Genomic DNA, 57671 nt, shown 5'->3' with positions numbered 1-57671 from the left:
GTAACGGTCCATTTCTACTAAAAAAGGGAATACTTCTATTTTATCATCATGTATGGCGAGATCTACGGAAATACTATCTATCATATTACGCTTTTTATTCTTAAACATAAGTGTTTTTGATATTTCGGTAAATGTTTCACCATCTAGTAATACCATGTTTTTTCCATGCAAATAACAGGCCGAATTCAAAGAAGGCAAAATAACAGACATTGTAGAGTCTATTTTGCAGGTAGCCGTAACTTGGCAATCCACAACGCCTTCAAACGAGCGGAGCATTGGAACTAATGTGTCAATGGCAGGGTAGAGACTTATTAGTTTTTCCACCTGGATTTGTTCCAGGTCAAGATCAAAGCCTGCGGTGGCACCTTGTTTGTTTTTTGCTGTATATACCATGGTCAGTGTTCCACATCCCATGTTTGAGTGCATACTTAAATTGCTCAAATTAACGCTTTGATCTCGCAAGATAACTTCTCCTTGTACATTTTCCAATGCCAGATCTTTGAAATCAATGCGCTTTGCGTTGGTATGAAGTGTAACATCTATATTTGCCGGAAGTATGAATAACTGATCGGTTGAATCGGCTTCTGCATCGGTTACGGTTGCTTGTATATCTTGTGTGTTCATATTGGTTATAGTACCGTTGCTAAGTGCTGTTAACTCGGAAGATACAGGGTGTTGCTCGGCATATTGCATGCCATTGTTCAGAGCTTTCATTAACTGGTTGCAATCTATATAGTCTGATGTGAGATTGAAATTCCCTGTTAATTTTCTACCACGGAGCATTGCCTGACGAATATGATTTATTTCTCCGCTTAATTTCAAATCGCTTTTTCCCAGATGCAGACGGGCATCTGTAAGAGTAGCTGTATTTGTGTCGAATTTTATACTTGTTTGTTCCATATGCATCGGAACAGGAAAAAGGTGGCTGAATGCCCGTAATTGCTTGAAGCTGACGTTTCCGCGTGCTTCCCATTTTCGTAATAGTTTATTTGTATAGTCCAGAGAATCTTGTTTTGCTTGTGAAGTGGTTTTGGTGCGTTTACGTACAACTTGTTGAGAGTTGCCAGACCGTAACCTTCTCTGCTGAGCCGCTTCACGATAAGGTAAAGCTTCAATATTGAATTGACTGCCAGTTAGAATTGCTCCGGTTCGTATAGGTGACATGAAGTATTTTAATGTATCGACATTAATTGTTGCAGCTATTGTTGGAATCCGTTTGTTTGTTGCAGATGCTTTCATACCCCCTTGCAAAGATGTGTGTCCTGCAATAACCCATACGGAGTCAGGTAAACGACTGCTTAAGTGATCGAATTCTATACCGGCAACTAAAGGTATTACAGCAGTGGTATCAATAACCGGAGTCGTGTTTGCCTGCATTTCTAATTGCCTGATCTTTGTATTTATATCGTCTTTATATGTTATATTCATTGTATCGATTGCCAAAGTGGCATTCAACAATCCTTTTTTATTCAGATATTTGCTTTCATTTTTTGTCGAACCTATAAAGAAACGGGTGCCGACAATATACATATCCATGTCTAAAGGTTTACTGAATGCTTTAAAATGGTCAATGTTTAAAATACCGGCGGCTTGTACTTTCCCATACCGGCTGTTTAATATATCGTTTACAGTAAATATTGCTTTCAGATCAGCTTCCAGTTTTCCCTCAAGTAATAAGGTGTCAGGATTTAGAAATTCTTTTGCCAAATGTGTAAAATCAACCTGCCCTTTTATTTGGGTATTGATTGCCGGGTTTTTGAACACATTGGTTACTTTCCCATTCATATTGAAAGACGTGTTCTGACCTTTTACGGTTAATTCTTCCAGAGATATGTAAGAGGAATCCGGATATTGTCCGTTCAAATGAATATCCAGATCCATTTGTATAGAGTCTATTCCCTGTTTTATTCCGCTTATGTGATAAGAGCCGTCATTTATTTTGCAACATAAATTGACTGAGGGAGTTATGCTGTCTCCAAATTCTCCATGAATATTTCCATCCAGAATAATACTTCCTTTTGCCTGCATTTTTTCCCTATTTTGGAAATAAGCATCGGGTATGAATTTAAGCAGGTCGTTCATGTCAGAGATTTTTAATCCCATATCCATATCGATACGCATACGTTTGCTATCCGGTATTGTGATAATTGATCCATCAGCGGTAAAAGGAAGAGAGTTGATTAATAATTCAGCATTTTTCAGTGTAATAGTATTGTAGTTGTTGCCGAGTTGTAATCTGCTTTTCAGTTTCAACGCAAGTTTATTTTGTAGTGTATAAGCCTGGCTGCGGAATAAAATAGAAGATGTTCCTGTTTCTATGTCCAGTGTGTTTTCTCCTTTGGTTAGTGAACCATCTATATTAAGGAAGAATCCTTTTATTTCCGTAAATACGTCTTGTTGTCGGTCATCGTATGTGAAATGTCCATTTGATATGCGTACTTTTTGTAAATCTATAGGAGGCAAAGACTTTTTGTTGTCGTTGTCTGTAGATGTGCTATCATGTTCGTTATGATATATATCCCAGTTTGTTCTACCAGCTTTATTAACAAATCCGTAAAAACGCGGATTGTCTATGATTACTTCACCTATTGTTATTTTTCCACCAAATAAATAATCGGTCGGACGCAATGATATGGTTGCGTTGCGGAAACTTAATAATGAATCCGATGGTATATGCAGACTCTCTTTGTGCATAGTGGAGTCTTCACCTAGATGAGAAATTAGCCGTCCATTGGTGAGTCGGATGCCCAAATGAGGATAGGTCTCAAAATAAGTAAGTTCTACTTTTTCGCATTCCAGATGTGCGTCGAGGAATTCATTTGTTTTTTGTATTACCAGAGGTGTTAGTTTTTCGGGAGGGAGAACCCCCCATTTTAGTACGCCGAATCCGATGGTTGGTAATATAAAAAAGAGAGTAATTAAAACTACTGCAGATACTATAAATATTTTTTTCTTGCTCTTTGTCATAATCTTTCTTTGTTTTGCCTTACAAATGTATATAAATAAACGCATATCTTTGTATTAATAAGTTTATTTAAAACGAAACAAGTCATGGATTTTCGCCTTAAAGTTTTTCATAGCGTAGCATGTAATTTGAGTTTTACTAAAGCATCACGCGAGTTGTATATAAGTCAGCCTGCCATAAGCAAACATATCCATGAGTTGGAAGTACAATATAAGACGCCGTTATTTGAACGTGTAGGGAGCCGTATCAAATTGACGAGGGCAGGAGAGTTATTGCTGTCGCATACAAATCTTCTTTTATCAGCTTACCGTCAACTGGATTTTGAAATGAATCTGCTTACCAATAATTTTTCAGGAGAACTTCGCTTAGGTGCTAGCACTACTATCTCGCAATATGTATTGCCTCCTATATTATCTTCTTTTATAAAGAAGTTTCCTGATATTCGTGTATCTCTTCTGAACGGAAATAGCCGCAATATAGAGCAAGCTCTTTGGGAAGGTAAAATCACATTGGGGATGGTAGAGGGAAGCACACGCCAGAATACATTGCATTATAGTCCTTTTATGAAAGACGAATTGGTTGTTGTTACCCATACGGGTAGTAAATTTGCTCATTTTGATGAACTTACTCTTGAACAACTGCGTTCGTTGCCGCTTGTGTTGCGTGAAAACGGATCAGGTACTTTAGAAGTGTTGGAAACGGCCTTGACTACTCATCAAATCAAGCTTTCACAACTGAATGTATTAATGCAATTAGGAAGTACGGAAAGTATCAAATTATTTCTTGAAAATTCTGATGCATTAGGTATTTTATCTGTTCGTGCAGTTACACGCGAGTTAATGTCCGGCTCTCTTAAAGTAATAGACATAGATGATTTTAAAGCAGAACGGATGTTTTCTTTTGTAGAACCTTTGGGACAGAATAGCGGATTGGAGGAAAGTTTTATACGTTACGTGGAACGTTATTGCTAGTTTGTCGGAAATGATCTCGATCTTTTTATAAAATGATCCCGATGATTTGGAAAAAAGATACTGATCATTTTTGTTCATCGTGTCCGGGCCTTTATAATATTTTTTTTATAACCTCGCATGATTTTCCCACAGCGATACAATTAGCAGGGATAGATTTTGTAACAACACTCCCGGCTCCGATTGTCGTACCGTCTCCTATGCTTACACCTGGCAAAATAATGCTTCCTCCACCAATCCAAACGTTTTTTCCGATGTGGACGGGTGCGGTGAGTGATTTCCAAAAACTACTGTTTTCTCCAATTCGTTCATGCGGTGCGGTGGGATGAAAGACCGTGTAAATATGCACTCCTGGACCAATCCCGGAAAAGTCTCCGATAGTTATGGTGTTGCAGTCTAAAAATACGCAGTTCATATTTATTTCCACGTTGTTTCCTATGTGTATGTTTTCCCCGTAATCTACAAAGAAAGGAGCTGCAATCCATACGTTTTTCCCTCTAGAACCGATTAGTTCATCTAATAAAGCAGAGAGTCTTTCCGTATTGTCGGACTGAGTGTTATTATATTCTTTCTGTAACTGTTTAGCCAAATGCCATCTGTTGATTAATTCTGTATCACCACAGTCATAAGGTTCTCCAGCCAACATCTTTTCTTTTTCTGTCATATCTTATAAGTATCAAGTTTATAATTCTGTATTAACGTGTATTTTTCCGAAAGTCTTTTGTGATTGCAAATTTAGGAATTCAAGTTGGTAAACAGAAATGGCTTGATTTCAATTTGTTGTAAACCTGTTAAAAAACACATCTGTCCTTTTTGCGATTTATACATCCCTTTGTTTTATAAACCGGAAAATCAGACTTAAAAATAATTGTTATAACTTCAGGTTATTTTCTATTCATTATTGTTATTTGGTAGAGTGTGCTCATTTGTAATACCTTTGTGCCGCAATTGAAAGTAATAATTAATAAGAAAATGATGAATACTCTCAAGTATCTACTTGGCAAGTATAATAAGCCGCTTTTTATCCTTCTTTTTATTTTATGTTTAATGCCGTTTATATCTCCTGCAATCGCCTTGTTTCTGGGATTGGCTTTTGGAATGACGGCAGGACAGCCATTTCCGGTATTCGGTAAGAAAACATCTAAATATTTATTACAGTTTTCCGTTGTTGGCTTAGGGTTTGGAATGAATCTGCATGAGTCATTGCAAACGGGTAAAGAAGGTATGGTATTTACGATTGTATCTGTTGCATCGGTTCTGATATTGGGCATGTATCTGGGTAAACGTTTGATAATGGACAGAAAAACGGCTTACTTGATTTCTGCCGGAACAGCTATTTGCGGAGGTAGTGCTATTGCTGCTGTTGCTCCGGTTATAAAGGCGAATGATAATGAAATGAGTATGTCGCTTGGTACTATTTTTATCTTAAATGCGATAGCATTGTTTATATTTCCTCCAATCGGCCATTTGTTGGGAATGACACAAGAGCAATTTGGTATGTGGGCTGCTATTGCAATACATGATACCAGCTCTGTTGTTGGGGCTGGTGCTGCTTATGGTGAAAAAGCCTTGGAAATAGCTACGATGGTTAAGCTAACTCGTGCTTTATGGATTATTCCGATGACAATTGTTACCATGTTCCTGTTTAAACAAAAAGGTGCAAAGATCACAATCCCTTGGTTTATCTTTTTCTTCATTCTGGCAATGATTGCCAATACTTATTTGTCGATTCCCCAGGAAGTGAGCGGAGCTTTGGTTTGGCTGGCCAAGAAAGGATTGACGGTTACATTATTCTTGATCGGTGCAGGATTATCCCGGAGAGTAATTAAGAATGTCGGTATCCGTCCGATGGTGCAAGGAGTAATACTCTGGATATTTATTGGTCTTATCAGTCTCGGCGTTATCATGTTGTTGTAATAGTTTTTTATTACCTTTGCGAACTAAATAATTGATGATAGCGGATTGATAATAATGAATTTTGTGCAAACAGTATTCTGATTATCAATTCTCAATTAATCCAAGGTTTATGGCTTCGAAAATAACAAAACGTATAATTATTTCATTCTGGGTCCTGTATCTAGTTGCACTAGGTGCGGTTGCATTGGTGTTTGTTGCAATATCGAACGGTTCAATAGGCTATATGCCTCCTGTTGAGCAACTGGAGAATCCGATTGACAAATATGCTTCACAAATTATCTCTTCCGACGGAAAAACTTTAGGTAGTTATGCCCATAGCAAAGACAACCGTATATATGTGAACTATGAAGACCTTTCACCGGACTTAGTAAGAGCATTGATAGCTACCGAAGATATACGTTTTACAGAACATAGCGGTATTGATGCCCAAGGCTTGTTCCGCGCTATTGTAAAACGCGGCTTGTTGATGCAAAAAAGTGGTGGAGGCGGTAGCACTATTACACAACAATTGGCAAAGCAGTTGTTTTCTCCGAGTGCCGATAATATTATGGAACGTCTTTTTCAGAAACCGATTGAATGGGTAATTGCCGTTCAGTTGGAGAAAAATTATACGAAGGAAGAGATCATAAATATGTATCTGAATAAATTCGACTTTCTGTATAATGCAGTTGGCATCCAATCTGCGGCACGCGTTTATTTTGGAAAGACACCAAAAACGCTGAAAATAGAGGAAGCTGCCACTTTGGTAGGTATGTGCAAAAATCCGTCTTATTTTAACCCCGTACGCCACAATAAACGTACATTGGGACGTCGGAATACGGTATTAGAACAGATGGTAAAGGCCGGATATATTACGAAAGCGGAATGCGACTCTCTAAAACAATTACCCCTTACTGTTCATTTTACCCGTATGGACCATAAGGATGGTCTGGCTCCTTACTTCCGCGAATATCTTCGTCTGACATTGACTGCTAAAAAACCGGACAGGAGTGATTATGCTTCATGGCAAATGCAAAAATATGCAGAAGATTCTTTGTCATGGGCTACTAATCCGTTATATGGCTGGTGTAATAAGAATAAGAAGACTGACGGCAGTCATTATAATATTTATACCGACGGATTAAAGATCTATACAACAATCGATTCGCGTATGCAGCAATATGCGGAGGATGCTGTGCGTGAACATGTAGGACAAACATTACAACCCAGCTTCTTTAAAGAAAAAAAGGGGCGTAGTTATGCCCCGTTTTCTCGTGATGTATCTACGGGGCAGGTCGATACAATGTTGATGCGTGCAATGCATCAGACAGACCGTTACAGGGCGATGAAGAAAAGTGGTATGAACGAGACAGAGATGCGGAAAGAATTTAAAAAACCGGTTGAAATGCGTGTGTTTAGCTGGAATGGTCCTATTGATACGATTATGTCACCTTGGGATTCAATCCGTTATCACAAGAGCTTTCTTCGTTCTGCTTTTATGTCTATGGACCCGCGTACCGGTCAGGTTAAGGCTTATGTGGGCGGAATAGATTACAATGATTTCCAGTATGATATGGTAAATGGCGGACGCCGTCAGGTAGGATCAACAATTAAACCGTTCCTTTATTCATTAGCTATGATAGAAGGTTTCAGCCCTTGTGACGAAATGTTACATGTGCAACAACAACTGATGGATGAAAACGGACGTTTATGGATTCCGCGCAATGCCAGTGCTAAACGAATTGGCGAAATGGTATCTATTCAATGGGGCTTGCAAAACTCGGATAACTGGGTAACGGCTTATCTGATGAGTCAGCTTTCTCCTTATACATTTGTCCGTTTGTTGCATTCGTTCGGTTTGAAGAACTATATAGATCCGGTAATTTCGGTATGTCTGGGTACGCCGGATGTGTCGGTAGGCGAAATGGTCAGTGCTTATACCGCATTTGCTAATAAAGGAATTCGTGTGGAACCGTTGTATGTGACTCGTATAGAAGATCCGTACGGTAATACGATCGCTAATTTTGCCCCTCAAATGAGTGAGGTGCTGACTGAAGATGCTTCTTATAAGATGTTGTATATGTTGAGAAGTGTGATAGATGGAGGTACCGGTGGCCGTGTTCGTTTCCGCTACGGTATTACTGCTCCAATGGGAGGAAAGACAGGTACAACACAAAATAATTCTGATGGTTGGTTCCTTGGATTCACACCAAGTTTGGTTTCGGGCTGTTGGGTTGGGGGCGAAGATCGTTCCATTCATTTCGACCGTTTGGCAGAAGGACAAGGTGCTAGTATGGCTTTGCCTATATACGGTTTATATATGCAGAAAGTATATGCAGACAAAACATTAGGTTATACGCAGGATGACTCATTTGAAGTACCTGAACAATTTTCTAATCCGTGTAATTCGTCCGGTTCGGAGGAATCCAAACATACACCGACAGACGTAGGAGGTATTGATAAAATGTTTGAATAAAATAATTATTCGGTTGCTAGGCAGATAGATATAAAAATGGTCCTGTTTCTTTTTGAATTTTTGGTATCATTGGCATCTCTTTAATAAAACCTTTTAAAATACTCCCTGTAAATGAAACTATTTCCGGAAATTATTGTTAGATTTGGGAGGTTAATCTTAAAAACAGGGAGGACACATGAAGCGGGAATCTGTAATATCGCAATTAGCGGACAAAGAAAAAGTATTTGACTTTGTAGTTATTGGTGGTGGCGCTACCGGATTAGGTATAGCTGTGGATGCAGTTACGCGTGGATATAGTGTTGCTTTGTTTGAACAGAACGATTTTACAAAAGGGACATCCAGCCGGAGTACCAAATTGGTTCATGGCGGTGTAAGATATCTTGCCCAGGGAGACGTGTCTTTAGTGCTTGAAGCCTTACGCGAAAGGGGCTTGCTTCGTAATAATGCTCCCCATTTGGTTAAAGACCAGACATTCCTTATTCCTTGTTATCATTGGTGGGAAGGACCGTTTTATACGATCGGCCTGATTCTTTATGACCTTATGGCCGGCAAACTAAGTTTGGGACGTTCCATATGTATAGGCCCGAAACGTGCTTTGCGGACTATTCCCAGATTAGTTTCTAAAGGAATGACAGCCGGAGTGATCTATCATGACGGACAGTTTGATGATTCCCGTTTGGCAATGAACCTGGTTCGTTCGGCTGTAGACGGCGGGGGGTGTGTACTTAATTATATGAAGGTGACTGATCTGTTGAAAGAAGGCAATAAAGTCTCGGGAGTTGTTGTATGCGACCTTGAATCTGATACTGTATATAATGTAAAAGCACATAGCGTAATTAATGCAACCGGTGTGTTTGCTGATGATATTTTGCAGATGAATGAACCGGGAAAACGCCGCACGGTTCGTCCCAGCCAGGGCGTACATTTGGTTCTGGATTCTTCCTTCCTGGAAAGCGACTGTGCGGTAATGATACCTAAAACTTCCGACGGCCGTGTGCTTTTTGCCGTCCCCTGGCATAACAAAGTGGTGGTAGGGACAACCGACACGTTAATGGATTGTCCGGTAGATGAACCGGTTGCTTTGGAACAAGAAGTACAATTCATTTTAGAAACAGCAGGGAAATATTTGACGAAAGCTCCGAAACGGAGCGACGTTTTATCTGTCTTTGCAGGCCTTCGCCCGTTGGCCGCACCCCGTAGTGAGGGTACCAAGACAAAAGAAATATCTCGCAGCCATAAATTGATACGTGAAAAGTCGGGCCTGATAACAATAATCGGCGGGAAATGGACTACTTACCGGAAAATGGCTCAGGATACATTAGATTTGGCAATCCGGTATATGCACGTGCCTACGCGTGACTGCAAGACGGAAACATTTGCCATTCACGGTTCCAAACCTTTACCCGATTTTACCGATCCTCTCTACGTATATGGCTCTGATGCCGAAGAAATAAAACAATTAAGCCAATCTTCCCCGGAGATGGGAGAGAAGCTGCATCCTGATTATGATTATACAGTGGGAGAAGTGGTTTGGCTTATTCGTAATGAAATGCCACGTACGCTGGAAGATGTGTTGGCGCGCCGTTTGCGCATCCTTTTTATGGATGCACGTGCTGCTATGGCAATGGCACCACAGGTAGCTTCCATCTTAGCCAGAGAACGCGGAAAAGATATAAATTGGCAGGAAAAGCAATTGGAAGCTTTCAATAAAGTGGCTTCTAATTATATACTGAATTAGTAAAAGACAAACAGAACAATCTTATAGAACATAAAGATATGAATTTCAAAAACAAATATGTACTGGCTTTAGATCAGGGAACTACAACTTCACGTGCCATACTGTTCAACCATCAGGGATCAATTATTACTTTAGCTCAGAAGGCGTTTCAGCAATATTTTCCGAAGCCCGGCTGGGTGGAACACGATCCGAATGAAATATGGTATACACAATCGTCTGTTATTAAGGAAGTAATGGCTAAAGCGGACGTGACGGATACACATATCGCTTGCATAGGTATTGCAAACCAACGCGAGACCACAATCATATGGGACAGGGAAACAGGTTTCCCCGTATATAATGCTATTGTCTGGCAAGACAGGCGTACGGCCGATTATTGTGAAGAGTTGAAATCGCAAGGCTACGCCGAACGTATTCAGCAGAAAACGGGCTTGGTTATAGATGCCTATTTCTCGGCAACTAAAATAAAGTGGGTTTTAGATAATGTGAAAGGTATCCGCGAACGCGCCGAACGCGGGGAACTATGCTTCGGGACAGTAGATACCTGGTTGGTATGGAAGCTGACCCGTGGCGAAAAATTTATTACGGATATTACGAATGCATCCAGAACCATGTTGTTTAATATCCGTACCCAGGAATGGGACAAAGAACTGTTAGACCTGTTTACTATACCGGCTTCCATGCTGCCTCGTGTGGTGGGATGCAGTGAAGTGTACTGTGAGGCTTCTTTGCCTTTATTCAAGAAGGGCATCCCTGTTTCGGGCATGGCCGGCGATCAGCAGGCTGCACTTTTCGGACAGCTTTGTGTGGAAGAAGGCATGATAAAGACGACTTACGGTACAGGTTGTTTTATGATTGTCAATACAGGAGACAAGCCCGTTTTGTCGCAGAATAACCTATTGACTACCATTGCCTGGAAATTGGGGGACAAAGTAACGTATGCCCTCGAAGGAAGCGTGTTTGTCGGCGGTGCAGTCGTACAGTGGCTGCGTGATGGAATAGGGCTGATACCAAACGCTTCTATTACGGAGCAAATGGCTAAATCGGTGTCTGATAACGGAGGTGTTTACTTTGTTCCGGCACTTACCGGATTAGGTGCTCCGTATTGGGACCAGTATGCCCGGGGCGCTATTATCGGAATAACGCGCGGAACGACGGCTGCACATCTTACCCGTGCAGCTCTTGAAGGTATCTGCTACCAGGTGTATGACGTGCTTACTGCAATGGAAAACGATATACATGCAAAACCAAAAGAGATCCGTGTCGATGGCGGAGCTATAGCAAATAACTTCCTGATGCAGTTTCAGGCCGATATATCCCGTTGTCCGGTAGTGCGTCCGCAAGTATTGGAAACAACAGCTCTCGGCGCTGCTTATCTGGCCGGATTAGCTGTGAACTATTGGAAAGATGTAGACGAACTGAAAGAACAATGGTGCCTGGACAAAGTATTCAGCGCTCAAATGAAAGAGGAAGTTGCCAGGCAACAACTGGCCGAATGGCATAAGGCCGTTGGCCGCTCGCAGCAATGGGCTGTAGACTAATCTGCAATATTAATACTTAAATTAGAATACCATGTCTCCATTTATAGCCGAATTTATCGGAACGATGCTTCTTATCCTGATGGGAGGAGGTGTTGTGGCAAATGTTGTATTGTCTAAGACGAAAGGCCACGGAGCCGGTTGGATGGCTATTACCACAGCCTGGGCTTTGGGAGTGTTTATCGGAGTTGTTGTAGCCGGCCCGTATAGTGGGGCGCATTTGAACCCGGCGGTGTCTATCGGGTTAGCCATTGGCGGTACGTTCCCGTGGTGTGATGTCTGCTCTTATATTATTGCACAGATGCTGGGAGCTGCAGCTGGTGCTCTGCTAGTCTGGTTAGTCTATAAAGATCATTTTGATGCAACGGAAGACCAGGATGCCAAATTGGGAGTATTCTGTACGAATGCCGAGATCAACCATCCGGCTATTAATTTCTTCACCGAAGCTGTGGGCACATTCGCCCTGATGTTTGTTGTCTTCTATATTACGGATGGCCAGTTGACTTACGATAGCAATAGCACGCTTCCCATCGGGCTGGGTTCTGTCGGTGCCATACCTGTAGCATTTACCGTATGGGTGATAGGTCTTTCTTTAGGAGGGCCTACAGGCTATGCCATCAATCCGGCACGAGACTTGGCGCCACGTATCATGCATGCAATTCTTCCTGTCAAGGGCAAAGGCAGCAGCCATTGGGGCTATGCCTGGATTCCGGTGTTGGCTCCTATCGCGGGGGCTGCCGTTGCGGCTATGCTATACTATGTCTTGAAATAATGCCTGTTTTACCTTTCCGTACGAGCATATGGGAGGCTCTAGCCTTCTCCTGTTTGATATGTCTCCCTACCTAGGGGGTAAAGTCCTCCCTATCTAGGGAGAAGTTTTCTCCTTACCTAGGGAGAAATAACCTCCCTACCTAGGGAGATGGATATGGGAGCCTGCTGTGGCACACTAACCCCTTCACTGTCTGCACCACGTAGGGTATGGCTGCCTCCACCTCCGGTGTTAGTTCCATGTTTACTTCGTTGATGCTTCCTACGGAGATGACGATAAGATGTATTTCAGGTAATTTGCCTGTCAGTATCATCGCCTCAATCATATCGCGCAGGCCTATTTCGTGGGCACTCATTAGCGGAGGGAAGTCGGTGGCAAAGCGCGGACGTATCAGCCGTACGGTACCCGGCGGATTATTGTCCAGGGTAGCATCTATCATGATAATAGGGTCGTAGCCGTCCAGCCACGAAAGCAAATGCAGTCCGCCTGTTCCTCCGTCCATTAAACGGACGTGAGATGGAAGTGTCTCTTTTTCCAAGGCCCGGATAGTATGGATGCCGACACCTTCGTCTTTGAGAAGCAGGTTGCCGACACCCAGTATAAGTGTATTTCTCTGGTGGTGATTCGTTTCGTTCATTCCTTACGCGCAATTTCGGTCAGTTTTTCTGCCGTTTCGGTTACTTCTTCCTTGTTGGCAATATCTTCTTCTATGAATTTCCAGCCTCCGATAATAGAAGAGGCCTCGCCACGCCGTTCGATATAATCATGGTAAAATACCAGATAGATATGTACGATGGCGAAGAGGATGAAGAACCACATCAGGAAGTGGTGTATCTGTCGCGCCATCAGGTCGCCGCCCATCAAAGGAATAGTCCATGCAAACAGTTGCGGAAATACGGACTGGCTCATCTTTGCATATAATCCGAACCCGGTGATGCTTTGTAACAAGAACGCCCAAAAGGTACCGAAGTAGATGACACTGGCCAGTGTGTTATGGCCAATACTGTCTACCGGTTTATTCTTTACCATCAGGATATCTACTTTGATGACTTCCACTAATTCTTTCCATTGGGATTTGCGTAGCGGGATAAAGTTGTTCCAGCGCGCATAGCGGTTTCCTGCAAATCCCCAGTAAAGGCGGAAGACGAAGTTGAAGAAGAAAACAAATGCCGTTACGAAATGGATAAACCTGACCACTCCGAACCAATAGCTGAAATAAGCCTCCGAAGGGTTCAATATGGCTGGGGGATCGGCGATGATAAAGCCGGTGATGCAGAGTATCACGATACATAGCGCATTTACCCAATGGTATATACGTACGGGAAGTTCCCATACATATACCTCTCTCAATCGTCTCTTTCTGCTTTTCATAAATCTTCGGTTTAGAAAGTATCTATTTGATGTACGTACTTTCCTTCTTCATCGTATAAATGCACGGCGCAAGCCAGGCACGGATCGAAGGAATGTATGGTACGGAGGATTTCCAGCGGTTGGTTCGGATTGTGCATCGGCGTTCCCAGTAGCGACGATTCATAAGCAGAAAGTACGCCGTTTTCATCTCGCGGAGAAGCATTCCAGGTGGTTGGTACCACCATCTGATAGTTCTTTACCCGATTGTTTTCTATAACAACAAAGTGGGCCAGCGCGCCACGTGGAGCTTCGGTAAGGCCTACGCCTTTTGCCTGCTTCGGCCAGTTTTCGTTTTCCCACATGATGGGGTTTGCCATACGGGAATCTCCATTCTCGAGGTTCTTCATCAGCTGATCGAAAAACTCGAGTGCCCAGTTGGCAACCAATTGGGTTTCCAAACCGCGTGCTGCAGTTCTTCCCAGTGTGGAGAAAAGGGCTTCCGCAGGCAGGCCTAATTGTTGCAGGGCATTGTCGATAGCCGTTTTCTGCGGTTCTTTACCTGCCGCGTAAGCAACGATCATGCGGGCTAACGGACCTACTTCCATCGGCTGGCCTTTCCAACGTGGAGTTTTAATCCAGCTGTATTTATCTTCTACGTCCAGCAACTTATATGGAGGTTTGGGGCCTGTGTAGTTCAGGTTTGTTTCGCCTTCGTAGGGATGCAGGCCGGCTTTGTCGCCTTGTGTATAATTGTACCATGAATGGTAAATGAACTCTTGTATCTCTTCGGATGAATTGGCGTCGATAGGATGAACCTTGCTGAGGTCGCGATCTAATACAACTCCACGAGGCAGGAAATAATGGTCTACACTGTCGTAACCATGTAAGGGGAAATCACCGTATGACAGATAATTTCGCACTCCTCCGCCTATCTTCGTCCATTCGTCTTTATATACGTTGGCAATCATCATCAGGTCTGGGATATACACCTGGTCTATGAACTCTTTTGCCTGTTGCAGCTTTTGCTTTACAAGAGAAAGACGGTCTGAGTTAATAGAATTGGCTTCATTCATATCGATGCTGCAGGGCATTCCGCCTACCAGGAAGTTGGGGTGCGGATTCTTACCTCCGAATACGGCATGTACTTTCACAACCTCTTTTTGCCATTCCAGTGCGTCCAGATAATGAACGGTGGCAATCAGGTTTTGTTCCGGTGTCAGCTTATAGGCCGGATGCCCCCAATAACCGTTGGCAAAGATGCCCAGTTGTCCGCTGGCAACAAACTTCTTCAGCTTGTTTTGGGTCTCGGTAAAATAGCCTTCCGTATTCTTAGCCCAGGGAGAGAGCTGTTGTGCCATGAGTGCCGCCGCCTTGGGATCTGCTTTTAAAGCCGAAACCACATCCACCCAGTCCAGTGCATGAAGCTGGTAGAAGTGCACCGTGTGGTCGTGCATGAATAATACGGCTTGCATTATATTGCGAACCATTTCGGCATTGGGCGGAACGGATATGTTTAATGCATTTTCTACAGCTCTTACTGAACATAACGAGTGAATGGATGTACAAACGCCGCATACGCGTCCTACAAATACCCAGGCATCGCGGGGATCGCGGTCGCGTACAATGTTTTCTATTCCACGCACCATCGTGCCGGAACTGAAGGCGTCTTTAATTTTGCCGCCTTCTATTTCTACTTCTACCCGCAGGTGTCCTTCTATACGGGTAATAGGGTCTATAACTACTCTTTCTGACATGGTATTTCGAATTTAGATGGTGGATTTGCTTTCCGGCTCGTCGTTGTCGATAAGCTTTTTCTTTCGGATATTAGTTGCTACGGCATGAACTGCAATACCGGCGGCGGTTGCCGCTCCCAGGGCAAGACCAATCTGGTCGGCAGTTGCTTCTATGCCGAAACCATGTATGTCTGGCATACGTTTGTAGAACGGGCTGTTGTCCCAGAAGTTCTCTTCACTGCAGCCTATACATGGATGTCCGCTTTGTATCGGATAGCTGGTGCCTTCGTTCCATTTGATAATACCGCAGGAGTTATAGGTGCTTGGCCCTTTGCATCCTACTTTATACAGGCAGTAACCGTGTTTGGCGTTCTCGTCGTCGAAACTTTCAACAAACAAGCCTGCATCGAAATTGGCACGGCGATAACACGTGTCGTGTACGCGTCTGGAGTAAAACATCTTCGGACGTCCCAAGCCGTCCAGCTGAGGCATACGTTCGAAAGTGAGCATGTAAACGATTACACCTGCCATAACATCGGCGATAGGAGGGCAACCCTGTACATTAATAATAGGTTTGCCTTTGATCACACGGTGAATGCCTTTTGCCCCTGTCGGGTTCGGGTTGGCTGCTTGTACACAACCTGCCGAAGCGCAGTTGCCCCAGGCAATAATGGCTTTGGCTCCTTCTGCGGCTTCTTGTGTGATTTGCATGGCACTCTTACCGCCTACACAGCAATAGGCTTCGTTCTTGGTAGGAATGGATCCTTCCACCATAAGAAGATATTGTCCGTGATATTTTTTCATTGTTTCCTCTTTTGCTGCTTCTGCTTGTTCGCCGGCTGCAGCCATGAGGGTTTCTGTATAGTCAAGTGATATCTTGTCGAGTAGCAAAGTGGCAACAATCGGATGTGCCGCCCTGATGAATGATTCGGTACAACAGGTGCATTCCTGCAAATGAAGCCAGATGATAGGAAGCCGCGGTTTGGTTTCCAAAGCATGTACTACCTGTGCAACGCCTGTGGATTCGAGTCCCATAAGTGCTGCCATTGTGGTGCAGAACTTTAGAAAATCCCTCCGGGAAATCCCTTTCTGGCGGCATTCCTCATAAACGGTAGGTCGTTTCTTTTCCATAACTTATTCTTGTTAATAGTTTATGCTTTCATCATCAACAAATCCGGGGAAGCTGTTCGCCGCTCAGCATATCAACAATACGGTAATTACCGTAAATGGTTTTCATCCTGACGAGCGCTTTTCCTTTTGAAGATATGCGCCCTATGACAGTTGCTTTTCTTCCTTCGTCAAAACGATGCATGACGGATAATGCTGTTTGGGCATCCTTCTCCGGTAAAATAATTAATACGAGCCCTTCATTGGCTATATAAAGCGGGTCTAGCCCCAAAATGTCGGAAGCGGCGCGTACTTCTTCGGGAATAGGCAGGGATGTTTCGTCAAGGATAATCTCTGCGTTGGCAGCCTGGGCAATTTCATTTAAGGTTCCGCTTACGCCTCCTCGTGTAGGGTCGCGTAAAACATGTACTTCCTCTATAGATGTTAACAATTCTGAAAGCATATTGTTTAGAGAAACCGTATCGCTTTTCAGGTTTGTTTCGAAGCCAAGGCTTTCGCGGGCGGAAAGAATCGTTATGCCGTGTACTCCTATGGCCCCGCTGCATATAACCACATCGCCTTCTTGTACCTGCGAAGGTGCAATGTGTATGCCTTCCGGTACAATTCCTATGCCGCTGGTATTGATAAATAGTTTGTCGCATTTGCCTCGTTCTACTACTTTGGTATCGCCGGCAACGATTTGTATTCCGGCACGGTCGGCCGCTTTTTTCATAGATTGTACGATGCGTTCCAGGTCATTCAGTTTTAATCCTTCTTCCAGTATGAATCCGGCCGTGAGATAAAGCGGCTTGGCGCCACAGCAAGCCAGATCGTTTACCGTACCGTTCACAGCCAGGTCGCCGATGTCTCCTCCGGGAAAAAAGATCGGATCAACCACGAATGAGTCGGTAGAATAAGCCATCCTTCCGGCTGAAACAGGAAAGACACAACCGTCGTGATCTTGCTCCAGCAACGGATTGCGAAAAGCCGGATAGAAAATACGGCTGATAAGCTGGTGCGTCATTCTTCCTCCACCTCCGTGTGCCAGTAGAACACAGTCTGAATCGGTAAAGGGAATCGGGCAATTTAGTTCCATATTCTTTTCTTTTATTTAAGTAGTCAGAATGACTACTTCTTATTCATGTAGTAAGCGGCACAAACGCCTTCCGACGAAACCATCGGTGCACCTATAGGGTGTTCCGGATGACAGGCCGTTCCGAAATGGGGGCAGTCGCCCGGTTGTTTCTTTCCTCTCATAATCTCTCCGGCAATGCATGCGGACGGAAACCAGATTTCCTTCGGATGAAATCTGAATTTCTCCCGGGAGGAATACTTTTTCAGCTCTTGCCTGAGTTGCCTCCCACTATTCGGGATAATCCCTATTCCGCGCCATTCCTGATCACATGGTTTGAGCATTTCGTCCATCAGGGCACGAGCCTGGAGGTTTCCTTCTTCGGGAACGGCTCGTTTATAAGCGTTCTCCGACTTATAGATACCTGCCTCCAGCTGACAGAGGCACCGGTAGATGCCGTATAGAAGATCGACAGGCTCGAAGCCTGTCACAACCATTGGCGTTTTATATTGTTCGGATAGCCGATGGTAGGCGCTGTTTCCTGTAATGGCGCATACATGGCCGGCTGTAAGGAATCCGTCTACCTTGCAATCTTTGTCTGAAAGAATTGTTTCAATTGCCGGCGGTACGGTAAACAGGGAGGTGAGCAGGGAGAAATTGTCCAATTTCCGTCTGATAGCCTCCTTCAGAGCCATCAGGTGTATGGGTGTTGTTGTTTCGAAACCGATAGCGAAGAATACGACTTCTTTGTCCGGGTTCTCTGCGGCTAACGTGACTGCATCCAACGGAGAGTAGAGCATGCGAATGTCTGCTCCTTTGGCCTTTATTTGTAATAAATCTTCTTTACTTCCGGGAACGCGCATCATATCTCCGAAGGAAGCCAGAATGACATTGGGTTGGCTGGCTATATATAATGCCCGGTCTATCGTTTCGACAGGTGTGACGCATACGGGGCAGCCTGGTCCGTGAAGCAGCCGTATTTCCGGCGGCAGCATTTCTTCCAGACGATAGCGGGCTATGGCGTACGTTTGTCCGCCGCATATTTCCATGATGTGCCAAGGACGTGTCACTGTTTTGCGGATGGCATGAACCAGGGCTTGTACTTGTTGTTTGTCTTTATATTCGTCGGCGTATTTCATACTATACTGTATTACTCAGCAGTCGATGGTAAGTTGTTTCAGGTCGGCCAGCGTTTGTTCCGCTTCTTGGGAGTCTACTACGGAAATAGCCATTCCGGCATGTGCCAGGATATAATCGCCTTCGGCTACATCGACCCATTGGATGCAGATATTTTTGATTATTCCTCCGAAATCTACCTTTGCCATGGCCAAATCTTCAATACGCTGGTCAATGCTTATTATTTTGCCTGGTACTGCTAAACACATATTGAAATGATTTTTGTTAACTTTCTTTGCGCTTTCAAATGTAACAAATATATCGGTAAGTAGGTTGCGTATGTTGATCGATAATAGGCAAACGTTTTAAGTTTCCGGTGGGAGAGGTGTAAAGCTGGTGATATTAATACGAAAATAGGTTATCTTTGTGTTTATGAAGAAAGCAAAGATAACTGGTTTGGTTGTCCGCGGACAGGTGCAAGGGGTCGGCTTCCGTCCGTTTATCTATCACCTGGCTACGGAGATGGGGATAAAGGGCGAGGTAGACAACCGTACGGACGGTGTTTATATCCGCGCTTGTTTTCCTTCTGGCCGGAAGGCTGTTTTTATTGAGCGTATTTGGAAAGAGCATCCACCGGCTGCTTTCATTCATCAGATTATGGAAAGTGAAGAACCGGAAGAAGATACCGTTTTTACGGATTTCCGTATTTTGCCAAGCCGTTCGGATTCCGACAGGGTTACGCAAGTTTCTCCGGATATTGCTGTTTGCTCCGACTGCTTGAGAGATCGCGAGTTACAGGCATCACGTATCCGGTATCCGTTTGTTAATTGTACGCATTGCGGCCCCCGCTTTTCTATCATCCGCGATTTGCCTTATGATAGGCAACAGACTACGATGTCCGTCTTTCCTATGTGCCCTGCCTGCCGGACGGAGTATGAAGATGTAGCCGACCGTCGTTTTCATGCGCAGCCGATAGCTTGCAATCATTGCGGACCATCTTATTATGCAATTTACAAAGGACAAAGGTATGCGGATTATTCTTTTTTGCTGAAACTGACTGCCCGTTTAATTGCCGGTGGCGAAGTGATTGCAGTGAAGGGTATAGGCGGTTATCATCTGGTATGCGATGCCTTGAACGAACGAGCCGTGCAACGCCTTCGGGAGATAAAGCAGCGCGACAGCAAACCGTTTGCTGTGATGTTCCGGGACATGAAAGCTGTACATGGGTATGCCGAAGTAAATGCGGCAGAAGAAAACTGCCTGACGTCGTGGCGTCGGCCTATTGTTTTGCTGAAACAAAAGCTGCAACAACCGTCTTTGCCGACAGCCTTGAATCCAGGTATGCGCACGTTGGGCTGCATGCTTCCATATATGCCTGTGCATTATGACTGGTTCGACTGCCTGCAAACTCCGGTATTAGTGATGACGAGTGGCAACCTGAGTGAAGTCCCCATCCTTATTACTCCCGAAGAGGCCGAAAGGCAATTGCAGTCTGAAGTGTCCCTTATACTCCATCATAACCGGGATATACATAATCGGGTAGACGATTCTGTAGTGCAGGTTTGTGGCACGCAGCCTTGCCTGGTACGCCGTTCGCGCGGATATGTACCGGAGCCTTTTTTTGCGGATATGCCGGTGGAGGGGATTTTGGCATTCGGTGCCGAGAAGGTGAATACGTTTGCTTTGGGAAAAGGCGATACCGTTTTGCAGAGCCAGTATATCGGCGATTTGAAGAACTGGGAGACGTATGCTTTTTATTGCGAATCGCTGAATCGTTTCCGGCATCTGTTCCGCTTTATACCCGACTATCTGGTTTGCGACCTTCATTCCGATTATCTTTCTTCACGCGAAGCTGCCCGCCTGGCTCAGGAGGAACAACTTCCTTTGCTGAAGGTGCAACATCACCATGCACATGCTGTTGCTTGTATGCTGGAACATGGTTTGCACGAGCCTGTTATAGCCGTCGTAATGGATGGTACCGGGCTGGGTGATGATGGTACGGTTTGGGGCGGTGAGTTTTTTCTCTGCGACCGTATGGAATATACGCGTTTGTCATACTTTGAGCCCGTTCCTCTACCGGGCGGAGATAAGGCTTCTGTGGAGCCGTGGCGCATGGCGGTTGCTTATCTATGGCATTATGGACTGCCGGTTCCGGCTGCATTTGAAGAACGGATCGGAAAAGAGAAGATCGGAATGTTGCAGAAGATGATGGAAAAGAAGGTGAATACGCCTTATACCTCCAGTGCTGGCCGGTTGTTTGATGCTGTGGCTTCTTTGTCGGGAGTCTGTGATGTGGCGACACGGCAGGCCGAAGCCCCCATTCTGTTGGAGCAAACCATTATGGATGCAAGGCAGATACTCTATCCTGTTGACGGAAAGGGAGGTGAAACTGTCTCTTTTCGCTCCGTTTTGGAATCGGTTATAAAGGATAAGGCAGACGGTGTTTCTGTCGGAGTGATTTCTGCCCGTTTCCATCTTACACTGGCTGCTGTGATCAGACAGAAGGCCGAACAGCTATTAAACCTCACGGGTGCACGGAAAGTAGTAATATCCGGCGGATGTTTTCAGAATAAATTTCTTACGGAGACGTTGCAACGCATGTTTGCCGATGTGGATATACCTTTATATATACCTTCGCGTATTCCGTGTAACGATAGTGGCGTGGCAGCAGGACAATTAACGGTTGCGGCAGCAAAGCGCCTTAACAATCCTTGAACAATATTTGTTATATAAATAGAGTTTAATACGGATATTCCGTTTACATTTGTATATGCATGAATTATCAATAGCGCAGAGTATTGTAGAACTTGCAGAAGAAAAGGCCCGCGAGAGGCAGGCTTCGGCGATAGAAGAGCTGGAGTTGGAGATTGGGTGTCTTGCTGGTGTAGAACTGCAAACGCTGGAATTTGCTCTTGAAAGTGCTGTGAAAGGCACTATGCTTGACAAAGCCCGTATAGTGCGCCATTATATAGATGGCGAGGCTTGTTGCGGCGAGTGTGGAACACGGTTTCCTACTAGTGCTCTATATGCTTCTTGCCCCCATTGTGGTTCGTGGCTGATAAATATCCTGCACGGAAAAGAACTTCGTATAAAGTCGATTGTTATTAAATAGAAAAGGAATTCAAACCATAAAAAACAAAGCGTATGTGTGGAACTTGCGGATGCGGAGAGCATCATCATTCACATGATCATTCTCACGAACACGGACATGAACACCATCATGAAGAAGTAGCTGTTATAAATCTGGAACAGGATATTCTTCAGCGCAATAATCTTCTGGCGGAACGAAACAGAGGCTATTTTGAAGCCAAAAGACTTTTTGTACTGAACTTGATGAGTTCGCCCGGTTCCGGTAAAACAACCCTACTGGAAGAAACGATCCGACGGCTTAAAGGTAAGCAATCTATATATGTAATAGAAGGAGACCAGCAGACTTCTAATGATGCCGACCGGATATCGGCGCTGGATGTTCCCGTTTTCCAGGTAAATACAGGAACGGGTTGCCACTTGGAAGCATCTATGGTAAATCATGCGGTAAAACATCTTAATCCGGCGGAAGGATCGGTCTTGTTCGTTGAGAATGTCGGCAATTTGGTTTGTCCTGCAATGTTTGATCTGGGAGAAGCCAGAAAAGTGGTGATTGTCAGTACAACCGAAGGTGACGATAAACCGCTGAAATATCCGCATATATTTGCCGAAGCGGAAGTTTGTGTTATTAATAAGATCGATCTGGCTCCTTATCTGAATACAAGTGTAGCCGAATTAAAAGAAAATGCCTTGAAGGTAAATCATCATTTACAGATATTCGAAGTTTCTGCTCTGCAAGGAGACGGAATGGATAACTGGTGTAACTGGTTGCTTGCTGAATGTGCAAAGTGTAAATAAATTATCCGGATTTGGCGAAAAAGTCGATAAAAAAACTATATTTGTCCCCGTTCGCTGAATCTATTTTAATCAAAATGTTATGATTAACCGAGAGCTAATTAACCCTCAAAGCATCGTAGTGGTGGGAGGTTCCAACAATGTACATAAGCCGGGTGGCCGTTTAGTACGTAATTTGTTGGATGGTAAATATAAAGGAGACTTGTACGTTGTAAATGCAAAAGAGACCGATGTACAGGGAGTGAAGTCATATCCGTCTGTACATGATATACCGGATACAGAGTTGGCCATTATTTCCATACCAGGTAAATCGTGCCCGGACGTAATGGAAGTATTGACCAGGGACAAAGGCGTAAAAGCCTTTATTGTAATATCGGCCGGTTTTGGGGAGGAAACGCATGAAGGTGCAATTCTGGAACAACGTATGCTGGATATTGTAGAAGAAGCGAATGCAGCTTTGATCGGACCCAATTGTATCGGATTGATGAATATGAATTATCATGGTGTATTCACTCAGCCGATACCGGAGTTTCATCAGGATGGTGTAGATTTTATTTCCAGTTCGGGTGGTACGGCTTTGTTTATTATTGAATCTGCATTAACAAAAGGGCTTCGTTTTTCTTCCGTTTGGTCGGTTGGCAATTCCAAACAGAACGGAGTAGAGGAGATACTGGAATATATGGATCGTAATTTTGATCCGGTGTTCGATTCTAAAATAAAAATGCTTTACATAGAACAGATCAAGCAACCCGATAAATTGTTGTATCACGCATCTTCCTTGATACGTAAAGGCTGTAAGATTGCTGCTATTAAAGCTGGTAGCACCGAATCCGGTAAGCGCGCGGCTTCTTCTCATACCGGAGCAATTGCCAGTTCGGATTCGGCTGTTGAGGCTTTATTCCGTAAGGCAGGTATTGTCCGTTGTTTCAGTCGTGAAGAATTGACTACAGTGGCTAGTATCTTTACCTTAAAGGATGTAAAAGGCAAAAATTGTGCTATTGTAACTCATGCCGGTGGTCCGGCAGTAATGCTTGCGGATGCTTTATCTAAAGGCCGTTTGAATGTTCCGAATCTGGAAGGTCCTGTAGCTAATGAGTTGAAATCAAAGCTATATCCGGGTGCAGCAGTTGGCAATCCGATCGATATAATAGGAACCGGAACGCCTGAGCATTTGGCGACAGCTATTGACTATTGCGAAAATAAGTTTGAGAATATCGATTTGATAATGGTTATTTTCGGTAGTCCCGGTTTGGTTAAATTATATGATACGTACGAAGTGTTGCATAAGAAAATGGAGGAATGTAAGAAGCCTATTTTCCCTGTTTTGCCCTCAATTGTAACAGCTGGTCCCGAGGTAAAGAGTTTTGTTAAGAAAGGCCATGTTAATTTCTCGGATGAAGTAACATTGGGGACAGCTCTTTCACGCGTGATAAATACGCCGAAGCCTGCTAGTACGGACATTCAGTTATATGGTGTTGATGTTCCCGAAGTCCGCCGTATTATAGACAGGTTGCCGGGGAGTGGGTATCTCAAACCTGAAGAGGTTCGTATGTTGCTATGTGCTGCAAATATTCCTTTGGTAGAAGAGTTTACATCTACTGATAAAGACGAATTGATCGCTTTTGCCAAGAAAGTCAAGTATCCGGTGGTGGCAAAAGTAGTTGGACCTGTCCATAAAAGCGACATTGGAGGAGTGGCGTTGAACGTTCGTTGTGAGGAGCATTTATTGTTTGAATATGAACGTATGATGCGCTTGCCGGGGGTAGAAGCAATAATGATTCAACCGATGCTGAAAGGGCAGGAGTTATTTCTGGGTGCGAAATATGAAGATCGTTTCGGGCACGTTGTCTTATGTGGTTTAGGAGGTATTTTTGTTGAAGTCCTTCAGGATGTTTCTTATGGTTTGTCTCCGTTATCGTACGACGAAACATTCTCAATGATCCGTTCTTTGCGGGGTTATCCTATTATTAAAGGTACACGCGGACAGAAAGGTATAGATGAACAATTGTATGCTGATATAATAGTACGTCTTTCCACCCTTCTTCGTTTTGCCAGTGAGATCAAAGAAATGGATATAAATCCGCTGCTTGCAACAGATAGGGGTTTGTTTGCAGTAGATGCCCGCATACGTATAGAAAAGTGATTCTGAAATCAGTTTGGTTATAAATAGCAATAAAAGGGACTTTCAGGCAAGTTTATAAAACTTGCCTGAAAGTTCTTTTTTGTTGCTTGCCCTTTTCTTACAGGTTGCTTACCTTATTCAATTTAGTTGCCTACCCAAATACTGTCATATATGGGTTTCAATAAAAGGTCGTTTAAAGGTTCACTTTGTCACCTTCTGTCACTTTCTTCGGGGGGTGTTTCAAAATCTGAAAAATTATCTACAGATATTCCATGTAATCATACAACTTGCTATTGTAGAAAATGTTCACGCCGATGCGGTTTTTAAACTCCTAAAAACGGTCAATGCAGATTTCATTTTAACACTCCCGCGAACACTTTCCCTAAATGGCTTTAGCCTGGTTTCAATTGCCGTCGGTTTCAACCGACGGATAGTAGAGCCTTCCTCTTTCAAGGGCTTTAGCCCAATAAGAATGAGATAATCAAAAAGAGCTTTTCAAGAAGAAATTTGGCTAAAGCCAATACAGATATATCCCCCTTTAGTCCGTCCGCTGAAGCAGACGGCAATTGAAACCAGGCTAAAGCCATAAAAGAACAGGCTCTATCGGCCATCCTAAAAGAAAGCTGCGCTTAGCTTAGCTTTCTTGTTAGCGGCATCAGCGGCCGGGCGTTAAACGCAGGTAAAAGACACAGCGACGAAACCAGCGGCTGTCTGAGCGAAGCGAGTTCCGCTGGTTCAGCGAAGTCTTTTGCCGGAGTAGCCCGGACGGTGCAGCCTTGACCTTTTGGTTACTTTTGGGTCAAGCCAAAAGTAATAAAAAAGTGTTCGCGGGAAGCACTAAAGCGTTGCAAGCACAATCCTGAAATAATAGATCAATGATATATAAATCAATAACATACAGCCGATATCAGATCATTTTGCAATTTTGGAATACCCCCCGAAGAAGGTGACAGAAGGTGACAAAGTGGGAAGATGTCTAAATCCTCTGTTTGTAGAATTCTGCACTCAATGACCTTTATTCTTCTGTATTGACATATTCTTTTACAAAGCGTTTGAAACTGCTGAGAGATACTTTGTAATATTCGGCTAATTCTGCATAAGTGATGTTCTCGTCTTTAATTTCTTTTCTTATGCGTTCTTTGTAAGGTAAAAGCCGTTCCATTTGTAGGCTTCCTTTTGGCCTGCCTAGTTTTACTCCTTTGCTTCGGGTTAAAGCCAGGGCTTCTTTTGTGCGGACAGAAATCAGTTTTCGTTCTATTTCGGAAACGAGGCCGAATGTAAACGCTAAAGTTTTACTGTTTATGTTGTTTTTAAATGTATATCCCTCTGATACGCTGTATAGAATAACTTTACGTTCAATACATATCATCAGGAGATGCATTATTTCTACTAGTTTTCGGCTGAGACGGGAAATGTCGGCTATAATTAATGTGTCTCCTTCATCTAAACCTTTAATGACATTTTCTATTTTTTTATTGTTACGGACATTGCTGCCGGAATCTTTATACCATTTATCAATAGTTAATTTATGGAGTTTGGCAAACTTCTCGATAGTTTCTTGTTGGATTTCGGAAGATAGCTTATTGCTAGTATATGTACGGATATGTGCAACTATCATAGATTATATCTTTATATGTTTCTACTATAACAAATAGAAAGGCTAGATGTTTATGTGGTTTATGATAGCATTTTCAAGAAACAACAAAGGCTGTCGATCATGTAAGATTGACAGCCTTGGCGCGGAAGCTGGGGGATTCGAACCCCCGGTACGGTTACCCGTACGACAGTTTAGCAAACTGTTGGTTTCAGCCACTCACCCAAACTTCCTTGTGCTTTGTGCTTATTCCCTTGAAATGCGACGCAAAGATAGGTGTATGTTTTTGAATATGCAAGGCTTTTTCACTGTATTTTTAAGAAAAAGATGCTACTTTTGTGGCTTGTTCTGATATTCAGTAGATTATTTTTACGATATGAATGAAAAAAAATTCCAGAAGCGTATAGTTATTATTACAGCTATTATTGCTGCGCTCATGTTGATAGGTGCTGGTGTGTGGGCCTATTGTTTATTGCTAGCTCCAAACTTTTCTCCGGAAAAGACAGTCTATGTTTATATTGACCGTCAAAAGAATTTTGAAAACTTATGCCGCCAATTGGAGGATTCTGCAAATTGTTCCCATATTGGAGGTTTTAAACAAGTTGCCGGATTATTAAAGTATGCTTCGAATATGAAGACCGGGCGTTATGCTGTGGTTCCGGGGATGAGTAACCTGTCTTTATTGAAAGAACTTCGACGTGGTCACCAGACAGTTACGCGTATTACATTTAATAATATTCGTTTTAAAGAAGATCTGGCGGAGCGCTTGAGTGAACAATTGATGATTGAAAAGCCCGAATTAATGGATTTGTTGAATGATTCTTTATATTGTGCATCTCTGGGATTTACTCCGGCTACTGTTAATGCTATGTTTATTCCTAATACTTATGAAGTATACTGGAATATTTCTGCCGGAAAATTATTACAGCGTATGCTTCGCGAATATAACTCCTTTTGGACAGAACAACGTTTGGCAAAAGCAAAAGCAATAGGTCTCACTCCTATAGAAGTGACTATACTGGCCTCTATTGTGGAAGAAGAAACTGCAGCTGCGGATGAATATCCGATGGTGGCCGGGCTTTATATCAATCGTTTGCATAAAGGGATACCTCTACAAGCAGATCCGACTATTAAATTTGCTTTGGGAAATTTTGCTTTGCAGCGTATCTTATTTGAGCATTTGAATGTGGAATCTCCTTATAATACTTACAAATATGCAGGATTGCCACCTGCCCCTTTGCGTATTCCTACAATTAAAGGATTGGATGCCGTACTAAATTATACACAACATAATTATTTGTATATGTGTGCCAAAGAAGATTTTTCCGGACGCCATAATTTTGCAGTCACATTAGCTGAGCATAATCGAAATGCCAATCGTTACCGTGCAGAACTTAACAAAAGGAAGATTCGGTAGCATTTTACTTTCAGGTTATATTAAAATCTGTATCTTTGGCGTCTGTATTATAAATATGTGGTCAATAAAAAGAAAACTAAATACACATGGAAAAACATCTATTTTTAGGGGATGAGGCCATCGCCCAGGCTGCTATTGATGCAGGCCTGTCGGGTGTGTATGCTTATCCGGGAACTCCATCTACTGAAATTACCGAATTTATACAAAATTCTCCGGTAGCAAAAGACAGAGGCATTCACTGCCGTTGGAGTACAAATGAAAAAACAGCAATGGAAGCCGCTTTGGGTATGAGCTATGCCGGGAAAAGGGCACTATGTTGCATGAAGCATGTTGGGCTTAATGTTGCTGCCGATTGTTTTATGAATGCTGCTATGAGTGGAGTTAATGGCGGTATGATTATCATTTCTGCAGATGATCCTTCCATGCATTCTTCACAAAACGAACAGGATAATCGTCTATATGGAAATTTTGCCATGATTCCGATGTTGGAACCGTCCAGTCAACAGGAAGCATACGATATGGTGTATGAGGGCTTTGAGCTTTCAGAAAGATTGGGATATCCGGTATTGGTGCGTATTACGACTCGTATGGCACACTCTCGTGCAGGAGTTGTTACCCGTGAAATGAAATCACAAAATAAGATGAATTGTCCGGAAGATGGCCGTCAACGTTTTATTTTGTTACCAGCTCTGGCTCGCAAACGTTTTAAAACATTATTGGCAGCCCAAGCAGTATTTACCGAAGCGTCTGAAAAATCGGAATATAATGTTTACTATGATACTCCGAAGAAAGATAAAGGAATTATTGCTACGGGAATTGCTTTTAATTATTTGTCCGAAAATTATCCGGATGGATTTGAATATCCGGTATTGAAAATTAGTCAATATCCATTGCCTAAGAAGTATATTGAAAAAATGGCAGATGAGTGCAAGGAAATTCTTGTTCTTGAGGAGGGCTACCCGGTTGTTGAAGAGCAATTGAAAGGTTTCTTGGGTAAAGGGATAACCATTCGTGGCCGTTTAGACGGAACTTTGCAGCGGGACGGAGAACTTACTCCTGATGCTGTTGGCAAGGCTTTGGGTAAGGAAATTCATCGTTATTATGCAATTCCGGAAGTTGTAGAGCAACGCCCACCTGCATTATGCCAGGGATGCGGACATCGCGATATGTATGAAGCGCTAAATGAAGTACTGGCAGAATATAAGGATGCTAAGGTATTCGGAGATATAGGTTGTTATACTTTGGGAGCGTTACCACCTTTCCGGGCTATTGATACGTGTATTGATATGGGAGCTTCTGTTACTATGGCAAAAGGTGCATCTGATGCGGGTGTGTTTCCGGCTGTCGCTGTAATTGGCGATTCTACTTTTACACATTCCGGCATGACCGGTTTATTGGATTGCGTCAATGAAAACAGTAATGTAACGATTGTAATTTCTGATAATGAGACAACAGCAATGACTGGTGGTCAGGATTCTGCGGGAACCGGACGATTGGAATCTATTTGTGCCGGAATAGGAGTTGATCCGGCCCATATTCGTGTTATGATCCCACTGAAGAAGAATTATGATGAAATGAAAACTATCATTCGTGAAGAGATTGAATATAATGGTGTATCTGTTTTAATACCTCGTCGTGAATGTATACAGACATTAACAAGAAAGAAAAAAGCAAGCAAAAAATGAAAACCGATATTATATTATCAGGTGTAGGAGGACAAGGTATCCTGTCTATTGCCGCCGTAATTGGAGAAGCCGCTTTGAAAGATGGCTTATATATGAAACAGGCAGAAGTACATGGTATGAGCCAACGTGGAGGAGATGTTCAGTCTAATCTTCGTTTGTCTGACCAGCCCATTGCTTCGGATCTGATTCCACAGGGGCAAGCTGATTTAATTATATCTTTGGAACCTATGGAAAGTCTTCGTTACTTGCCTTATTTGAAGAAAGAAGGTTGGTTGGTCACTAATTCTCAACCATTTATTAATATACCAAACTATCCGGATATAGAAAAAGTAAATGTGGAATTGGGAAAATTACCTAATAGGGTTATTTTGGATGTAGAAGCAATTGCAAAGGAAGTTGGTTCTGTCCGGGCTGCAAATATTGTAATGTTGGGTGCTGCGGCTCCATTTATTGGTATAGATTATAATAAGATAGAAGATGGTATTCGTCATATTTTCGGACGCAAAGGGGAAGAAATAGTAGAGATGAACCTGAAAGCATTGAAAGCCGGTTATGATGTGGCTCAAAGCAGAAAGTGAATCTTAATATTTGTCATAAAATTAAAGCTGGGAATAATCGTTTATTCTCAGCTTTTTTTGTCGTAATAAATAACGTACATTTGCCTTTGATTTTTAAACGGCAAACAAAAAAAATATGAAGAAGTGTATAGTTGCATGCTTATTGGCTGTCTTGTCTTTGGCCATTAAAGCTCAAAGTAATGCAGAACTTGTAAAAGTTGGAGATTCAATGCCTGCCTTTACGATTATTTCAGATGATGGAACAAAACTTCCGTCTTCCTCTCTTAAAGGAAAAGTAATTCTTGTAAATTTCTTTGCAACCTGGTGCCCTCCTTGCCAGAAAGAGTTGGCTGAAATACAAAAGACATTATGGCCTGAATATAAAGATAATGATAAGTTTAAATTGTTGGTAATAGGCCGTGAACATACAGATGCCGATTTACAAAAATATAATGAAAAGAAAGGTTTTGATTTTCCTCTGTATCCGGATAAGAACCGTGCTATTTTCAGCGCTTTTGCCAATAGTTTGATCCCGCGCAGTTATTTGATAGGAAAAAACGGGAAGGTAATTTATGCCACTTCCGGTTATACGGAAGAAGAATTTTCTGAGTTAATGGAAAAGATAAACGAAGCTTTAAAATAACAAATATGCATTACAATAGAGTACATTTAATTTATTTTTCGCCAACACATACGTCTGCAAAGATCGCCTATGCTATTGCAGAAGGGCTGGATGCCGTTACATTTTCTGAATCGGATATAACTCATGAGATTCCGGATAAAATTGAAAATGTGGAAGAAGAGCTGACTATTATAGCTGTGCCTGTCTATGGCGGACGGGTGGCTGAAACGGCAATAGAGCGATTACGTATGTTTCGTTCTAATCAAGCTCCGGTAATTCCCGTTGTCTTGTATGGAAATCGGGATTATGAAGATGCTTTGAAGGAGTTGTGTGATCTTGTTACGGAATTAGGCTTTATACCGGTCATGGCAGGAGCTTTTATAGGGGAGCATTCATTTAGCCGTAAGGATATGCCAATTGCAGCAGGGCGTCCGGATGACATGGATATACAAAAAGCAATGACTTTAGGAAAAGATGTATTGAAAAAACTTTCTTCTTTACAGTCTTTAGAAGATATTACTCCTCTTCAGGTAAAGGGAAATTTTCCATATAAGATAAAGGGTGCTTCTACTCCTCAGGCTCCTGTAACTGATGAAGAACTTTGTACCCAATGTGAATATTGTATAGAAATATGCCCTACGGATGCTATTTCAATTCTTGATACAGGAATGTTTAGTAATCCTGAGCGTTGTATTAAATGCTGCGCTTGCGTGAAAGAATGCCCGGAAGGTGCACGTACTTTTGATACTCCATACACTGCAATGCTTCATAAAAATTTCAGTGCCCGTAAAGAACCTGAGTTATTTATTTAAACCAACTGTTTGTATAATGAAACGTACAGCTATTGTTTTTGTCCTGTTGCTGATTATTTATGATATCTCAGCAGCAATCAGGGAGGTGAAATTGCGATTCATTGAAACAAGTGATATACATGGTAATTATTTCCCTTATAATTTTATAGATCAGCATGAGTGGGGGGGAAGCCTGGCTCGTGTGTGTAATTTTGTACAAGGGGAACGGGAAATTTATGGAGAAAACTTGATTTTGATAGATAATGGTGATATTCTCCAGGGACAGCCTTCTGCATATTATTATAATTATATAGACACAGCTTCTATTCATATAGCAGCTGATATGATGAATTATATGAAATATGATATCGGTAATATGGGAAACCATGATGTTGAAACCGGACATACTGTTTATGATCGTTGGATCAGACAATGTAATTTTCCGGTTCTCGGAGCAAATATTATACGAACATCAGATGAAAGTACTTATTTGAAACCTTATCATATTATTCAACGGGACGGAATTAAAATTGCAGTTTTGGGTATGATAACTCCTGCTATTCCTGCTTGGTTATCAGAAAATTTATGGAAAGGCTTGCGTTTTGAAGATATGGAGGCAACGGCTCGTAAATGGATAAAAATAATTCGGGAAAAAGAGAGTCCGGATATTGTTGTTGGAGTTTTTCATTCAGGAAAAGATGCCAGTACAATGATGGACAAGTATCGGGAGAATGCATCTGCCGAAGTTGCCCGCAATGTTTCCGGTTTCGATTTTGTTTTGATGGGGCATGACCATCGCCGTGCTTGCGAAAAAATATTGAATGCAGATGGTGATTCAATTCTAATTATTGATCCGGCCAGTAATGGGCGATTGGTTGCTTGTGTAGATGTTGTATTAACTTTGGATGATGAAGTTGTAGAAAAGAAAAACATTACAGGTAGACTTATTGATATTGATACGTATGAACCGAGTAAAGAGTTTATGCAAAGATTCAGTACGCAATATGATATAGTTAAGAATTTTGTTTCTCGTAAAATCGGCTCGTTTACGGAGACTATTAATACGCGGCCTGCTTATTTTGGCTCGTCGGCTTTTATTGATTTTATACATACGTTGCAGTTACAGTTAACAGGGGCTGAAATATCTTTTGCGGCACCTCTTTCTTTTGATGCTACAATTTATAAAGGAGATGTGAAGGTTAGTGATATGTTTAATTTGTATAAGTATGAAAATATGCTTTATACAATGATGCTATCCGGGGCTGAAATAAAGGGATACCTCGAAGAATCTTATGCCCTGTGGAGTAATTATATGAAATCACCATCAGATCATCTTTTGTTATTGACCAAAAAGGAAGGAGATGACGGTCGCTGTACCTTTACTAATTTTAGTTTTAATTTTGATTCGGCTTCAGGTATTATTTATACAGTTGATGTAACTAAACCTGCAGGTGAAAAAGTGACAATTTTAAGTATGGCCGACAGAACTCCTTTTGAAATGAATAAAATGTATAAAGTGGCATTGAATTCATATCGGGGAAATGGAGGAGGAGAGTTGTTGACAAAAGGAGCTGGTATTCCGGTAGAACAGTTAAAAGATCGTATTATAGCATCTACTGATAAAGACCTCCGTTTTTATCTGATGAAGTACATCGAAGAGAAAAAGGTACTTTCTCCACAGCCTATGAATCATTGGATGTTTGTCCCGATACAATGGGCTGTTCCTGCAGCACGTAAGGACTCTGTTTGCTTGTTTGGTGAAAATTAATGGATTAGCATTTTTTTTCGGATAAATAGTTAAAAAAATGCTAGAAAACATCATGATGGATTGAAATAAATCGTCGTGATGTTTTTTTATTTAATTACCTTTGTGAGTTTAATAGTATTAATTAAGCAAAAAGCAGAAAGGTTAAGTATGAATTTGAAAGATAAACTAGAAGCCGAATCTACGTCTGAGCCGATTGTTTTTTTACACATGGAAGGTATGTTTTGGAAAGCTTATGAACAATCTGCTATGCGGTTTGTGAAGGAGATAAAAGCATATAAGTTATTAAAGAAACACATTAAAGCCATAAAAAAAGATGTTGTTTCTTTAGGTTTTCCTTCCGGTTCATTGGAGGATATTTTGTCCGGCAGAGAATATACTCGGGAAAATGATAAATTAGTATCATTTAAAGTGGAAAATGTTTATACCCCGGAAGAATTTGAAGAATGGAAATCACAAATATCGTTGATTGAAGAAACATCTGCTTCAGAAAGCTGCCAATCTCAAACTATATCCGGATTAACAACAGTTGAACGGGGGGTAATTAGTCAGTTAATGGCTTTCAGTGTCGAAACGGCTTCACCTATACAATGCATGATGTTGGTTTCTAATTTGCAAGCTCAATTAAAAAAATGATATACGATAACCTTCCGGTATATAAAGCTACGTACGATTTGTTATTGATGATATTTCGTTTAAACCGGAATTTTCAACGAGATTATCGTTATACGTTAGGTGAAAATGTGAAGAATGAATTGATAAATCTTTTGGTGTGTATATATAACGCGAATTCAAATTCTGAAAAAGCTCCTATTTTGGCAAAAGCGCGTGAACATGTTGTTGTTATAAAATTACAAATACGTCTGCTTATGGATTTGAAACAGATCAGCCTTAAACAATACGCAGCGGCAGCCGAGATTATTGAATCTGTATCTAAACAGCTAGCGGCCTGGCATAAATCAAGTGATAAATTGAGATCTTGCTGAACACTATAAAAAGGTCGTTCTTTATCGTTTACTAACCTTTACAGGCCACTCTTTTGTTTCAGATCTTCCGGTACATTATTTATGATAAACTTCTGTATAAATTGGCTATCTTAGGAGGAATAGTTGTGTTGAGGACTATTCTGTCTGTCTTTTTGAATAAAGAAATTAAGGAGTTGGAAACAGAAAATAAGGAACCTGTTTAATGAATGAAAATCGAACGGGTTCCTTTTTCTATACGTGTTTATTCCGAATTAGTGTCCTTTAGGAATGAATTTAGTTATTTCCTCTAGTTTTGAACTGATCATACTTTCTAATTGACTCCAATCATTTACTAAAACAGTAAGTACTGCTTCCGAAAAACCGCCAATAGAACAGTATCTGTTATCGGTTCCTCCATTGTTACACCACATAGCTTTAACTGTGATATTTTCTTCAGGAGAGGTAATGTCTACCATTGTTTGTAGAGTAATAGGTACGCGTTGTCCGTCCATACCACAGGTATATAAACCTCTTGCAACAATGTTATTGTTGACTTTGATAGCGAACCATGCTCCGTCGCCGGCTTTGTCACACCAGGTATCTCCGATAGTTAATGTGATAAACAATTGATTTCCTTTTGAAGCTTTAAAAGAGATAGGTGCAATTGGTGTTATTTCCTGAAAACAGGCATCATTATTATTATTGTAATAATGTCCTTGGATTCCAATGGCGCTGCTGTTTCTTTTTTTTGATGACATTAATAATTTCATATTCCATATGTTTTTTTAATTCCTACTCTTTATCAGGCTTTTCGGATCCGCCTATATTAATTATTTCTGTAAGCTTACAGAAACAAAAATATTGGCCGTACAAATAGAAAGTATATTATAATGTGCAACGTTGGGAATATAGTTTTCGAATTTAAGTAATAAGGCTTTAAAACAAATGCCGTCCCTGATACCAATCTTTTTTATTCTTTATGTTTGTACTTTTGCATCATCAAAAGAGTGATTAATATCCAGAGTTCCGAAGGTTATGGCTTCCGGAAGTGTGATTCGTAAATTCAGTAGCCTACCGGTGGAGTAAAAGTTCATCGTGTTTTTGCTGGTCATCACTCAGAATAAAACATTTCCGTATCTGTTTTATTCTATAATAAAAGGTTACTTTTTGTTCTGCCTGCTGCAGGGCGCCGTACCCCCGATACCGGTAGTTCCACCTATCTGGCTGCCAGCGGTTATTATTGGGCATCTACTCTTACTGAGGCTGGTGTATCTTCTCGTCTGCGCTTCGATAACATTGGTGCCGATACGGGTATATACGACCTTGCGTACGGTTTGTCAGTCCGTTGTGTCCAAGCATTTACGGTCACTCTTTTTTCCTACCTTTGCCACCATAAAGAGTGGCTATATCCAGAGTTCCGAAGGTCATGACTTTCGGAAGTGCGATATGTAAATTCAGTAACCGACTGGCAAAATAAAGGTTGCAGATAGTTGAATATACTGTTTTATGTCAGTTATGAATTTAGCTTTACGTTTTTGCTTACTTAACTGTATTCATTTCGTATAGCTTTTACCGGTTACTTTGGTTCTGCCTGCTGCAGGTTACCGTAACAACGGTGACGGTAGTTCTAACGGTCTGGCTACCAATGGGAATTATTGGTCATCTACCCTTAATGCGTCAGGTAAGTCTCCTCGTCTGAACTTCAACAGTAGTAGTGCCAATATGGATGAGGTTAACCTTGCGAATGGTTATCCCGTCCGTTGTGTCCAAGCATTTACGGTCACTCTTTTTTCCTACCTTTGCCACCATAAAGAGTGGCTATATCCGGAGTTCCGAAGGTCATGACTTTCGGAAGTGCGATATGTAAATTCAGTAACCGACTGGCAAAATAAAGGTTGCAGATAGTTGAATATACTGTTTTATGTCAGTTATGAATTTAGCTTTACGTTTTTGCTTACTTAACTGTATTCATTTCGTATAGTTTCCTACCGGTTACTTGGTGTTCTGCCTGCTGCAGGTTACCGTAACAACGGTGACGGTAGTTCTAACGGTCTGGCTGTCGAGGGTGATTACTGGTCATCTACGCTTAATGCGTCAGGCAAATCTCCTCGTTTGGTTTTTAACAGTAGCATTGCCAATATGAATGAGCTTAACCTTGCGAACGGCCATTCTATCCGTTGTGTCCAAGCATTTACAGGCCACTCTTTTTTTCTACCTTTGCCTTCTGTAAAGAGTGGCTATATCCGGAGTTCCGAAGGTTACTACTTCCGGAAGTGTGATTTTGTAAATTCAGTAGCTTACCGGCATAATAAAGCTTATTATCAGTATAAGTTGGTCATCATACAGAATAGGTCTTTTATCCATCAGTTCTATTCTAAAAAGAAAAGTTACTTTATTGTTCTGCCTGCTGCAGGCTACCGCGACGGTGGTAATAGTAGTTCCGGCAATTTGGCTTCCTTCGGTAGCTATTGGTCGTCTACGCTTAATGCGTCGGGTAAGTCTTCTTATTTGTTCTTTGGCAGTAGTAATGCAGGTACGGCTTTATACAGTCTTGCGAGCAGTTTGTCCGTCCGTTGTGTCCAAGCATTTACAAGCCACTCTTTTGTTTTTACTTGTTCGTTCCTATCCAAGTCCATTTGTGCCAGATGTATTCTAATGGGCCTTGTTTATGTTTAGACAACCACCATTTGCAGAATTTTACTTGCAACAGGAATACCAGAAAGCCTATTAACAGACTGATCGTATATCCGCAATAAGGAGCGAGGTACAGACCGAATGGGAAATAAATAATAGCTCCTATTATTGACTGGGATATATAATTGGTAAGGCTCATTTTTCCGTAAAAACGTAAATTAGAAACAGCTTTACTAAAGTTTTTCTGTTGGTAAAGCAGGATGAATGAAGCAACCAGTACCAGTGTGAAAGCCAATTTTTGCCACATATCAAATGCCGTACCTACAGTTTGTTGTATGATTGTGTCATTTGTCATAATCTGTTCTTTCAGAGTGTACAGGGGAGCGAAAGATATGGCGCCGGCTATTAACGCTTTTACCCAAAAAAGGGAATTTTTTTCTGATGTAATGAAAAGTTGTTTTCTACCGATATAGAAACCTAACAGAAATAATCCGGCTGTCTGAAAGAAGCGCCCGGCATTTACCGCCCATAGCAAACTTGCTTTTTGTCCTAACGTAATATTGCCTGAAATAAAATTTACAAAGTTTCCGGCTTTCGTATATTCTGCCACTTCTGTATACATTTCTTTTACTCCTAAGTTTGGTAGCTGATGAGTGGGGTTTATCAGGTTTGCAATATAGTGATACCATTCGACAGGTTGTAATAGGAAGATAACGGCGGTTATTAAAATAGCCTTGTTGTCCCAGTTACGGGTAAAGAACAATATAATTCCTACAACAACGAATAATAGTAATACATCTCCGGCAGGGAAAAAGGCGGCATTTAGTGTTGCAAATCCGGCCAACAATACCAAACGCCACAGAAAACGATAACCGAAATCTTTACCTTGCTTTTTTTGATTGTTATTTTGAATATAAAATGTGAATCCGAACAGGAGTGCAAAGATTGCATAAGCTTTTCCGGCGAATAAGGAAAAAATAACATTGAATACTCCCTGGTCTAATACATTTAACCAGTTTGGAGAGTTTGCCGGATAGACCGGGAAGATAAAATGCTCCAGGTTATGTACTAAAACAATAGCCATTACTGCGAAGCCACGTAAAGCATCCACAACCTCGATACGAGGATTTTTATTAATAAGCAGGTTCATTATTTAATGATTGTTTATTCGCTGTTGTAATTATTTCTCGCGTCTTTCTCTTTATACGCCCGCAAATGTATGAAATAGATCTAAAAAGTAGGATAAGGCTCGATTTTATTTCATGGAAGTATGTTCAGAAACATTCTTTCTTATTTTTGTTCTCCATAAAGAGTGGCTCTATATTTCCGGATAGCTTATCTGTTTTTTTATGGCTTTAGCCTAAGTTCAGTTGCCGTCTGCTTTAGCTCAATGTCATTAAGTTAAGCACTAGACCGCTCTTTTATAATTCGTAAGTGTCACATACTTGCCTAGAAGTTTGATTGATTTCTTTGTTCGTGTATATTTCCTGCCTGGCCTGACAGGCTCTAAATACCTTTCGAATAAGGAAGTCAATTCCTTCAACAAGTAACCTGCTTGTTCAGCATGGAGAAATAAATCGATAACCCTCCCTTTCATCAGAGCCCAGCATACGTTCTTATTGATCTTATACTTGATTGTCCTTTGTCGGTTTACAGTTCGCACGTATTCCTCACAGCTCTCTTCTATAACGGCTTGCAGGTTGAACACAAAAATGTTAGCATAGAAGTCCTGTTCTATACTAACAGGGCTGATCCCACTGAAGCACTCTACCTGTAGCTCATTTTTGAGGTAGCCATAAGTGGTCTCCACCGGCCAACGCAAGAAGTAGAGTTCCTTTAGAACCGGAAGTGTATATGCTTTTGTGTCGTAGAGATTCGTTATCAATATCTCGTCCTGACCATCATCCAGCCGTATTCTGGCCAGGCGAACCTTGCCCTCTGTCTCCGGTGGGATTTCCACACCCTGATCCTTTAAGCCTTTGATCGCCTTATAAGTGGCTCGAAGGGTGACTATCTCTTCTTTTTTGCCAGAGGAACGGAACTCGTCAACCACCTTGCAGAAGTTTGCTTGGGCACGCATCACGAAGTGAGAGTCTTGCCTGTTTATTAGTAAATAGAACAACATGAAGGATGGATATCCGCGGTCCAGTAGCAGCAAGTCGTCCTTATTCAAGAAAGGGATCAGGTCGCATGCCGTGGTACGCTCAGCCTCTTTGAGTGAGCATAATTTGCTATTAACCACCAACTTGTTCAATACGTCATAGAGAACTGAAGCACGGGCTGTGGCCGATTTTATTCCATGCTGGTTGGTACTGTATCCAAAATGCTGTCTCAAAGCTCTCGTATTTGGCAATGATAACTTCGTGCCATCAATGGCGAATATCCTAAAACCTCGCCACCTCCTCTCTTGCCTCCGGGTATTCCGATAATAGGAGGATATCAGTATGTCATTCCAGTCCTGAAAAAAGACAGGCTTTAATTTTCTTCGCTGTTGGCAAAAGGCCGACTTGGTCACGGTCGCAGAGCTGATATGAGAAAAAAAGCTCTCTAGTTCTACGCTTAAACTCCTTTTTAAGAGATTGATATGTAACGCAACCATCCTCGAAAAGGATAAACTGCGTTTACGCGTGAAATCTGTTGCCTTGTTTACGTATCGCATTTTTGTTTCTTTATCACTCATTGTATTTTGAAAAAACTCATTCAAATCGTTTATTATTTCTATATTTGCGGAAACCATTGGCTTGTTTTTTTAGATTCAATTATAAAAAAACGGAGTTTCCGTTTTCAATCCAATGGTTTTTCTCTTTTTTTCTCTTCCTGAAAAAACTTATCATCCATTCTGCATTATTGAACTTCCACTTTCTTGTAAAGCTTCTCTTCATTGTCATGAGAACACAAGGTTGTCAGGCACTTATCGCTTAACTTAATGACATTGAGCTAAAGCAGACGGCAACTGAACTTAGGCTAAAGCCATAAAAAAACAGATAAGCTATATGGGAATATAATGCCACTTCTTCAAAAAAACAAAAATAAGAAAACATACTTAATACACAGAAAAAGAGTGGCATGTAAATGCTTGGACACAACGGATCGAGAAGCCGCCCGCAAGGCCGAGCTCACTCATATTGGCACTACCGCTGGTGAAGCTCAAACGGGGAGATTTACCTGACCCGGCAAGGGTAGACGACCAATAGTAACCGCTGGTAGACAGACCGTCGGAACTACCAGTACCGCAGTAACGGTAACCTGCAGCAGGCAGAACGACAAAGTAACCTTTCTTTGTGGAACAGAACTGATAAAATAAAAGTCCTACCCCGAATCATGACCGGTAAACCGTATGCTATCCACCGGTAGGTTACTGAATTTACATATCACACTTCCGAAAGTAGTAACCTGCGGAACTCCGGATGTAAGCCACTCTTTATGAAAGGTAAAGGTAATAAAAAGAGTGGCATGTAAATGCTTGGACACAACGGACTGAGAAGCAAGTCGCAAGGGAGTACTCAGTCGTACCGGCATTATTGCTGCGGAAACTCAAGTAGGGAGACTTACCCGTAGCATTAAGTGTAGACGACCAACAGTAGCCGCAGGAAGCCAAATCTACAGAAATGCCAGTATCACCGACACGGTAACCTGCAGCAGGCAGAACGACAAAGTAACCTTTCTTTGTGGAACAGAACTGATAAAATAAAAGTCCTACCCTGAATCATGACCGGTAAACCGTATGTTATCCACCGGTAGGTTACTGAATTTACATATCACACTTCCGAAAGTAGTAACCTTCGGAACTCCGGATGTAAGCCACTCTTTATGAAAAGTAAAGGTAGGTAAATTAATTACCGTAAATCTAAAAAGAAAAGAAGTATCGTCCGGGTATTGTCTCAAACACCTTGGTTAGCGGACTGAACGATTATGAACCGACTGCACTTTTAAAGAATATATATTGACTAAGCTCAATAAAGTAATTAATTTAAAAAACAAAGATTATTGTGTAAAAATAAATCATTATATTTGTACCCGTACGCTTCATTTTTATATTAGCTATTATGGAAACCACAGTCTACAATTTTGCATATATATAATACTAATGTATATATGGAAAAACATATCGGGAATACTATTAAATCACATCAATATTATAAGTAAATGAAAAAGATAAGTTTTTTTATCGGGATAATCTGTACTCTCTGTTTGATTTCATGCAGTAGCAACAAACAGAAAAATTTGGAAAAACCAAAGTACATGTGGTTCGATGCACAAGGAAATTTTGACCGTTTTTCCAGCAAAGACTCTATTATCTATTATTTAGATAAGACAAAGGATGCCGGATTCAACACAGTTGTAATTGATGCGCGCGGCTTGAACGGGTATGCAAACTATTCAAGTAAAATACTCCCGTCGGCACGTCCGAATCAGGATTGGGATTATTTACAATTTTTTATTGACGAATCCCGCAAACGAAATCTTGAAATATGCGTGTCTGCCACGATCTTTCCGGCAGGCCGCCCATTCAACCGGACAGGTGTAGCATATGACGATAACAGGTGGGATGGCAAAACCTCTATACTATATACTCCCGATGGAATGATTGACATCAAGGACGATACAACAAAAGTTGCAACGTTTTTAAATCCTATTTTCCCCGAAGTACAAGACTATTGCCTAAGCTTTATAAAGGAGATTGTAGCAAACTACGATGTCGATGCATTTGCATTAGATTATTGTCGTTACTCAGGCATAGAATCTGACTTTTCGGAAGCAAGCAAAAAAGGTTTTGAAAACTATATCGGTAAAGAAGTAGCAAATTTCCCTTCCGATATTTTTACCTGGCAAAAAGATGAAAAGGGAGAATACTATGTAAGTGACGGAGAGTTAGCTCCTTTATGGTATGAATATCGCTCAATGGTTATACACGACTTTGTAAAAAAAGCAAAAGAGGAAATTAAAGCAATCAAGCCGTCAGTCCGCCTCGAATATTGGAATGCATCCTGGCATCATGTTTTATACCGGCAGGGACAAAATTGGGCAAATAAAAACTACGACCCATATGGAGAATATCCATGGGCATCTAAAAACTACAAAAATACAGGATTTGCCGAACATCTGGATCGTTATATGGATGGGGCTTATTTAGAAAGAGTGTATGGTCTAGATGACCCCGAGTCCATCGAGTTTGCTTATGAAAAAGGGAAACGGCTTATTGGAGGCGAGAATGTAATGGTTGGCAGTATTTATGCCCAAGCCCATGATATAATGGAAGATGCAGCATACGTATCCTTGGAACAAACCGAAGGGTTGGTTGTTTTTGATATTTCACAGGTTATTCAATTTGATTTATGGGATGAATTTAAACGGGCAATAGACAAGTACGAGTCACAGAAATAAGCTTTTCTGAATTTATATCCAAAGTACAGCAAAAAACAGCCCGTAAAAGTCCGGGTTAATGGCTTCAGACAAATTTCTTGATAGTTTGGTTGAAGCCATAAAAAAACAAAAATAAGAAAACATACTTAACACACAGAAAAAGAGTGGCCTGTAAAGGCTTGGACACAACGGACGGAATAACAGTAGGCAAGAACCTCCACATTCGTAAGGGCATTATCATAGCCGAAATACAAACGAGAAGACCTACCTGCCTCCGTAAAAGTAGAGGACCAATAACCGCCACCTGAAGCCAAACCGCCAGGGTCACCATTGTTGCCATTACGACTTCCTGCAGCAGGCAGAACGACAAAGTAACCTTTCTTTATGGAATAGAACTGATATAATAAAAACCCTATCCCGAATCATGACCGGTAAACCGTATGCTATCCACCGGTAGGTTACTGAATTTACAAAATCACACTTCCGAAAGCAGTAACCTTCGGAACTCTGGATATAGCCACTCTTTTGGAGAACAAAAATAAGAAAACATACTCAAAACGTAGAAAAAGAGTGGCATGTAAAGGCTTGGATTAATGGCTTTAGCCTGGTTTCAATTGCCGTCGGTTTCAACCGACGGATTATAGGCTGGTTTTATTTTGATGGCTTCAGCCAAACTATCAAGAAATTTGGCTAAAGCCTAAAAAAGACTGCTTTATCTTGTCCGTCAGCTAAAGCAGACGGCAACTGAACTTAGGCTAAAGCCATAAAAAACAGATAAGCTATATGGGAATATAATGCCACTTCTTCAAAAAAACAAAAATAAGAAAACATACTCAAAACGCAGAAAAAGAGTGGCCTGTAAATGCTTGGACACAACGGACGGAGAAGCCGTAGGCAAAGCTGTCTGCACCCAATAACGCACCATCCGGCAGGATAGCTAAACGGGGAGACTTGCCTCCTGAATAAGTAGAAGACCAATAATTGCCGCTGGCAGCCAGACCGAGAGACCTACCGTCACCGTGGTTACGGTAACCTGCAGCAGGCAGAACGACAAAGTAACCTTTCTTTATGAAACAGGGCTGATAAAATAAAAGCCCTATCCCGAATCATGACCGATAACCATTTGTTATACACCGGTAGGCTACTGAATTTACAAAATCACACTTCCGAAAGCAGTAACCTTCGGAACTCTGGATATAGCCACTCTTTATAGAAGGCAAAGGTAATAAAAAGAGTGGCTTGTAAATGCTTGGACACAACGGACGGAGAAGCCATACGAAAGCACCTCGGCATTCGTATTGGCACCACCGCTGTTGAAGTTCAAACGGGGAGATTTACCTGCCTCAGTAAGAGTAGAAGACCAATAGTTGCCGTTGGAAGCCAGATTGTTGGAACTACCACTACTATTGTTACGGTTGCCTGCAGCAGGCACAACTCTAAGTAACCGGTATAAGCTATACGAAGTGAATACAATTAAGTAAGCAAAACCGTAAAACTTCATTAATAACTAATAGAAATACAAAGCGGGGGTCACCTATCCGCAACTTTTAATCTATCAGTCGGTTACTGAATTTACATATCACACTTCCGAAAGCAGTAACCTTCGGAACTCAGGATATAGCCACTCTTTATAATGGCAAAGATAATAAAAAGAGTGGCTTGTAAAGGCTTGGACACAACGGACGGAGAAGCCGTAGGCAAAGCTGTCTGCACCCAATAACGCACCATCCGGCAGGATAGCTAAACGGGGAGACTTGCCTCCTGAATAAGTAGAAGACCAATAATTGCCGCTGGCAGCCAGACCGAGAGACCTACCGTCACCGTGGTTACGGTAACCTGCAGCAGGCAGAACGACAAAGTAACCTTTCTTTATGAAACAGGGCTGATAAAATAAAAGCCCTATCCCGAATCATGACCGATAACCATTTGTTATACACCGGTAGGCTACTGAATTTACAAAATCACAATTCCGAAAGNGAGACTTGCCTCCTGAATAAGTAGAAGACCAATAATTGCCGCTGGCAGCCAGACCGAGAGACCTACCGTCACCGTGGTTACGGTAACCTGCAGCAGGCAGAACGACAAAGTAACCTTTCTTTATGAAACAGGGCTGATAAAATAAAAGCCCTATCCCGAATCATGACCGATAACCATTTGTTATACACCGGTAGGCTACTGAATTTACAAAATCACACTTCCGAAAGTAATAACCTTCGGAACTCTGGATATAGCCACTCTTTATAGAAGGCAAAGGTAATAAAAAGAGTGACCTGTAAATGCTTGGACACAACGGACGGAGAAGCCGTTCGCAAGGTTGTTCTCATTCATATTGGCATTACTACTGTTGAAGTTCAGACGAGGAGACCTACCCGACGCCGAAAGCGTAGAAGACCAATAATTACCCTCGGTAGACAGACCGCCGGAATTACCATTACTGTTGTTACGGTAACCTGCAGCAGGCAGAACCAAAGTAACCGGTATAAGCTATACGAAGTGAATACAATTAAGCAAGCAAAACCGTAAAGCTTCATTAATAACTAATAGAAATACGAAACAGGCTTTACTAATACGCAACTTTTAATCTATCAGTCGGTTACTGAATTTACACATCGCACTTCCGAAAGTAATAACCTTCGGAACTCAGGATATGGCCACTCTTTTGGAGAACAAAGGTAATAAAAAGAGTGGCCTGTAAATGCTTGGACACAACGGACGGAGAAGCCATACGCAAGGCTAAGTTCATCCACCTTAGCTACACTACCTGTAAAGTACAAACGACGAGCCAAACCTACCTCACCAAGCGTAGACGACCAATAATCACCCTCAAAAGCCAGACCGTTGGAACTACCACTACCGTGATCACGGTAACCTGCAGCAGGCAGAATATAAAAGTAACCTTTCTTTATGGAATAGAACTGATATAATAAAAGACTTATTCCTGAATCATGACCGGTAAAGATTATAATATATACCGGTAGGCTACTGAATTTACATATCGCACTTCCGAAAATCATAACTTTCGGAACTCCGGATATAAGCCACTCTTTATAATGGCAAAGGTAGGAAAAAACAATGAATATTCCTTTGCTAAGTGCATTTATCCGAATATGTTCAAAAAGTTGAATGCGATGCGCCCTATTAACTAATTGAGGTAGCCGGTTCTTTGTACTCCACACACAATGAACAATAATTTTAACGTAAGCCATAGTCTATAGTGTTTTGATTTTTCACCAAAAATCGCAATTCTATTTATAAAAAGCAAGAAAACAGAATCTGCAATTTGGCTAAAGCCTAAAAAAGGCTGTTTTATCTCGTCCGTCAGCTAAAGCACAATGTCATTAAGTTAAGCGATAAGTGCCTGACAACCTTGTGTTCTCATGACAATGAAGAGAAGCTTTACAAGAAAGTGGAAGTTCAATAATGCAGAATGGATGATAAGTTTTTTCAGGAAGAGAAAAAAAGAGAAAAACCATTGGATTGAAAACGGAAACTCCGTTTTTTTATAATTGAATCTAAAAAAACAAGCCAATGGTTTCCGCAAATATAGAAATAATAAACGATTTGAATGAGTTTTTTCAAAATACAATGAGTGATAAAGAAACAAAAATGCGATACGTAAACAAGGCAACAGATTTCACGCGTAAACGCAGTTTATCCTTTTCGAGGATGGTTGCGTTACATATCAATCTCTTAAAAAGGAGTTTAAGCGTAGAACTAGAGAGCTTTTTTTCTCATATCAGCTCTGCGACCGTGACCAAGTCGGCCTTTTGCCAACAGCGAAGAAAATTAAAGCCTGTCTTTTTTCAGGACTGGAATGACATACTGATATCCTCCTATTATCGGAATACCCGGAGGCAAGAGAGGAGGTGGCGAGGTTTTAGGATATTCGCCATTGATGGCACGAAGTTATCATTGCCAAATACGAGAGCTTTGAGACAGCATTTTGGATACAGTACCAACCAGCATGGAATAAAATCGGCCACAGCCCGTGCTTCAGTTCTCTATGACGTATTGAACAAGTTGGTGGTTAATAGCAAATTATGCTCACTCAAAGAGGCTGAGCGTACCACGGCATGCGACCTGATCCCTTTCTTGAATAAGGACGACTTGCTGCTACTGGACCGCGGATATCCATCCTTCATGTTGTTCTATTTACTAATAAACAGGCAAGACTCTCACTTCGTGATGCGTGCCCAAGCAAACTTCTGCAAGGTGGTTGACGAGTTCCGTTCCTCTAGCAAAAAAGAAGAGATAGTCACCCTTCGAGCCACTTATAAGGCGATCAAAGGCTTAAAGGATCAGGGTGTGGAAATCCCACCGGAGACAGAGGTCAAGGTTCGCCTGGCCAGAATACGGCTGGATGATGGTCAGGACGAGATATTGATAACGAATCTCTACGACACAAAAGCATATACACTTCCGGTTCTAAAGGAACTCTACTTCTTGCGTTGGCCGGTGGAGACCACTTATGGCTACCTCAAAAATGAGCTACAGGTAGAGTGCTTCAGTGGGATCAGCCCTGTTAGTATAGAACAGGACTTCTATGCTAACATTTTTGTGTTCAACCTGCAAGCCGTTATAGAAGAGAGCTGTGAGGAATACGTGCGAACTGTAAACCGACAAAGGACAATCAAGTATAAGATCAATAAGAACGTATGCTGGGCTCTGATGAAAGGGAGGGTTATCGATTTATTTCTCCATGCTGAACAAGCAGGTTACTTGTTGAAGGAATTGACTTCCTTATTCGAAAGGTATTTAGAGCCTGTCAGGCCAGGCAGGAAATATACACGAACAAAGAAATCAATCAAACTTCTAGGCAAGTATGTGACACTTACGAATTATAAAAGAGCGGTCTAGTGCTTAACTTAATGACATTGTGCTTTAGCTGACGGTTTAATTGGAATGCTATCTTCAATGGCTTTAGCCAAATCCCTTTTTAATTTGGCTAAAGCCATTTGACAGAAATCCGGCCTATACCCGTCGGTTTCAACCGACGGTAACTGAACTTAGGCTAAAGCCGGAAAAACTGTCATCCGGATTAAATACCTGGTATTATAGAGTGTCAATCTCTTCCGGAGTAAGCCCTGTTACTTTGGCAATATTCTCAATAGGTATTCCAAGGTCTTTCATGCCATGGGCGGCAGTAAGAAGTCCTTCCATCTTACCTTTCTCAATGCCTTTAGCTTCTCCTTCCGCTAAGCCTTCGGCTCTGCCTTTTTCTTCACCTTCTTTGCGCCCTTGTCTTTTTGCGGAGTTTATTGTGCCGTAGTAGTCTCTGTATATTTTGAGCGCCTCGTCATACCGGGCACGCTCTTTCTCGTTCAGCTTGCTGACATCGGCAATGTCGAGCAATTTGTCGAAGACGGCTTTCTGCGCATTGAAAGGCATTCTGTCAAATGTGTCCATGTGTTTTAATATATAAATCCAACGTTCAAAATCTGTTTTACATTCGTCTTGCTCCAGGGTAAAGTAGGGCATTGACAGGTATATCTGTCTGAATTTTTTGTTTACCGCTTCACCTGTAGCGCGATCTGCCAATATTACATCTGTCCTGAACGAAACAAACGGCGGAATAATAAAGTTCAGGAAATAGATTCCGTATACCGGAAAGATCTCATATTCCCAATCTTTCCCTTTTATTCCCTGCCGGGTAACAGAGCGGCACAGGTAGTACAAACTTCTGTCCAGAAAGAAATCCTGGTATTGGTTCTGCATTTCGATTATGAAATAAGCCCCGTTTGTTTCCCTGCAGAGGATATCGAAGATTACCACTCTTCCGTTTGCCATTTCCGGCATATCTTCCTTGTCCATAAAGGATATGTCGGCTATATGCCTTTCTCCGACCAATAAATCGTTCAGGAACGCGATAAGTACATCCTTACTGATCTCCCTTCCGAATATATGCTTGAAGCCTATATCCGTAAACGGATTGATAAATTTCCCCATAGTTGTCTGGTTTTGATGGTTCTCGCTACCCAATAGCGGATAGTAAGGCAAAGATAGGGATTTATTGTTGAAATGGCTCGTATAAGTAGATATATTATAAATGCTAATATTATAGAGATCGATATAAATTATTATTCGTATGGAACTTCTATAAGCAGTACTTTTGACTTTTTCAGTACTTCGATAATAATATGATCGGTATCCCAAAAGCCGGCTCCGTCACGCTTGGATAAGGTCGTGTTACTTATTTCGACTTCACCTTCGATAACAAAGACGTATACGCCGTTGTTTTTATGATGGAGTTTGTATTCCTTTACCTGGCCTGCATCCAATGTCCCTAAAGAAAACCATGCGTCTTGATTGATAGATGCCGGAGCTTCGCCGTCTGGCGCTATAATCAGGCTCAACTGGTTTTCTTTTAAAAGAGGCCGGATGTCGTAGCTCCCGTATTTTGGAGGCGTATTTTCTTCCCGGGGGATTACCCATATCTGTAAAAATTCAAGCCGTTCATCGGCACTATCATTAAATTCGCTATGAATAATACCGGTACCGGCGCTCATTACCTGAATATCTCCGGGGGTGATGACTTCGCTGTTTTTTATACTGTCTCCATGACGCAAATAACCATGCAGGGGGATGGAGATTACTTCCATATTTTTGTGCGGATGCATATCGAAACCTTCGCGTGGGGCAACGGTGTCGTCGTTTAACACACGTAACATTCCGAAATGTACGCGTTTGGGATTATAATAGTTTGCAAAACTGAATGTATGATATGTTTTTAGCCAGCCGTGGTTGGCGTACCCTCTAGTGTTGGCTTTGTCTACAACTTGTTTCATAAGCTTTTTTCTGATTTAATTAATTTATTAATAGAACAACCGGGCAACAATAAAAGTTTTTAACATGAAAGAACCCATATATAAGCGGAAATAATTACATTTGCATAATTATTTCTTATCATCCAGTAAATATATAATAGAATCTTATGGCAATCTACTTAAACGATGTTTCGAGAACATTTGGAGAATATTTACTTATTCCGGGTTTAACCACGAAACAATGTATACCGACTAATGTTTCTTTAAAAACTCCGCTGGTAAAGTTTAAAACCGGAGAACATGCTGCGATTGAGCTGAATATTCCTTTGGTTTCGGCTATTATGCAATCGGTATCGGGTCCTGAACTTGCTATCGAGCTGGCACGTAACGGAGGACTCTCTTTTATATTCGGTTCGCAGCCTATTGAAAGCCAGGCTGAGATGGTACGTAAAGTAAAGAAGTTTAAAGCCGGTTTTGTTATAAGCGATTCAAACCTTACTCCTGAACAAACTTTGGCTGATGTGGTAACATTAGTGAATAAAACAGGACATTCTACTATAGGCGTGACCGATGACGGAACGCCGAACGGTAAACTACTGGGACTTGTTACCAGTCGCGACTACCGTGTTGAAAAGGATTCCTCGGAAAAGAAGGTGAAGGATTTCATGACACCTTTTTCCAAATTAATAGTAGGAGAATTAGGCATGACCCTGAAAGAGGCTAACCAGATTATATGGGATCATAAATTAAATACATTGCCTATTATCGATAAAAACCAGAAACTGCAATATTTTGTATTCCGTAAAGACTATGACAGTCATCGTGATAATCCGCTGGAACTGTCTGGTGCGGATAAGAAACTGCTGGTTGGTGCCGGTATCAATACGCGTGATTATAAAGAACGTGTTCCGGCATTGGTAGAAGCTGGTGTTGATGTTTTATGTATCGACTCGTCGGATGGCTATTCCGAATGGCAGAAGGAGACACTTGCATGGATAAAAGGGCAATACGGAGATAAAGTATTGGTTGGCGCCGGAAATGTGGTAGATCAGGAAGGTTTTAATTATCTGGTGGAGGCAGGCGCTGATTTTATAAAAGTAGGTATTGGTGGCGGTTCTATCTGTATTACCCGCGAACAGAAAGGCATTGGCCGCGGACAAGCAACTGCTTTGATCGATGTGGCTCAGGCACGCGATGCTTACTTTAAGAAACACGGTGTTTATATTCCTATATGCAGTGACGGTGGCTTAGTACACGATTATCATATGGTGCTTGCTTTGGCTATGGGAGCGGATTTTCTGATGATGGGACGTTATTTTGCCCGTTTTGACGAATCTCCGACGAAAAAACTGAGAATTGGAAACAATTTCGTGAAAGAATACTGGGGAGAAGGTTCAAACCGTGCAAAGAACTGGCAGCGTTATGATATGGGTGGCAGCGAATCTCTTAAATTTGAAGAGGGTGTTGACAGCTATGTCCCTTATGCCGGAAAGATGAAAGATAATTTGAATGTTACTTTAGGGAAAATGAAAGCAACAATGTGTAGTTGCGGTTCCGTTACAATTGAGGAATTGCAGAAATACTCCAAAATAACGCTGGTGTCTTCAACCAGTATTGTGGAAGGCGGTGCACACGATGTTATCCTGAAAGAACAGAACTAATAGAAAGATTTTTTTACAAACGCCCGACTGGATTCCGTGGATAATGGTATCGAGCCGGGCTTTTAACGCAAATATATACTATTATTATTATCACCATGAAAAAGACAAATTTCATTGTTTTTCTTTTCTTGCTTTGTATGGCACAGATGAGAGCAGCGGAACAAGGGCCTATCCGTATATCCACTGCTGAGACTGATTTGATTTTGAAGGTTGCTCCTAATGGACGTGTTTATCAGTCATATTTGGGAAGCCGTTTGTTGAATGAATCGGAGTTTGCCAATCTTCCCTTGTATGTCCGGTCGGGTTCGGATGATGCCGTTTCGACCCGTGGATGGGAGATTTATCCTTGTTCGGGGGCTGAAGATTATTATGAACCGGCTTTTGGTATACAGCATAATGACGGGAATATGACGAGTATATTCCGTTTTGTGTCCAGCGAGGTAAAGAAGCAGGATGATAATGTTACCGAGACTATTATCACGATGAAGGATGATGTATATCCTGTAAGTGTAAAAATGCATTATCTTACTTATGCGAAAGAGAATATTATTAAAACGTGGACGGAAATAAGCCATAGTGAAAAGAAGCCGGTTTCTATCTTCCTGTATGCTTCTAATATGCTATATTTTGAAAGTCCGAAGTATTATCTTACCGAGTTTTGTGGTGACTGGGCTAAGGAAATGGGTATGACTAGCCAGGAGTTAAAATTCGGTAAGAAAATTATTGATACAAAACTGGGGTCTCGTGCAGCCATGCAATCTTATCCGTTTTTCCAGTTGGGATTAGGGGATGTGGTTCGTGAGAACGAAGGTGATGTACTGATGGGCACAATTGGCTGGACAGGAAATTTCCGTTTTACGTTTGAAGTGGATAATATGAATAATATTCGTATTATATCCGGTATTAATCCGTACGCATCTAATTATGAATTGAAGCCGAATGAAGTATTTGTTACACCCGAATTTATCTTTACGTTGAGTGATCAGGGTGCAGGAAAGGCTAGCCGCAGTTTTCATGACTGGGCTCGTAATTACCAGGTGAAGAGAGGAAAAGACGATCGCCTTACTTTATTGAATAACTGGGAATCTACAGGTTTTAATTTCGACGAAAAGAAGCTGGAAGAAATTATGATAGAAGCCAAGGATCTGGGTGTGGATTTGTTTTTGCTGGATGATGGCTGGTTTGGTAATAAATATCCCCGTGTTAATGACCGTGCCGGTTTGGGTGACTGGGAAGTAATGAAGAGCAAACTTCCGAACGGTATTCCTAATTTGGTAAGAGCAGCAAAAGATGCAGGCGTGAAATTTGGTATCTGGGTTGAACCGGAAATGGTGAATCCGAAAAGTGAGCTGTTTGACAAACATCCAGACTGGGCGATCCGTCAACCGAATCGTGAAACCTATTATTACCGTAACCAACTGGTTCTTGATTTGAGTAATCCGGAGGTGGAAGATTATGTATTCGGGGCAGTAGATAAGCTGATGACTGAGAATCCTGAAATAGCGTTCCTGAAATGGGATTGCAACAGCCCGATTACAAATATCTATTCTCCTTATTTAAAAGGAAAACAAAATCAGCTATATGTTGATCATGTGCGTGGCGTAATGAATGTCTTCAAAAGGGTAGCCGAAAAATATCCGGACTTGTATATGATGATTTGTTCAGGTGGAGGCGCACGTTGCGATTATGGTGCTTTGAAATATTTTACGGAATTATGGTGTAGTGATGATACAGACCCGTTTGAACGATTGTATATTCAATGGGGATTTTCTCAGTTCTTCCCGTCTAAGGTGATGTGTGCCCACGTAACAAGCTGGAATTGGAAAACAAGTGTGAAATTCCGTACGGATGTGGCTATGATGTGCAAGATGGGATTCGATTTGGGTCTGAAAGAATTGAAACCGGATGAATTGACTTTTTGCCAGCAAGCGGTGAAAAATTTCAATCGCCTGAAACCTGTTATCCTGGAAGGTGATTTTTATCGTCTGGTTTCTCCGTATGAATCTAACCATACGGCTGTTATGCATGTAAGTAAGGATAAAAATGCAGCATTACTCTATGCGTATGATCTTCACCCTCGTTATGCAGAGAAACTTTATCCTGTTAAGTTACAAGGATTAGACCCTGAAAAGAATTATAAACTGGAAGAGATTAACCTGATGCCGGGAGCCAAATCAACATTGGCGGATAACGGAAAGGTATTCAGTGGCGATTATCTGATGAAAGTGGGCTTGCGTGTCTTTACGATAACCGAAGCGAATAGTCATGTGGTTGAAATTAAATGTTGTGACTAAATACTATATACGGTCTGCAGGTAAATTTTGCCTGCAGACCGTTTGTTTTTGGCCGAAAGGCTTTTGACGGAATAAAATCTAAATCTAAATAAATAATGAAGAATAACGAACTTGTGCTATTAGCTGGTGCTGTTACTATATCAGTTACCTCATGTAATCTGAAAGAGAAATCGAAAGAACAGATAAAACCAATGAATATCGTCTATATAATGACAGACGATCACACGGCACAGATGATGAGCTGTTATGATAAACGCTATGCTTATACGCCGAATCTGGACCGGATTGCCCGGGACGGAGTGAAATTTACCAATAGTTTTGTTACCAACTCATTGAGTGGCCCTAGCCGGGCCTGTATGATTACCGGAAAATTCAGTCATAAAAACGGTTTTACCGATAATACGAATTGCGTGTTTAACGGTTCGCAGCAAACCATGCCTAAATTATTGCAGAAAGCAGGCTACCAGACAGCTATTATTGGGAAATGGCATTTGGAAAGTTTGCCTACCGGATTTGATTACTGGGAAATTGTTCCGGGACAGGGTAATTATTATAATCCGGATTTTATTACTTTGAATAATGATACAATCCGTAAACATGGCTATCTGACCAATCTTATTACGGATATGAGTTTGGATTGGATGGAGAATAAACGGGATAGTAGCAAACCATTTTGTCTGTTTATTCATCATAAAGCACAACATCGAAACTGGATGGCTGATACTTGTAATCTGGCACTGTATGAAGATAAAGAATTCCCTTTACCTGTTAATTATTATGATGATTATGAAGGGCGTCTTGCTGCAGCGGCACAGGAGATGAGTATCATTAAGGATATGGATCTTATTTACGATCTGAAGATGTACCGGAAGGATAAAAACAGTCGTCTGAAAAGTACTTATGAAGGAATTTACGGACGTATGGATTCTGCGCAGAAGGCTGCTTGGGATGCGTTTTATGATCCGATTATTGAAGATTTTTATAAAAAGAATCTGCAAGGAAAAAAGCTGGCGGAATGGAAATTCCAACGTTATATGCGGGATTATTTGAAGACGCTGAAATCGTTGGACGATAATGTAGGACGGGTACTTGATTATTTGGATGCTGCCGGATTATCGGAAAACACATTAGTGGTTTATACTTCCGATCAGGGTTTTTATATGGGAGAACATGGCTGGTTCGATAAACGCTTTATGTATGAGGAATCTTTTCATACGCCTCTGGTTATGCGTTTGCCGGGTGGAAAGAAAGGCGAAATTGTCCAATTTGTTCAGAATATAGATTATGCTCCTACTTTTCTGGAATTAGCAGGCGTTCCGGTTCCCGAGGATATACAGGGAGAGTCTTTGCTGCCTTTACTGAGAGGGGAAACTCCTGCAGACTGGCGTAAATCTATATATTATCATTATTATGAATATCCTGCAGAACATATGGTGAAACGTCATTATGGGATACGTACGGATCGTTATAAATTGATTCATTTTATAATGATATTGATGAATGGGAATTATACGATTTGCAGGAAGATTCGCAAGAGATGCATAATTTGTATGGAAAACCGGAATATAAGGAAGTGGCAAGAGAATTGTTGGAAGAGCTGCAAAGGCTTCAGAAACAGTATGATGATCCTATAGAGGCTGAATTGGCCGAAAAAAAGTAAAAAACTTTTCTGATTTTTTTGGCGAAAAGCTTGCGAGTTAAAAATAAGTCCTTACCTTTGCACCCGCAATCGAAAGAAAGCGCACGAGTTCTTTGAAAGATTTACATACAACAAGTAGTACAAGTATTATACAGACATTGATGTTTGTTTAAAGAATAATAATACCGTCAATTACTTAATAGATTTAGAGATTCTGAGCAAAGGTATAAAAAACAAATTAACAACGAAGAGTTTGATCCTGGCTCAGGATGAACGCTAGCGACAGGCTTAACACATGCAAGTCGAGGGGTAGCAGGGGATAGCAATATCCCGCTGACGACCGGCGCACGGGTGAGTAACGCGTATGCAACTTACCTATCAGAGTGGGATAACCCGGCGAAAGTCGGACTAATACCGCATAAAACAGGGGTCCCGCATGGGAATATTTGTTAAAGATTTATTGCTGATAGATAGGCATGCGTTCCATTAGATAGTTGGTGAGGTAACGGCTCACCAAGTCGGCGATGGATAGGGGTTCTGAGAGGAAGGTCCCCCACATTGGTACTGAGACACGGACCAAACTCCTACGGGAGGCAGCAGTGAGGAATATTGGTCAATGGGCGAGAGCCTGAACCAGCCAAGTCGCGTGAAGGATGAAGGTTCTATGGATTGTAAACTTCTTTTAGAGGGGAATAAAGTGCGGTACGTGACCTGTTTTGTATGTGTACTCTGAATAAGCATCGGCTAACTCCGTGACAGAAGCCGCGGTAATACGGAGGATGCGAGCGTTATCCGGATTTATTGGGTTTAAAGGGTGCGTAGGTGGATGTTTAAGTCAGCGGTGAAAGTTTGTGGCTCAACCATAAAATTGCCGTTGAAACTGGGCGTCTTGAGTATGTTTGAGGTAGGCGGAATGCGTGGTGTAGCGGTGAAATGCATAGATATCACGCAGAACTCCAATTGCGAAGGCAGCTTACTAAACCATAACTGACACTGAAGCACGAAAGCGTGGGTATCAAACAGGATTAGATACCCTGGTAGTCCACGCAGTAAACGATGATTACTAGGAGTTTGCGATATATTGTAAGCTCTACAGCGAAAGCGTTAAGTAATCCACCTGGGGAGTACGCCGGCAACGGTGAAACTCAAAGGAATTGACGGGGGCCCGCACAAGCGGAGGAACATGTGGTTTAATTCGATGATACGCGAGGAACCTTACCCGGGTTTGAACGTAAGAAGACCGACCAGGAAACTGGTTTTCTAGTAATAGCTTTTTACGAGGTGCTGCATGGTTGTCGTCAGCTCGTGCCGTGAGGTGTCGGCTTAAGTGCCATAACGAGCGCAACCCTTATCACTAGTTACTAACAGGTCAAGCTGAGGACTCTAGTGAGACTGCCAGCGTAAGCTGTGAGGAAGGTGGGGATGACGTCAAATCAGCACGGCCCTTACATCCGGGGCGACACACGTGTTACAATGGCATGGACAAAGAGCTGCTACACAGCGATGTGATGCAAATCTCCAAACCATGTCTCAGTTCGGATCGGAGTCTGCAACTCGACTCCGTGAAGCTGGATTCGCTAGTAATCGCGCATCAGCCATGGCGCGGTGAATACGTTCCCGGGCCTTGTACACACCGCCCGTCAAGCCATGGGAGCCGGGGGTACCTGAAGTCCGTAACCGTTGAGGATCGGCCTAGGGTAAAACTGGTGACTGGGGCTAAGTCGTAACAAGGTAGCCGTACCGGAAGGTGCGGCTGGAACACCTCCTTTCTGGAGCGACGGATCTCTGAAGAAGTAAAGACTCAGGTATTAAGTTCTTTACTTGTACTACGGTTGCTATGTATTAAAATATATGATCTTACTCACAAGAGGGTATAAGTATGGATATAGTGTCCATGTTTGTCCTTTAGGTAGAGAAAGAGAGAAAAATGATGCTGAGAGTAATCGAGGCAAAGTTGACAGTCCTATAGCTCAGTTGGTTAGAGCGCTACACTGATAATGTAGAGGTCGGCAGTTCAACTCTGCCTGGGACTACAAAAAAAATCTCAAGAAAAAAAGGGGGGATTAGCTCAGCTGGCTAGAGCATCTGCCTTGCACGCAGAGGGTCAACGGTTCGAATCCGTTATTCTCCACCAAAAAGTTCGACACACCGCAAGAGTATAGTTGATTAAACTGTCAACTGTCCCTTGTCACCTGTCAACTGAAAAAAGATCTTTGACATGATGGACAAAAGAATAAAGTAAAGTAGAGCAAAGCTGAAGATATATCAGCCCGACGCGGTACTAATTATAGTACAGTGTCAAAGGTAAAAGAAAGTAAGCAAGGGCAGACGGTGGATGCCTAGGCTCTCGGAGGCGATGAAGGACGTGATAAGCTGCGATAAGCTTGGGGTAGGTGCAAATAACCATTGATTCCAAGATTTCCGAATGGGGCAACCCGGCAGGTTGAAGGCCTGCCACCATGTAACCATGGAGCAAACGTGGGGAACTGAAACATCTAAGTACCCATAGGAGAAGAAAACAAAAGTGATTCCGCAAGTAGTGGCGAGCGAACGCGGAACAGCCCAAACCAATGCTGTTTAGGCAGTATTGGGGTTGTAGGACCACGGCATAGCAAGAACTTATCGAAATAGAATGTTTTGGAAAGAACAGCCATAGACGGTGATAGCCCGGTATATGACTCGATAACGAAGCTTAGTGGTATCCTGAGTAGCGCGGGGCACGAGAAATCCTGTGTGAATCAGCGGGGCCCATCCCGTAAGGCTAAATACTCCCGAGAGACCGATAGTGAACCAGTACCGTGAGGGAAAGGTGAAAAGAACCTCGAACAGAGGAGTGAAATAGTCCCTGAACCCGTCTGCCTACAAGCGGTCGGAGCCACATTCAGTGGTGACGGCGTGCCTTTTGCATAATGAACCTACGAGTTACTTTCAGTGGCAAGGTTAAGTGGTTCAGCCACGGAGCCGAAGCGAAAGCGAGTCTTAACAGGGCGGTTTAGTCACTGGGAGTAGACGCGAAACCAAGTGATCTACCCATGGTCAGGTTGAAGGTTAGGTAACACTAACTGGAGGACCGAATCGGTATACGTTGAAAAGTGTTCGAATGAACTGTGGGTAGGGGTGAAAGGCTAATCAAACTTGGAGATAGCTCGTACTCCCCGAAATGCATTTAGGTGCAGCCTTTAATTAG

At 41.9% G+C, this 57671-nt stretch carries 40 protein-coding genes, 3 tRNA genes, 2 rRNA genes and 2 pseudogenes (2 of these 47 cut by a window edge); 29 read left to right on the top strand and 18 right to left on the bottom strand.

Annotated elements, in window-relative coordinates:
* Positions 1–2967, bottom strand: partial view of an AsmA-like C-terminal region-containing protein gene (locus CTY47_RS01875; protein WP_099463160.1) — the 5' portion only. Its footprint begins 330 nt before the window's first position; only the first 2967 of its 3297 coding nucleotides appear in the window; it begins with the start codon at positions 2965–2967; its stop codon lies off the left edge, out of view.
* Positions 2968–3051: 84 nt separating this feature from the next.
* Between CTY47_RS01875 and CTY47_RS01870 the strand changes: the two genes are divergently transcribed.
* Entirely contained in the window at positions 3052–3936 is an 885-nt protein-coding gene (locus CTY47_RS01870) for a LysR family transcriptional regulator (protein WP_099463159.1), read from the top strand.
* A 91-nt stretch (positions 3937–4027) separates the two neighbouring features.
* Here CTY47_RS01870 and CTY47_RS01865 read toward each other — a convergent pair whose 3' ends face one another.
* Entirely contained in the window at positions 4028–4597 is a 570-nt protein-coding gene (locus CTY47_RS01865; RefSeq protein WP_233202070.1) for a sugar O-acetyltransferase, read from the bottom strand.
* 308 nt (positions 4598–4905) lie between these two features.
* Between CTY47_RS01865 and CTY47_RS01860 the strand changes: the two genes are divergently transcribed.
* The 5 genes from CTY47_RS01860 to CTY47_RS01840 all read left to right on the top strand — a co-directional run bounded on the left by CTY47_RS01860 (position 4906) and on the right by CTY47_RS01840 (position 12353).
* Positions 4906–5850, top strand: coding sequence for a YeiH family protein (locus CTY47_RS01860; protein WP_233202069.1), 945 nt, complete (start codon positions 4906–4908; stop codon positions 5848–5850).
* A 109-nt stretch (positions 5851–5959) separates the two neighbouring features.
* A complete protein-coding gene (locus CTY47_RS01855; RefSeq protein ID WP_099463158.1) occupies positions 5960–8305 on the top strand; it encodes a transglycosylase domain-containing protein in 2346 nt (781 codons plus the stop codon).
* A 175-nt stretch (positions 8306–8480) separates the two neighbouring features.
* Positions 8481–10043: a glycerol-3-phosphate dehydrogenase/oxidase gene (locus CTY47_RS01850; RefSeq protein ID WP_099463157.1), complete on the top strand. Its 1563-nt coding sequence runs from the start codon at positions 8481–8483 to the stop codon at positions 10041–10043.
* Positions 10044–10081: 38 nt separating this feature from the next.
* Positions 10082–11584: a glycerol kinase GlpK gene (glpK, locus tag CTY47_RS01845; protein ID WP_099463156.1), complete on the top strand. Its 1503-nt coding sequence runs from the start codon at positions 10082–10084 to the stop codon at positions 11582–11584.
* 31 nt (positions 11585–11615) lie between these two features.
* Positions 11616–12353: an MIP/aquaporin family protein gene (locus CTY47_RS01840; RefSeq protein WP_099463155.1), complete on the top strand. Its 738-nt coding sequence runs from the start codon at positions 11616–11618 to the stop codon at positions 12351–12353.
* Positions 12354–12492: 139 nt separating this feature from the next.
* Here CTY47_RS01840 and CTY47_RS01835 read toward each other — a convergent pair whose 3' ends face one another.
* The 7 genes from CTY47_RS01835 to CTY47_RS01805 are packed head-to-tail and all read right to left on the bottom strand — an operon-like array spanning position 12493 to position 18997.
* Positions 12493–12987 carry a HyaD/HybD family hydrogenase maturation endopeptidase gene (locus CTY47_RS01835; RefSeq protein WP_099463154.1) on the bottom strand — a complete coding sequence of 165 codons (495 nt, stop codon included), beginning with the start codon at positions 12985–12987 and terminating at the stop codon, positions 12493–12495.
* Positions 12984–13721, bottom strand: a complete 738-nt coding sequence (gene cybH / locus CTY47_RS01830; protein ID WP_099463153.1) for a Ni/Fe-hydrogenase, b-type cytochrome subunit — start codon at positions 13719–13721, stop codon at positions 12984–12986. Before cybH ends, CTY47_RS01835 begins: the two co-directional genes overlap by 4 nt.
* An 11-nt stretch (positions 13722–13732) precedes the next feature.
* Positions 13733–15454, bottom strand: coding sequence for a nickel-dependent hydrogenase large subunit (locus tag CTY47_RS01825; protein ID WP_099463152.1), 1722 nt, complete (start codon positions 15452–15454; stop codon positions 13733–13735).
* 12 nt (positions 15455–15466) lie between these two features.
* Entirely contained in the window at positions 15467–16564 is a 1098-nt protein-coding gene (locus tag CTY47_RS01820; protein WP_099463151.1) for a hydrogenase small subunit, read from the bottom strand.
* Between the two features lie 34 nt (positions 16565–16598).
* Positions 16599–17636, bottom strand: coding sequence for a hydrogenase expression/formation protein HypE (gene hypE, locus CTY47_RS01815; protein ID WP_099463150.1), 1038 nt, complete (start codon positions 17634–17636; stop codon positions 16599–16601).
* A gap of 32 nt (positions 17637–17668) precedes the next feature.
* Entirely contained in the window at positions 17669–18751 is a 1083-nt protein-coding gene (hypD, locus tag CTY47_RS01810; protein ID WP_099463149.1) for a hydrogenase formation protein HypD, read from the bottom strand.
* 15 nt (positions 18752–18766) lie between these two features.
* A complete protein-coding gene (locus CTY47_RS01805; RefSeq protein WP_099463148.1) occupies positions 18767–18997 on the bottom strand; it encodes a HypC/HybG/HupF family hydrogenase formation chaperone in 231 nt (76 codons plus the stop codon).
* 163 nt (positions 18998–19160) lie between these two features.
* Here CTY47_RS01805 and hypF point away from each other — a divergent pair, with 163 nt between their 5' ends.
* The 4 genes from hypF (at position 19161) to CTY47_RS01785 (ending at position 24753) form a co-directional block, all read left to right on the top strand.
* Entirely contained in the window at positions 19161–21443 is a 2283-nt protein-coding gene (gene hypF / locus CTY47_RS01800) for a carbamoyltransferase HypF (RefSeq protein WP_099463147.1), read from the top strand.
* A 55-nt stretch (positions 21444–21498) separates the two neighbouring features.
* The gene (hypA, locus tag CTY47_RS01795; RefSeq protein WP_099463146.1) at positions 21499–21840 is read left to right on the top strand and encodes a hydrogenase maturation nickel metallochaperone HypA; all 342 of its coding nucleotides are present in this window, start codon (positions 21499–21501) and stop codon (positions 21838–21840) included.
* A gap of 32 nt (positions 21841–21872) precedes the next feature.
* Positions 21873–22613 carry a hydrogenase nickel incorporation protein HypB gene (hypB, locus tag CTY47_RS01790; RefSeq protein ID WP_099463145.1) on the top strand — a complete coding sequence of 247 codons (741 nt, stop codon included), beginning with the start codon at positions 21873–21875 and terminating at the stop codon, positions 22611–22613.
* Between the two features lie 79 nt (positions 22614–22692).
* Positions 22693–24753, top strand: coding sequence for an acetate--CoA ligase family protein (locus CTY47_RS01785; RefSeq protein ID WP_099463144.1), 2061 nt, complete (start codon positions 22693–22695; stop codon positions 24751–24753).
* Between the two features lie 994 nt (positions 24754–25747).
* On the opposite strand, the gene CTY47_RS01775 is transcribed toward CTY47_RS01785, so the two are convergent.
* Both CTY47_RS01775 and CTY47_RS01770 read right to left on the bottom strand, forming a co-directional pair.
* Positions 25748–26350, bottom strand: a complete 603-nt coding sequence (locus CTY47_RS01775) for a recombinase family protein (protein WP_099463142.1) — start codon at positions 26348–26350, stop codon at positions 25748–25750.
* Positions 26351–26472: 122 nt separating this feature from the next.
* Positions 26473–26559 (bottom strand) — tRNA-Ser (locus CTY47_RS01770).
* A gap of 143 nt (positions 26560–26702) precedes the next feature.
* Between CTY47_RS01770 and mltG the strand changes: the two genes are divergently transcribed.
* The 9 genes and pseudogenes from mltG to CTY47_RS01725 form a co-directional block, all read left to right on the top strand.
* The gene (gene mltG / locus CTY47_RS01765) at positions 26703–27743 is read left to right on the top strand and encodes an endolytic transglycosylase MltG (RefSeq protein WP_099463141.1); all 1041 of its coding nucleotides are present in this window, start codon (positions 26703–26705) and stop codon (positions 27741–27743) included.
* Positions 27744–27829: 86 nt separating this feature from the next.
* Positions 27830–29428: a thiamine pyrophosphate-dependent enzyme gene (locus tag CTY47_RS01760; protein ID WP_099463140.1), complete on the top strand. Its 1599-nt coding sequence runs from the start codon at positions 27830–27832 to the stop codon at positions 29426–29428.
* Positions 29425–30006: an indolepyruvate oxidoreductase subunit beta gene (locus tag CTY47_RS01755; protein ID WP_099464031.1), complete on the top strand. Its 582-nt coding sequence runs from the start codon at positions 29425–29427 to the stop codon at positions 30004–30006. The genes CTY47_RS01760 and CTY47_RS01755 overlap by 4 nt, the downstream gene beginning before the upstream one ends.
* Positions 30007–30121: 115 nt before the next feature.
* Entirely contained in the window at positions 30122–30628 is a 507-nt protein-coding gene (locus tag CTY47_RS01750; protein ID WP_099463139.1) for a TlpA family protein disulfide reductase, read from the top strand.
* A 5-nt stretch (positions 30629–30633) separates the two neighbouring features.
* Positions 30634–31419 (top strand): 4Fe-4S binding protein, encoded by a 786-nt coding sequence (locus tag CTY47_RS01745; RefSeq protein ID WP_099463138.1) that lies wholly within the window; start codon positions 30634–30636, stop codon positions 31417–31419.
* Positions 31420–31435: 16 nt separating this feature from the next.
* Positions 31436–33166: a bifunctional metallophosphatase/5'-nucleotidase gene (locus CTY47_RS01740; protein ID WP_099463137.1), complete on the top strand. Its 1731-nt coding sequence runs from the start codon at positions 31436–31438 to the stop codon at positions 33164–33166.
* 147 nt (positions 33167–33313) lie between these two features.
* Complete coding sequence (locus CTY47_RS01735; RefSeq protein ID WP_099463136.1) at positions 33314–33799, top strand: hypothetical protein; 486 nt, start codon at positions 33314–33316, stop codon at positions 33797–33799.
* Positions 33796–34149, top strand: coding sequence for a four helix bundle protein (locus CTY47_RS01730; RefSeq protein ID WP_099463135.1), 354 nt, complete (start codon positions 33796–33798; stop codon positions 34147–34149). The genes CTY47_RS01735 and CTY47_RS01730 overlap by 4 nt, the downstream gene beginning before the upstream one ends.
* A gap of 77 nt (positions 34150–34226) precedes the next feature.
* A pseudogene (locus CTY47_RS01725) lies at positions 34227–34352 on the top strand (DUF1622 domain-containing protein); the annotation flags it as partial.
* A 48-nt stretch (positions 34353–34400) separates the two neighbouring features.
* Here the strand turns inward: CTY47_RS01725 and CTY47_RS01720 are convergent.
* The gene (locus tag CTY47_RS01720) at positions 34401–34898 is read right to left on the bottom strand and encodes a hypothetical protein (protein ID WP_099463134.1); all 498 of its coding nucleotides are present in this window, start codon (positions 34896–34898) and stop codon (positions 34401–34403) included.
* Between the two features lie 1369 nt (positions 34899–36267).
* Between CTY47_RS01720 and CTY47_RS16725 the strand changes: the two genes are divergently transcribed.
* Complete coding sequence (locus CTY47_RS16725) at positions 36268–36804, top strand: fibrobacter succinogenes major paralogous domain-containing protein (protein WP_143813312.1); 537 nt, start codon at positions 36268–36270, stop codon at positions 36802–36804.
* Here the strand turns inward: CTY47_RS16725 and CTY47_RS01715 are convergent.
* Both CTY47_RS01715 and CTY47_RS01710 read right to left on the bottom strand, forming a co-directional pair.
* Positions 36737–37912, bottom strand: coding sequence for a DUF418 domain-containing protein (locus tag CTY47_RS01715; protein WP_099463133.1), 1176 nt, complete (start codon positions 37910–37912; stop codon positions 36737–36739). The genes CTY47_RS16725 and CTY47_RS01715 overlap by 68 nt on opposite strands.
* A gap of 258 nt (positions 37913–38170) precedes the next feature.
* Entirely contained in the window at positions 38171–39421 is a 1251-nt protein-coding gene (locus tag CTY47_RS01710; protein ID WP_262497725.1) for an IS4 family transposase, read from the bottom strand.
* A gap of 1487 nt (positions 39422–40908) precedes the next feature.
* On the opposite strand from CTY47_RS01710, the gene CTY47_RS01705 reads away from it, so the two are divergent.
* Entirely contained in the window at positions 40909–42147 is a 1239-nt protein-coding gene (locus tag CTY47_RS01705) for a family 10 glycosylhydrolase (protein ID WP_233202068.1), read from the top strand.
* Positions 42148–43333: 1186 nt separating this feature from the next.
* Here the strand turns inward: CTY47_RS01705 and CTY47_RS01695 are convergent.
* Positions 43334–43627 carry a hypothetical protein gene (locus CTY47_RS01695; RefSeq protein ID WP_099463129.1) on the bottom strand — a complete coding sequence of 98 codons (294 nt, stop codon included), beginning with the start codon at positions 43625–43627 and terminating at the stop codon, positions 43334–43336.
* 1084 nt (positions 43628–44711) lie between these two features.
* Positions 44712–45332 carry a fibrobacter succinogenes major paralogous domain-containing protein gene (locus CTY47_RS01685; RefSeq protein WP_099463128.1) on the bottom strand — a complete coding sequence of 207 codons (621 nt, stop codon included), beginning with the start codon at positions 45330–45332 and terminating at the stop codon, positions 44712–44714.
* Between the two features lie 322 nt (positions 45333–45654).
* Between CTY47_RS01685 and CTY47_RS01680 the strand changes: the two genes are divergently transcribed.
* On the top strand, positions 45655–46983 hold the full coding sequence (locus CTY47_RS01680; protein ID WP_099463127.1) for an IS4 family transposase: 1329 nt from the start codon (positions 45655–45657) through the stop codon (positions 46981–46983).
* Between the two features lie 195 nt (positions 46984–47178).
* Here the strand turns inward: CTY47_RS01680 and CTY47_RS01675 are convergent, their stop codons facing one another.
* Together CTY47_RS01675 and CTY47_RS01670 are read right to left on the bottom strand one after the other, a co-directional pair.
* The gene (locus tag CTY47_RS01675) at positions 47179–48072 is read right to left on the bottom strand and encodes an Rpn family recombination-promoting nuclease/putative transposase (RefSeq protein ID WP_099464029.1); all 894 of its coding nucleotides are present in this window, start codon (positions 48070–48072) and stop codon (positions 47179–47181) included.
* A gap of 131 nt (positions 48073–48203) precedes the next feature.
* Complete coding sequence (locus CTY47_RS01670) at positions 48204–48911, bottom strand: pirin family protein (protein WP_099463126.1); 708 nt, start codon at positions 48909–48911, stop codon at positions 48204–48206.
* A 146-nt stretch (positions 48912–49057) separates the two neighbouring features.
* On the opposite strand from CTY47_RS01670, the gene CTY47_RS01665 reads away from it, so the two are divergent.
* The 7 genes and pseudogenes from CTY47_RS01665 to CTY47_RS01635 form a co-directional block, all read left to right on the top strand.
* Positions 49058–50551, top strand: coding sequence for an IMP dehydrogenase (locus CTY47_RS01665; protein WP_099463125.1), 1494 nt, complete (start codon positions 49058–49060; stop codon positions 50549–50551).
* Between the two features lie 95 nt (positions 50552–50646).
* Positions 50647–52845 (top strand): alpha-galactosidase, encoded by a 2199-nt coding sequence (locus CTY47_RS01660; RefSeq protein ID WP_099463124.1) that lies wholly within the window; start codon positions 50647–50649, stop codon positions 52843–52845.
* Between the two features lie 95 nt (positions 52846–52940).
* Positions 52941–54505: pseudogene (locus CTY47_RS01655) on the top strand (sulfatase family protein).
* A gap of 220 nt (positions 54506–54725) precedes the next feature.
* Positions 54726–56253 (top strand): 16S ribosomal RNA (locus tag CTY47_RS01650).
* 190 nt (positions 56254–56443) lie between these two features.
* A tRNA-Ile gene (locus CTY47_RS01645) sits at positions 56444–56517 on the top strand.
* Positions 56518–56541: 24 nt separating this feature from the next.
* Positions 56542–56618 (top strand) — tRNA-Ala (locus CTY47_RS01640).
* A 174-nt stretch (positions 56619–56792) separates the two neighbouring features.
* Positions 56793–57671, top strand: a 23S ribosomal RNA gene (locus CTY47_RS01635); it runs 2000 nt beyond the window's last position.
* The 16S and 23S rRNA genes sit together here with 2 tRNA genes alongside, the layout of an rRNA operon.

It is taken from the genome of Parabacteroides provencensis (assembly GCF_900232875.1).
GTDB lineage: Bacteria > Bacteroidota > Bacteroidia > Bacteroidales > Tannerellaceae > Parabacteroides > Parabacteroides chinchillae.
Note: the sequence above shows the minus strand (reverse complement) of the source record. Positions and strands in the feature narration are given on the sequence as shown.

Excerpts from the sequence above, each read along its gene's own strand:
- CTY47_RS01870 (WP_099463159.1), top strand. The coding sequence starts at position 3,052 with ATGGATTTTCGCCTTAAAGTTTTTCATAGCGTAGCATGTAATTTGAGT.
- CTY47_RS01865 (WP_233202070.1), bottom strand. The coding sequence starts at position 4,597 with ATGACAGAAAAAGAAAAGATGTTGGCTGGAGAACCTTATGACTGTGGT.
- CTY47_RS01860 (WP_233202069.1), top strand. The coding sequence starts at position 4,906 with ATGATGAATACTCTCAAGTATCTACTTGGCAAGTATAATAAGCCGCTT.
- CTY47_RS01855 (WP_099463158.1), top strand. The coding sequence starts at position 5,960 with ATGGCTTCGAAAATAACAAAACGTATAATTATTTCATTCTGGGTCCTG.
- CTY47_RS01850 (WP_099463157.1), top strand. The coding sequence starts at position 8,481 with ATGAAGCGGGAATCTGTAATATCGCAATTAGCGGACAAAGAAAAAGTA.
- glpK (WP_099463156.1), top strand. The coding sequence starts at position 10,082 with ATGAATTTCAAAAACAAATATGTACTGGCTTTAGATCAGGGAACTACA.
- CTY47_RS01840 (WP_099463155.1), top strand. The coding sequence starts at position 11,616 with ATGTCTCCATTTATAGCCGAATTTATCGGAACGATGCTTCTTATCCTG.
- CTY47_RS01835 (WP_099463154.1), bottom strand. The coding sequence starts at position 12,987 with ATGAACGAAACGAATCACCACCAGAGAAATACACTTATACTGGGTGTC.
- cybH (WP_099463153.1), bottom strand. The coding sequence starts at position 13,721 with ATGAAAAGCAGAAAGAGACGATTGAGAGAGGTATATGTATGGGAACTT.
- CTY47_RS01825 (WP_099463152.1), bottom strand. The coding sequence starts at position 15,454 with ATGTCAGAAAGAGTAGTTATAGACCCTATTACCCGTATAGAAGGACAC.
- CTY47_RS01820 (WP_099463151.1), bottom strand. The coding sequence starts at position 16,564 with ATGGAAAAGAAACGACCTACCGTTTATGAGGAATGCCGCCAGAAAGGG.
- hypE (WP_099463150.1), bottom strand. The coding sequence starts at position 17,636 with ATGGAACTAAATTGCCCGATTCCCTTTACCGATTCAGACTGTGTTCTA.
- hypD (WP_099463149.1), bottom strand. The coding sequence starts at position 18,751 with ATGAAATACGCCGACGAATATAAAGACAAACAACAAGTACAAGCCCTG.
- CTY47_RS01805 (WP_099463148.1), bottom strand. The coding sequence starts at position 18,997 with ATGTGTTTAGCAGTACCAGGCAAAATAATAAGCATTGACCAGCGTATT.
- hypF (WP_099463147.1), top strand. The coding sequence starts at position 19,161 with ATGAAGAAAGCAAAGATAACTGGTTTGGTTGTCCGCGGACAGGTGCAA.
- hypA (WP_099463146.1), top strand. The coding sequence starts at position 21,499 with ATGCATGAATTATCAATAGCGCAGAGTATTGTAGAACTTGCAGAAGAA.
- hypB (WP_099463145.1), top strand. The coding sequence starts at position 21,873 with ATGTGTGGAACTTGCGGATGCGGAGAGCATCATCATTCACATGATCAT.
- CTY47_RS01785 (WP_099463144.1), top strand. The coding sequence starts at position 22,693 with ATGATTAACCGAGAGCTAATTAACCCTCAAAGCATCGTAGTGGTGGGA.
- CTY47_RS01775 (WP_099463142.1), bottom strand. The coding sequence starts at position 26,350 with ATGATAGTTGCACATATCCGTACATATACTAGCAATAAGCTATCTTCC.
- mltG (WP_099463141.1), top strand. The coding sequence starts at position 26,703 with ATGAATGAAAAAAAATTCCAGAAGCGTATAGTTATTATTACAGCTATT.
- CTY47_RS01760 (WP_099463140.1), top strand. The coding sequence starts at position 27,830 with ATGGAAAAACATCTATTTTTAGGGGATGAGGCCATCGCCCAGGCTGCT.
- CTY47_RS01755 (WP_099464031.1), top strand. The coding sequence starts at position 29,425 with ATGAAAACCGATATTATATTATCAGGTGTAGGAGGACAAGGTATCCTG.
- CTY47_RS01750 (WP_099463139.1), top strand. The coding sequence starts at position 30,122 with ATGAAGAAGTGTATAGTTGCATGCTTATTGGCTGTCTTGTCTTTGGCC.
- CTY47_RS01745 (WP_099463138.1), top strand. The coding sequence starts at position 30,634 with ATGCATTACAATAGAGTACATTTAATTTATTTTTCGCCAACACATACG.
- CTY47_RS01740 (WP_099463137.1), top strand. The coding sequence starts at position 31,436 with ATGAAACGTACAGCTATTGTTTTTGTCCTGTTGCTGATTATTTATGAT.
- CTY47_RS01735 (WP_099463136.1), top strand. The coding sequence starts at position 33,314 with ATGAATTTGAAAGATAAACTAGAAGCCGAATCTACGTCTGAGCCGATT.
- CTY47_RS01730 (WP_099463135.1), top strand. The coding sequence starts at position 33,796 with ATGATATACGATAACCTTCCGGTATATAAAGCTACGTACGATTTGTTA.
- CTY47_RS01720 (WP_099463134.1), bottom strand. The coding sequence starts at position 34,898 with ATGAAATTATTAATGTCATCAAAAAAAAGAAACAGCAGCGCCATTGGA.
- CTY47_RS16725 (WP_143813312.1), top strand. The coding sequence starts at position 36,268 with ATGAATGAGCTTAACCTTGCGAACGGCCATTCTATCCGTTGTGTCCAA.
- CTY47_RS01715 (WP_099463133.1), bottom strand. The coding sequence starts at position 37,912 with ATGAACCTGCTTATTAATAAAAATCCTCGTATCGAGGTTGTGGATGCT.
- CTY47_RS01710 (WP_262497725.1), bottom strand. The coding sequence starts at position 39,421 with ATGCGATACGTAAACAAGGCAACAGATTTCACGCGTAAACGCAGTTTA.
- CTY47_RS01705 (WP_233202068.1), top strand. The coding sequence starts at position 40,909 with ATGAAAAAGATAAGTTTTTTTATCGGGATAATCTGTACTCTCTGTTTG.
- CTY47_RS01695 (WP_099463129.1), bottom strand. The coding sequence starts at position 43,627 with ATGAAGTTTTACGGTTTTGCTTACTTAATTGTATTCACTTCGTATAGC.
- CTY47_RS01685 (WP_099463128.1), bottom strand. The coding sequence starts at position 45,332 with ATGGCTTACGTTAAAATTATTGTTCATTGTGTGTGGAGTACAAAGAAC.
- CTY47_RS01680 (WP_099463127.1), top strand. The coding sequence starts at position 45,655 with ATGGTTTCCGCAAATATAGAAATAATAAACGATTTGAATGAGTTTTTT.
- CTY47_RS01675 (WP_099464029.1), bottom strand. The coding sequence starts at position 48,072 with ATGGGGAAATTTATCAATCCGTTTACGGATATAGGCTTCAAGCATATA.
- CTY47_RS01670 (WP_099463126.1), bottom strand. The coding sequence starts at position 48,911 with ATGAAACAAGTTGTAGACAAAGCCAACACTAGAGGGTACGCCAACCAC.
- CTY47_RS01665 (WP_099463125.1), top strand. The coding sequence starts at position 49,058 with ATGGCAATCTACTTAAACGATGTTTCGAGAACATTTGGAGAATATTTA.
- CTY47_RS01660 (WP_099463124.1), top strand. The coding sequence starts at position 50,647 with ATGAAAAAGACAAATTTCATTGTTTTTCTTTTCTTGCTTTGTATGGCA.